This is a genomic window from Pseudomonas sp. BJP69 (assembly GCF_007633355.1).
Lineage (GTDB): Bacteria > Pseudomonadota > Gammaproteobacteria > Pseudomonadales > Pseudomonadaceae > Aquipseudomonas > Aquipseudomonas juntendi.
In genome coordinates this window covers 2515847-2571254 of sequence record NZ_CP041933.1, presented here as the reverse complement: position 1 = coordinate 2571254, position 55408 = coordinate 2515847, and the positions used below count along the sequence as shown (strand labels likewise).

Sequence of the window (55408 nt, the reverse complement as noted above, 5' to 3'; positions counted from 1 at the left end):
TCCGCGGTATGGGTGCTAGCCGCCCGGGCAGCGAGATCAAGACCTACATCGACGGTGTGCCGTTCTACATGGGGGTGTGGGGCCACCCGCTGCTGGACCTGCTGCCGATCAATGCCATGCAAAGCATCAGCGTGTACAAGGGCCCGCAGCCGCAGAAGTTCGGCAACACCTTCGCCGCCATCGATCTCACACCCAAGGTGGCGGAACAAGGCGACAACCACCACGGCGAACTGCAACTGACCGGTGGCAGCTTCCGTACCGCCACCGAACAGGCCAGCCTGATCGGCCGCGAGGGAAACTTCGACTACCTGCTGGCCCAAGGCGCCGCCCACTCGGACGGCGACCGCAGCGATGGCGACGGCCGCCTGAATAACGGTATGGCACGCCTGGGCTACCGCCTGAACGACAACTGGAGCACCGGCTTGCTGGTGCTGCACGCCAACAACCAGGTCTCCGATCCCGGCCAGAAAGGCCTGCCAGAGACCAAGAACGGCGAATTCAACACCCGTGGCACCCTGACCTCGCTGTCTGTGGCCCACGAGCATGATTGGGGTAATGGCAGCCTCAAGCTCTACCATAACGAGGGCCGTGGTTCCGCCCTTGACCAGACCGGCCTGGACGGCGACACCATCAGCGACTTCACCCTTCAGGGCATTCGCTGGGAAGAGCAACTGCGCCCTTGGCAAGGCGGCGAAGTGGCCTTGGGCCTGGACGTCGACGAAAGCAAGGGTGAAGTGCACTTCAAGCGCATTGCCCCAGCGCCGCAGGCGAAGTTCGACGCCCCTACGCTGCGCGTGACCTCACCGCATATCGCCGTCAGCCATGCCTTCGCCCTCAACGACCGCTGGACCCTGACACCATCGGCGGGCGTGCGCACCTACGAACACAACGTCTTCGAAAGCGCCACCGCACCCCACGCCGGGCTGCTGCTGTCGTCGGACAATGTCGAGTTCCGCGCCAATGCCTCGCGCGGCATCAACTATCCGGGCCTGGAGGCCTCGGTGATGTCGAGCCTGATCCCGGCGCTTGGCGAAACCTGGAAAGACCTCAAGCCCGAAAAGCTCGACCATCAGGAGCTGGGCGTGCGCTTCAACCCGATCGACAGCGCCACCCTCGACCTGGCGGTGTTCAAGGACAAGCTGCAGGACCGCTACCTGTTCGCCTTCCCGCCGACCGTGTCGAGCCCCTCCTACATCAACCTGGGCGACTACAACGTCAAGGGCGCCGAAGCCACCTGGCAGCAGCGCTGGACCAGCAACTGGAGCAGCTTCGTCGGTTTCACCTGGCTCGACCCGTCGCTCAAGACCCTGCCCTATGCGCCGCAGAAGTCGCTATCGTTGGGCAGCACCTACGAGATCGGCCGCTGGCGCCTGTCGGCAGACGCGCAGTACCAGAAGGACATGTACGTACTGGCCGAAGAGCGCACCGCCGGCGCCAGCAACTTCTCCAAGGTCGACAGCTTCACCGTGGTCAACATGCGCGTGGGCTATGCCGTGCCGGCGCTGGGTAAGGTTGGCGAAGTGTTCGTCGCCGTGGAGAACCTGTTCGACCGCGACTACGCCTACCGTACCAACTACCCGATGCCCGGCACTTCGGCGCAGTTGGGTGTGAAGATGAGCTTCTGAGCCCTCACCGGTCGCTGCCGACAGTCGTCGGCAGCCTCATAAAGGAAAACGCAGATGAAAGCACCGATCCTTGCCTTGCTGCTGGCCTGCAGTCCGCTGCTGGCCATGGCCGACACCGCCAGCGAGCAACAGAGCATCCAGCAACTGATGCAGCACAACTTCGAACGCCCCGACGCACCGCTGGACGTCGGCCCGGTGACTGTCGAAGGCGACCATGCGGTGGCCGGCTGGCTGCAGGACCAGCGCGGCGGCCGCGCGCTGCTGCGCAAGGGACCTCATGGCTGGCGGGTGGTGTTGTGCGCCGGCGATTCGTTGCTCGACCCAGCTACCCTGCGCAGCGCGGGGCTCGGCGATCAGGACGCGGACCGGCTGAGCCAGGCCGTGCGCCAGGCCGAAAGTGAACAGCCAACCGAGCGGGTCAAGCAATTCGCGCTGTTCCAGGGCGTGGTCAAGGTCGACAAGGACGCTGCCCACGGAAATCACTAATGAACAGGCCGGGGCTTTTCAAGCCCGGCTTGTGTGTCACAGCGGCACCCTTTCGAGGAAATGCTGCAGGCAATGGTCAGGCAGTGATTGCCTTGCAGGCCTTCAAGCAATCGGCACAGGCATCTGCGCATGCCTTGCATTCAGCGTGCTGGTCTGCGTGCTTGCGGCATTCGTTTTCACAACTGGCACACACATCGGCCGCCATCCTGGCCATGGCGGGTGTGAAGCTGGAACCTTGCACGGCCAGCTTCATCAAGGCTGTACAGGTCGCCAGCAGCTCATTGACTGACTGGGCACAGCCCGCCATTTCCTTGTCACCCTGCCCCAACAGCACCAGGCAATGCGCCAGGCAGGCCTCCCCGGTTTTCAGGCAATCACTGCTAGTGTCGATCACGCCTGCAAACGGCTTGCCGCCGCCATGATCATGGTGGTGTTCGTGGCCTTCAGTCGCGGCCAACGCCGGCGCCACCATGGCCACCGCCACCGCGCCGGCAACGGTCTTGAGTATTTCACGTCGCTGCATTGCTCACTCCTTGTTGGACATGCACCGTACCCTCACTGCGGCACTGTGCCACACCCTACAGGCAACCAGGCTCATTCGACAAGGTCGCGCAGGCCCGCGGCAGCTTGTCGCACCAGGCAAACCAAGCCCCTCTTGCTAGTCTGCCGCACCGTCTTCCAGTGCGCAGCCATCGCACTCAATCCTGCATCATCGCGAGTAGACACATGCGCAACCTCTACCTGCTCACGGCAACACTGGCCGGCTTGCTGGCTGGCTGTGGCGACCCGAACGCCCGACCGGAACCTGGCGAGCACCTCGCCGGAGGCGCCACCACCGTCCAACGGTTCGACAAGGATGCCTTCTCGATGCCCGCGGCGAACCTCAGTCCGTCCAGGCGCATGGACTTCTTTGTCGGTAATGCTTTCTTCCGTGGCAACTGGCATGCAGCCCGCGCCGACGGCAAGCAAGGTGGTCGGATCGGATTGGGGCCTTTGTTCAACACCGACTCCTGCCAAAGCTGCCATATCAAGGATGGCCGTGGTTTCCCGCCGGCCGAAGGCAGCGATGCGCCAGCCCTGTCTTCGCTGGTGCGCCTGTCCATATCAGCGCCTCCCGATCAGGCAGCGCTGATCGAGCGCCTTGGCATCATTCCCGAGCCGACCTACGGTGGCCAGTTGCAGGATGCTGCCATCGACGGCCATGCTCCCGAGGGCCGGGTGAAACTGCATTACCAGGCTCGGGTCGTCACCCTTGCCGACGGCGAGCAAATCACCTTGCGTCAGCCAGTGTTCACCATTGGCCAGGTGGGTTACGGCCCATTGCACCCACAGACGCAGATGTCGTTACGGGTGGCGCCACCCATGATCGGCCTGGGCTTGCTCGAAGCGATACGCGACAGCGACCTGGAGCAGAACGCAGCCCGCCAGGCTCGCGAAGGTGGCCTGGTGCATGGGCAGCTCAACCAGGTGTGGGACGAACTGCGCCAGCAGACCCGCATGGGGCGCTTCGGCTGGAAAGCCGGTCAGCCTACGCTCGATCAGCAAAACGCCCACGCCTTCGCCGGTGATATGGGCCTGACCAGCAGCCTGCTGCCGAGCGATGACTGCACCGAACGGCAGTCAGCCTGCCGCAAGCCCCCCCAGGGCGGCGCGCCGGAGGTCAGCGACAGGGTTCGTGAACAGGTACTGTTCTATACCCGTACCCTGGGTGTACCGGCCCGCCGTGATAGCGACACACCGCGGGTGCTGGAGGGCAAAGCCGTGTTCCATGCGGCAGGCTGTGCTGCCTGCCATCGGCCCTCCTACGTCACGGGTGAGCACGCTTTGCCAGAGTTGAGTCAGCAACACATCTTTCCGTACACCGACCTGTTGCTGCACGACATGGGCGAAGGGCTGGCCGACCACCGTGAGGAATTTCGCGCCAACGGCCGCCAATGGCGTACGCCGCCACTTTGGGGGCTGGGGCTGACAGCAAGGGTCAGCGGGCATACCCAGTTCCTGCACGATGGCCGGGCTCGGGATGTGCTGGAGGCCATTTTGTGGCATGACGGTGAAGCACGTGACTCACGCGATGCCGTGATTGCCATGGATCAAGGCAGGCGCATGGCGCTGCTGTCGTTTCTCAACTCGCTTTGAAGCCAAGACCAAGCGGCCGGGACTCGATCAGCAGGTGCGAGCCCTTGAGGCTGGCAGCCAGGGTATACGCCAGCAACATCGGGAGCAGTACACTGGCGAGAATCAGCAGTGTACCCAAGGTTCTGTCGTCACTGGCCGCGCTCCATAGGGTCATGCTGGCAGACGGTTGCACGCTGGAAGGCAAGATGAAGGGGAACAACGCCAGCCCTACGCTGCACAGCGTTGCACCTACTGTCAGGCCACTGCCCAACAGCGCCATGCGAGGCCGGGCATGGGTGCAGGCGAACAGGCTCATGAGCGTGCCAGACAAGGCCAGCACTGGTGCCAGGCCGGCTGCAGGCCAGGCCTGAAAATTGGCCAGCCAACCTGGATTGTTGGCCAGCACCACGAACGCGCCAGGCCCGCACAAGGTGGCCGGACGCTCCACGGCCCACAAGCTGTAACCGCGCGCGTTCGCTGCCAGCCCTATCGCAGCCACGATGAAACTGGCCAGGAACATCACGCCCGCAACGCCTGCAACCCGGCTTGCTGGCTGATACAGGGAGTGGCCACCACGCTGCATCACCCAGGTAGCGCCACACTGGCAGACCATCGCCAGGCTCACGACACCTGAAAGCAAGGCGAACGGACTGAAGAGACCGGCCAAAGAGCCGTGAAACTGCATACCCGCCTGACCACAGCGACTGAATGGCAACCCAAGGAGCAAGTTGCCCAGCATGCCCCCCAACAGAGCTGCCGGCAGCAGGCCGATTGCCAGCACTCTGCAGGTTTGGCGCGGTCGGGCGGCTTGCCAGGCAGATCGGCGCAGCAGTATCAGCAGGCTCACCAAGCCTGTCATCAGGCAGGCCAGGCCACCGAGCGATGGCCAGACCAGCGCAAGCGTGGATCCCAGGGCCAGCAACCACAGCAGGTTGATAGGCTGAGGCGCGGCCGCAGACGACTGCAGCGGTTCGGCACCTTGCCCCGATAGCCACGGCACCAGCACCCGTGCGCCCATGTCCAGACTTTCGCCCAGCACAAAACCGATCAGCATCACGCCAATCAATAACCACCAGACGATTTTCAGCAGTTCGTGGTCCATGACGGCTCTCCCAGCCTGAAAAAAAAGCAACTCATCCGAAGAAGGGCCGCTGTGGGTTGCCTGCCGTGCAGCGTGGATGGGACAACGGCAAAGCAGGCTCTGCCCATGCTAGGCGTTGCCTGCGGCGCTCCCCACTGCGACAGCCCGTCGCAGTGAGTGGTAAGCATTGGCTCCACGGGCGCCCAGCAGTGGCGCAGGGAAAACTGCGGCAGCCTGTCGCACCGCAGCGTACCGGCATTGCCCCGGCCGCCGCCCGATACAGCAGCGACTATGCTAAATGGCCAGGCAGCCTCGACAACGAAGGCTGCCGCGACCAATCAAACAAGGAGCTGCCAATGAAACCTTTCATGTTCAAAGGCTTGCGCAAAGCCAATGGATTGCTGTTGGGCGTGTTATTGACGAGCTTCGCCAGCACCGCCCTGGCCCAGGTCGAAGTCAAGGTTGAAGACCCCTGGGTCAGGGCCACGGTGCCCAACCAGCCTGCTACGGGTGCTTTCATGCGCCTTACCGCCAACGAGGACGTCAAACTCGTTCGGGTCAACTCTCCCGTGGCCGCCAAGACGGAACTGCACGAGATGTCCATGAAGGACGGTGTCATGACCATGAAGCCATTGGCGAGCCTTGAGTTGCCCGCCGGCCAGCCAGTGATACTCGACACCCACGGCTACCACATCATGCTGATCAACCCCAAAGAGCAGATCAAGGAAGGCGCCACGGTGCCGCTGACCCTGACCGTTGTCGATGAAAACGGCAACGAAACCTCGGTCAAGGTCGATGCACCGGTACGTCCGCTGGCCAGCGGCGACGACTTGCCGGACTAGCAAGCACCCATTTGCAGTGCTGAGCCTGCTCCCGTGCGAGACAGCCCGTTGGCGGGCAAATCCAGCGTGCGGTGTATCTCGCGCTCCGCCGTATCCACCAGTTCGAGGATCACACGGCAGCGTTTCAGGTAACGATTGCCGGCTTCGGTCAGGGCGATGCGGCGGGTGGTGCGCTTGAGCAAACGAATATGCAAGTGCGCTTCCAAGTTGGAGAGCATCCGGGAAACGCTGGCAGTCGTGGTGTCCAGGCATTCGGCCGCGCCGGTCAGGCTGCCGGCCTGAACCACGCAACTGAACGCGCGCATGGCTTGGAGTACGTCCATCGTCAGTATCTCGCTAGGTATTCAGTGAAGTGGGAAACGGGCGGCGTATTGCCGCCCAGGTCCTGGCCTGGCTTAGCCGGGCACCGGCAACCAACGCCGGAAGCTGCTCGCGCCCTTGGCGCTCAACGGGCTCCAGGAAAATTCCCACGGGGGTGGCGGCAAGTCTTCATCGGCCTGGGGCGCTGGCAGCGCCGGGCGCACGCCGGTTTTCCACTCCACCACCCGTTCGCCCATCGGTTGCCAGGCCAGCACCAGGCCACGGGCCTGAGACACGTCAGTTGCCACCCACAGCGCCGCTGCAGCCACCATGAAGGCTTCGATATGCTCCTCCGTCACCCGTGCCTGGTAAGGAGAGTTCAGTAACCAACGGCAAACGCTGATGTAGTAGGTCCAGTCCAGCGCCGGATGGTGCCGGTATGCCCAGGTCATGAATCGTCGGAACAACTCCAGGCCTTCTGGCGGATCAAGCTTGAGCAGCCCTGGGCAGACATCGAACAGCGTGTGCCAGTAAGGCAGCAGGCGTGCATCAAGGTTGACGAAGCTGCGGGCATTGCAGGGGTAGTCGGGAAACGGCAACAGAAAGTCGCCGCTGCGCGACGGACGAGTGGAAGGCTCCAGCAACGCTGAAGCGGTCAGGGTACGAGACATCGTGTGCTCCTGGGTACGGCTAGCCATCGGCAGGCCGACACCCCGCCTTGCGCGGGTGCGGCCTGGGTCCTTACAGGTCAGGCGATCGCCGTCGGGGAGGCACGGGGGTTGATCGACGGCCAGCGGTGCCGGGGCGAACGCAGCGCAACAGCCGGTTGGCGGTCGACAGGCAGCGCAGGCAAGACAAAGCCTGCAAGGACCAATGCAGCAGGCGTGGGTGCCGGGCCGCCCTGGGCGCAGCAGCAATGTCCGGGGTCGGCCGTTTTCGGGCTTAGGTTGCCATCCTTGTCCGGAATCGCCGGCTGTACGCCGCCCGACGAGCAGTAGCTGCCCGCCAGCAATTGCTGCAGGCTCAGGTCGCCCAGGGTGCTGGCCATCGGCAATGCCAGCACCTTGAGCAGCATCGCTAGCAGCGCGGCGACCCAGAGGTTGTCCCAGGTACGTGCGCGCAGGCCGCAACGGCGCATGTTCACGCCTCGCCAGGTAGCGCGGGCGTGGAGATTCGACAGGTCATGAGGGGCTCTCTCCAACGACGGTCAAACCAGCCAGGAGTTACATGCAAGGCATGCACTGCCGGTCCGGTGTGCTTAGGGCAGGCAGAGGCCCGCCAGGGCGCCAAGGCGCCGGTAGCGTCAGAGAGGTGAAGCGCGAGGGTTGGACGAGGGCCAGCAATAACGCGGCGGCGCCTGGCTGCGGATTTCGCGCGGTAATGGCCGGCGCTCACGGCTGGCCAGCAGCCAGGCGACGGCAATCAGGAAAACCAGCGTTAGAAAGGCCGCCGCCCCGATCGGGCAACTGAAGGGGATGCTCAGGTCGCCCGCCAAGGCGTTGTCCTGCTTGGCTTTCAGCAGGCCCGTATCGCCCCCGAGGCTGCAGAACGCACCGCCGAATCCATTCAGCGCCAATCCCAATGCCTGCCCATGGGCAAGGCCACAGCCAAGTACATTGAACAGGACACAGAAGTACAGTGCCCAGGCAATGAGGGGACGGTGTGAAGGCAGGCAGTTCATGGGCGGCAACTTTAGCATCGAAACCGGCCCCGCAGAAGCACCAACCTCGGCCTGTCCTCTCTGCGACAAGCCGTCACACCCCACTTAACTGGCCTCGATTCACCCGCGCGGGTGCCCCTCAGTGACAGATTGTCGCAGTTGGTCGTACCCGCCACCGTCCTTAAAGTGGCGCCGCCATCGCAATGGCCAGTGCAATTTTTCCCAGACAGCAACGCTGAGCCGGCCAGGACCCGGGCTCTGCTTCCCGAAAACGGCGCCAAGGTGCGCCACCCTGTGAGGCTCCTTCATCATGAGCGTGCTCGAGGCGCTAGACCTGGCTCGAATCCAGTTCGCCTTCACCGTTTCCTTCCATATCCTGTTCCCCGCCATCACCATCGGCCTTGCCAGTTACCTGGCCGTGCTCGAAGGCCTGTGGCTGCGAACGGACCAGCAGGTCTACCGCGACCTCTACCATTTCTGGTCGAAAATCTTCGCCGTCAATTTCGGCATGGGCGTGGTGTCCGGTCTGGTCATGGCTTATCAGTTCGGCACCAACTGGAGCAGGTTCTCCGATTTTGCCGGTGCCGTTACTGGCCCGTTGCTGACCTATGAAGTGCTCACCGCGTTCTTCCTGGAGGCAGGCTTCCTGGGGGTTATGCTGTTTGGCTGGAACCGCGTCGGCCGTGGCCTGCACTTCTTCTCCACGGTGATGGTCGCGCTCGGCACGCTGGTCTCGACCTTCTGGATTCTCGCCTCCAACAGCTGGATGCAGACACCCCAAGGCTATGAAATTGTCGATGGCCGGGTGATTCCGGTGGACTGGCTGGCAGTCATCTTCAACCCCTCATTCCCCTACCGGCTGATGCACATGGCCACTGCCGCATTCGTTGCCACGGCATTCTTCGTCGGCGCTTCGGCGGCCTGGCACCTGCTGCGCGGGCGTGACAACCCAGCTATCCGCAATATGCTGTCGATGGCCATGTGGATGGCCCTGATCGTAGCGCCGGTGCAGGCGGTCATCGGCGACTTCCATGGGCTTAACACCCTCAAGCACCAACCGGTGAAAATTGCGGCGATCGAAGGCCACTGGGAGAACAAACCGGGTGAACCGACCCCGCTGATCCTGTTCGGAATCCCCGACATGAAGGCCGAAACCACCCGCTTCAAGATCGAGATCCCCGCCCTCGGCAGCCTGATCCTGACCCACAGTTTGGACAAGCAGGTACCGGCGATGAAGGAGTTCCCGCCTGAGGATCGGCCCAACTCGACCATTGTGTTCTGGTCGTTCCGGGTCATGGTCGGCCTCGGCTTGCTGATGATCCTCGTCGGCCTGTGGAGCCTGTGGCTGCGCAAGCGCGGCACGCTCTACACATCGCGCCCGTTCCTGTACCTGACATTGTGGATGGGGCCGTCGGGACTGATCGCCATTCTCGCCGGCTGGTTCACTACCGAAATCGGCCGCCAGCCGTGGGTGGTGTACGGCTTGCAGCGCACTGCCGATGGTGTGTCGAACCATGACGCCACCCAGCTCAGCATTACCTTGGTCGCGTTCGTGGTGGTGTACTTCGCCCTGTTCGGCACCGGTCTCGGCTACATGATGCGCCTCGTGCGCAAAGGACCAAAACCTGGCGAGGGCGACCAACACACCCCAGGCGGTCCAGGCCAGCAACATACTCCGGCACGGCCGCTGTCCGCCGCCGACGATTACCAGGCAGAGGTGAACTAAAATGGGCATCGACCTTCCACTGATCTGGGCGGTGATCATCATCTTCGGCGTGATGATGTATGTGGTGATGGATGGATTCGACCTGGGGATCGGCATGCTCTTCCCCTTCGTCAAGGACGCGCGTGACCGGGATGTGATGATGAACACCGTCGCCCCGGTATGGGACGGCAACGAAACCTGGCTGATCCTCGGCGGTGCAGCGCTGTTCGGCGCTTTTCCGCTGGCCTACGCGGTGGTGCTGGAGGCGCTTTACCTGCCGCTGATCCTGATGCTGATCGGCCTGATCTTCCGGGGCGTGGCCTTCGAGTTCCGTTTCAAGGCCAAACCCGCTAAGCGCCACCTCTGGGACAAGGCCTTCATCTGGGGCTCGCTGGTCGCGACCTTTTCCCAGGGGGTTGCCCTGGGCGCCTTTATCGAAGGCATCAAGGTGGTCGAGCGCAAATACGCTGGAGGCGCGCTCGACTGGCTCACGCCATTCAGCCTGTTCTGCGGACTAGGCCTGGTAGTCGCCTACACCCTGCTCGGTTGCACCTGGCTGGTGATGAAGACCGAAGGGGCGCTGCAGCAGCGCATGCACGACGTTGCCAGGCCTCTGGCGCTGGTACTGCTGGTAGTGATCGCCGTGGTCAGCCTGTGGACACCGCTGGCCTACCCACAAATCGCTGCCCGCTGGTTCAGCATGCCCAACCTGCTCTGGTTCATGCCGGTGCCGATCTTGGTGTTGGTAACGTTCTACGGGCTGCTACGTGCCGTGGCGCGCAACGCGCACTACACGCCGTTCTTGCTGACCCTGGCACTGATCTTCCTGGGCTACAGCGGCCTGGGCATCAGCCTGTGGCCAAACATCATCCCGCCGTCGATCAGCATCTGGGAAGCCGCAGCGCCGCCCCAGAGCCAAGGCTTCATGCTGGTAGGCACACTGTTCATCCTGCCTATCATCCTCGGCTACACGTTCTGGAGCTATTACGTGTTCCGCGGCAAGGCGACTCATGAAGACGGCTATCACTAGGAGCACAACGTGATGACACCCAGTGTGAAGCAACCGATGTGGCGCCGACTTACCTGGCTGCTGCTGATCTGGGCAGGCAGTGTCGCGGCTTTGGGCCTGTTCGCCTGGCTGATCCGATTGTTCATGCTGGCTGCCGGCATGCGCACTCATTGAGCCCCCTGACGGGCGCAGCTGCGACAAAAGGGCGCACACGTGAACTTTTACAGCCCGCAACGGATGCGGCTTAATGCACGCCTCATTCGTTCGGGGGTTTCATGGCTGCACGTGCTCGCGCACACTTCTATCTGCTGGCCTGCTTCGCCGTGCTGTTCAACCTGCTGGCGATGCCGCTCGACCGTGCCTTGCAAACACCCCGCATCGATAGGCAGTCACTGATCCTCGGTAGCTTCTGCAGCCTGCACGGTGCGCAGAGCCTGCCCAAGTCACTGCTGGCCCAACTCAAGGCCGAGTTGCCGCAACTTGACGAGCAGCCGGCAACGAAAAACCAGGCGGGCGACTGCTGTTGCGGACACGCCGGGCATGCCTTGCTGGCCAGCGACTATTATCGTCACCTGTTCCCCCGCTTCTGGCCCGATGCACTCCTGCTCGGTGACAGCCACAGGTTGCCACTGCCACGCGAGCAGTGGCCAAAGCTGAACCCCCGCGCCTCTCCCCTGGCCTGACCCGTCGCTGATTGCCAACGGCTGCCCCGTGACCTGCGGTGCGTTGCCCTGCCCGACTGTCTAGCCAGGAAATCTTCCATGCCTGCGTTCCGTTGCACCGCACGCGCTGTCCTGCCCGTGCTCGCTTTGTTCAGCCTCAGCCCCCTGTCATTGGCCGTTGCCGAAACACTGCCCGCTGAAAACTCCACCCTCACCCTCGGTGCAGTCACCGTAACCGGCACCGAAAGCGGCCCGCTGGCCACCAGCAGCGTGCTCAGCTCGGTGGACATCCTGGGGGGTGATATCCTTGAAAAAATGCCCGTGACCTACAGTTGGCAACTGTTCAGCCGCGCGCCAGGGGTGATGCTGACCGAGTTCAACCAGGGCACCACCTCGGGCAAACTGTCGTTTCGCGGTTTCAATGGCGAAGGCGAAGTGAACGCGGTGAAGTTGCTGATCGATGGCATCCCCAGCAACACCAACGACGGCAACATGCCCTTCATCGACTCGGTGTTCCCCATGGACATCGACAGCATCGAAGTGGTGCGTGGCACCAGCGACCCACGCTACGGCCTGAACAACATCGCCGGCAACGTCAACATCAACACCCGCACCGGTGGCAACTACAACAAGGCGCGCGTGCGCTACGGCAGCTTCAACACCCGCGAAGTGCAACTGGCCAAGGGCATCGAGACCAGCAACTGGACGCAGAACTATTTCTTCGGTCGCCAACAGGTCGACGGCTATCGCGACCATGCCGACACCGAGCGCTACAGCTTCGGCGGCAAGTGGTTCTACACCCCTGACGATGGCAGCTACCGCCTTGGCCTGATCGCCCGCCACTACGAGTCCGAAGCCCAGGAGGCCGGCTACCTGACCGAAGACGATGCCCGCCATCACCCGCGCATGAGCAACGCCTACAACGCCACGGACAAAGGTACACGGCGGATGAACCAGGTCAGCGTGCACTTCGACACGGACTTGACCGACAACTTGTCCTGGTCGGCCAAGACCTACCTCAACACCTTCGACGACCGCCGCTGGACCCAGTACTGGCGCACCAGCTCACAGCAGGAGCGCGACACCTACGAAGACCAGTATGGCGCCATCACCTCGCTGACCTGGCGGCCCCAGGTGGACTGGCTGCACGCCTTCGCCCTGGAAGGCGGCAGCGATGTGCAAAAGCAGCAGAACCGCAGCGAGCGCTATCGCACGCTGGAACGGGTGCGTCAGGCCCAGGCCCAGACCCGCGACCAGGACTTCGACTTCAACACGGTCGGTGCCTACGTGCAGGCTGAGATCGAGCCGTTCGAATCACTGAAGATCGTGCCGGCCTACCGGGTGGACAAGATCAGTGGCGACTTCACCAACAAGATGACCGGGCAGGACTACGACATCAACGACTATGGGCTGATCAAGCAGCCCAAGCTCAGCGTGGTCTACTCGCCTTGGCGCTTCGCCAGCGTCTACGCCAACTGGGGGCGCACCTTCCAGGTCGGTACCGGTGCGGCGGCCTACAAGGTGCCGCCGCGCAACGAAGACCTTGACCCGTCGATCAACGACGGCTGGGAAACCGGCGTCAAGTTCACACCTGCCAGCTGGATCGATGGCCGCGTGGCCTACTGGCGCCAGGACGCCACCGGTGAAGTCAGCCGCCGCCTCAACGACCCCAGCGGCGAATCGGACAACGTCGGTGAAACCCGGCGCTGGGGCTACGACCTGCAGGTCAACCTGCACCCGAACGAGCGCACCGAGATGTGGATGTCGTACTCCTGGCAATACTCGAAGATCCTTGAACCCAGCAGCGCATTGCCCGACAGCAAAGGCAAGGAAATCGACCACGTGCCGCACCACCTGTGGAACACCGGCATCAGCTACCAGGCCACCCCTGCCCTGCAACTGAGCGCCTGGGCGAACGGCCAGACCAACTACTACCTGGAGCGTGAAAATACCCAGGGCACGTACGGCGGCTACGTACTGATGAACCTGGGCGCGACCTACAAGCTCAGCGAAACCATGAGCGTCGACCTGCAACTGAAGAACCTGACCAACCGCTACTACGAGTACGTCTGGTACGACCCCGATGGCGCCGACGCCTCGCTGCATTCGCCGGGTGACGGTCGGGCCCTGTATGCCGGGGTGACCTTCGATTTCTAAAAGGGATCTGCGTTCTGCCTGGTGAGTGGTCTGTTACGCCAAAGCGGCGTTATAACGATCACTTGCATCAGTTGAGCGGGGTGGGTGGGAGTGTCCCCAGCAGTGAGACCGCTGCGACTGCCGCCACCCCACAGAACCATTCAACCAGGATGCTGGTGCGCAGTACGTGAATACGGCCTGATCGAGCATTCAGTCGATTGAAGAGTGCCAGCAACAGCATCGCCATCACCAGGCTAGCCTTGATCAACAAAATGAGCGCGAAGCCGCTGAATAGCGGGGTCGGCCAGTAGGCGCCACTAAGGACCCGGACGTTTATCAGGCCGGTGAGGATGATGCTGGCGACCAGGCAGTAACCGATCGTGCTGAATCTGTGCAGCACTTGGCGAGCGTCCTGTGGAGCACGCTGCATCAACACCATCAGGAGCAGCGTCAGCCCTCCAAGCCATGCGCCAACACAGAGAAGGTGGATGACTTGGTTGACGATCAGGAGCTGCCCACTGATACCGTCAAACATGGCGACGTGACCAACCGGTGCCAGAGATGCGAGCACAAACCCGCTCAGAATGACTCGCAAGTTGAATGGCGGGCGGGGATTGAGACACAGGCATACAAACAGTACCAGGCTGACGATCAGGTGCGCCGCCCAGACCCGGCCAAAAAAAGTACTGCGCAATACCTGCAATACAGCCTGCACATCAACTGCGGCCTGCCAGGAATCAGCCATGCTGGCCGCTGTGACCATCAACCATCCAAGCCCACTGACCAGTGACAACAGCGCGAGCAACCGCAGCGCTCGGTCGAGTGCTTGATCCAGGGACATATACGCCACGGCCCCTGTGTTGGAGCCCAGCAACAGGGGCCTGAGCAAACTGGCCCCGAACATCATCAGCACGATAGAAAAGTGAACGAACCGGCAAACGATTATCGCGCTGTCCATGCACTCAGTTGCCTACCGTAAACGCGTAGTGACCTTCGCTCTTGTGGGTATCGACCGAGACGGCATGCCATTGAACCTCGTACTGGCCGGCGGCCAGAGGTTGCTCCGGTGTGACGATGAGGGTCTTTTTATCACTCGGATCGGTCGCGATGCTTTTCACCGAAACGGCCGCACCACCGGTTGTGATCTCGACCTTGGTGAACTTTTCTTCGACACCTTCCGAGAACACCAATCGCAACTCTGTAGGCGCCTTAACGGTGCTGTCCGCGGCAGGTGTTTCGCTCTTCAGATGGGCGTGAGCAAAGGCGGGTGTGACAGTCGCGACCGAGGCAAGCAGCGCTACGGTCGTGAGTATCGTTCTTGCAAAATGTGCAGGCATGGGTCAGGTCCTTAAGCGTCAAACACGGTTAGTCGATGATAGCTCAAGGGCAAGACCTGATTCAGTTCACCAGCCAACTAGCGCTTGAGCAGCAGGATAAAGAACAACCCGCCAAGTGCCGCCGTGGCGATGCCGATCGGCAGGTCTTGCGGCGCGATGACAGTGCGCGCCGCCACATCCACCCAGACCAGGAAAATCGCCCCAAGCAATGCGCTGACCGGGATCAGTCGGCGATTCTCGGCGCCCACCAGCGCACGGGCCATGTGGGGCACCATCAGCCCGACGAAGCCAATGGCTCCGCTGAGCGACACCAGCACGCCGGTCAGCAGCGAGGTGCAGACGAACACCTGCAGGCGCAGGCGCTTGCCGCTGAAGCCCAGGCTCAGCGCCGTCTGCTCGCCGCTCATCAAGGCGTTCAGGCCACGCCCGAGCAAGCGCAATGCCAGCAGCCCGGCCAGCACGCACAGCGCCGGCAGCCAGATCAGGTTCCAGCGTGCCGCCCCCAGGCCGCCAAGCATCCAGAATACCACCGAGGCCGCCGCATGCTGATCGCCGGTGTACAGCAGCAGATTGACCAGCGCCATCAGCACGAACGACACCGCTACTCCGGCCAGCAACAGGCGGTCGCTTTCCATGCCTGCGCCGCGCCGGGCCACCGCGATCACCAGCAGCATGCTGCCTGAGGCCCCCACGAATGCAGCAAGCGGCAGGCTGAAGACCCCGATGAACTCGCCTAGGTAGAGCATCACCAGCACCGCTCCCAACGCCGCCCCGGAGCTGACACCGAGCAGGTGCGGGTCGGCCAACGGGTTTCGGGTGACCGCTTGCAGCGCGGTGCCGACCAGGGCCAGGCCAGCCCCCACCAACGCCCCCAGGACCACCCGGGGCGCGCGGATCACCCAGACGATCTGCGCCTGGCTATGGGTCCAGTCCCCGTCAAGGTTCAAGCCCAGCTTCTGGCCGACGATGCCTGCCACATGGGCCAGCGGCACCGACGCCGGGCCGAAGGCCAGGGCACAAAGGCACGACAGCAACAACAGCGTCAGCAGGATTGCATTGAGTCCGCGATGCCCCGCCAGCCCGCCCCTGCCGATCAAGGCTGGGCCACCGGCGGCGACTGTGGGTGCAGCGCCTCGGCGAGCACTTCGATGGCCTGCGCATTCTCCACCGACGGCGTCACCTGCAGGTAGCTGAGTACCACAAAGCGTTGATCACGGATGGCCTGCACATCCTTGAGCGCCGGCTGGCGCAGCAGGAAATCGCGTTTGGCCTGCCAACTTTGCGGGCCATAATCGACGATCATGATCACTTGCGGGTCGCGCTCCACCACACTCTCCCAGTTCACCTGAGTCCAGCTGGCGTTGACATCCTCCATCACGTTGTTGCCCCCGGCCGCATCGATCAACGCCTGGGGCATACCCAGGCGGCCCGAGGTGGTCGGCCGGTCTTCACCGCTGTCGTAGAGAAACACCCTTGGCCGCTGGCTTTTGTGCGCCACGGCCGCGCGCACCGTCGCGATGCGCTCGCGCATCTGTGCCTCCAGTGCCTGCGCCCTTGGCTCGACCGAGAAGATGCGCCCCAGGTTGTCCAGGTCGCGGTACACATCCCCAACACTGGCACGCGGCTGCGGCATGACCCAAGAGCACGATTCGCTCAGTTCGTACACGGCAATGCCAAACGGCGCGAGCGTCACCGGCGTGACCGGCCCGCCCACGTGCATGCCGTAGTTCCAGCCGGCGAAGAACAGCTGCGTGTCGGCCGCCAGCAAGGTCTCAATCGAAGGGTAGCGGCTGGCCAACTGCGGCACGCCGTCGAGCGCCTGGTCGATCCACGGATCGCGGTACTTGTTGCGGGTAAAACCGGTATAGCCGACGATTCGCTCGCGCAAGCCCAGGTGCAGCAGCATGGCGGTCATGTTCACATCGTGCACCACCACCCGTTGCGGGGCTTGCGCGAAGGTCACATCGCGCGCGCAACTGCGCACGCTCAAGGGATAGTCACTGGCCGTGGCCGGCAATGCAATCACGGCAGCCAGCAGCCAGGTCAGGTAGCGCAGGTTCATGGTTGGGTGATCCAGGTAATTCGCGGGTAGGCATGCAGCGGGTGCGGGTCGACCAGGGCATCGACGCCGAACACCTGCTTGAGCAGAGCTCGGGTCAGCACTTGGTTGGGCGTGCCGCTGGCGACGATGCGGCCTTCGTCGATGACATACAGCCGATCGCAGAAAGCTGCGGCCAGGTTCAGGTCATGAAAGCTGGCGATGATGCTCAATTCCAGCCCGCGCAGGTGCTGCAACAGCTCCAGCTGATAGCGCGGGTCGAGGTGGTTGGTCGGCTCATCGAGGATCAGCAGCCCGGGTGCCTGCACCAGGGCCCGCGCCAGCAAAACCCGCTGCTTCTCGCCACCGGACAGCGTGGCGAAAGGCTGATCGGCGTGGGCACCAAGCCCGACCTGGGCGAGCGCCTGGTTGACTCGCTGCACGTCCGCGGCGCTGTCACCGTCGAACAGGCCTTTGTGTGGCGCCAGGCCCAGGCTGGCGACATCGCCGACGCTCAAGCCGAATGCCTCGGGAAACTCTTGCAGCACCACGGCGATGCGTTGCGCGCACCAGCGCGCCGGGCGTTGCCAGATGTCATCCTGGCCAACCCGCACACGTCCGGCGCTGGGCTCGCTGGCCCGATAGGCACAGCGCAGCAGGCTGCTCTTGCCGCTGCCATTAGGGCCGATGAGGCCGACGAACTCACCGGCGCCAACCCGCAGGTCCACGCCTTGCAGCAGCGTCCTTGGCTGGCGCCCCGGCGCCTTCAACGTCCAGTCCAGGGCTTCGATATTCAGCGTTGTCATGCCGTGCCACCTCAGCAAGGCACCGGCCGGCTGGCCGGTGCAACAGTGTCAGAAGCTGTAGTCCGCCGTGACGAAGAACGAACGTGGCTCGCCCAGGTACCACTGCCGGCCATTGTTGTCGGTGCTGGTGGCGTACAGGCGGTCGAACAGGTTGTTCAACTGCAGGCCCAAGGTCAGGTCCGCTTGTACGTGCCAGTCGAAGTTGGTATCGACCACGGTGTAGCCTGGCACCTTGACGGTGTTGGCGTTGTCCGCATAGCGGCTGTCGACGTAACGGGCCCCGGCGCCTGCGCTGAAGCGCTCGCCGAAGTCCTTGCTGAGCCACAGATTGGCCGTGCGCCGCGGCACGTTGATCGGCCGGTTACCGGAATAGTCGTTGCCGGCACTGGCGAACTCGTCGTACCTGGCCCGTACCCAGGCCGCGTTCGCTGACAGTTGCAGGTCGTACGGCAGGCGCAGTTCCAGGGTCGCCTCGAGGCCATCCGATGACTGCTGGCCTACCTGCTGTTGCAAAGTAGGGTTCAGTGGGTCGGTGCTCAGCAACTTCTTCTTGACGATGTGGTACGCCGCCAGCGTCCACTCCCCTCGCCCTTCGGGCAGCATCTGCTTGATGCCGACCTCGGTCTGCTTGGCCGTGCTCAGGTCCCATTGCTGCTGGGCGGCGTTGAGGGTCAGCAGGTTGCTCACGCCCTCGGTGCTAGTGGCGTACTGGCCGTAGACCGACAGGTCCTCGGTCAGGGCGAAAACAAGCCCCGCCCGCCAGTTGTCTCCCGACAGGCTGCGATCACTGCGGGTGTCGGCGAGCAAGTCCTTGCGGTTCAGGTGCACCTGGTCGCGGCGCACGCCTGTGATCAGCGACAGGCGTTCGGTCAACTGTGTGCGGTTTTCGGCAAACAGCGAGAACTGCCGGGCCTGGTTGGCTTCGCGGCTGCGGAACGGGTCGTTGCTGATGTACTCGCCACCCCCGGAACCGGACAGCGGCACGGTGTCGCTCAGGGTGTTGCCGAAGTCGTGCTTGCGCACGAAACGGATGGAGTTGTAATCGGCACCGACCACCGTCTGGCTGTCCAGGCCAAACAGCGAGTGCTGCAGGGTGAAGGTCTGGCGGTCGCCGATCTGCTCCTCGGTCTGCTTGATGCTGATGAAGTTGCTGCGCAGGATCTGGTCACCCGGTTGCCAGGTGTAGCTTTCGGCATTGCTCCAGCGGCGCTGGACCTTGAGGAAGTACAGCTGGTTGCTGGCGCTGAGGTTGTCGTTGATCTGCCAATCGGTGACCAACCGCGTGGACTGGTCGTTGTAGTGCACTTCGGCATTGTCGACGTTGTAGTTGTGGTCGCGCAGCGACTCACGGAAATGCCCGTTCACCAGCGGCGTGCCGAAATACTGCTGCGGGTCCTGGTCGGCGTAGTCATGGCTGAGGGTGACGCTCAGGTCGTCGTTCGGTTGCCAACGCAGCGAGCCACTGAGGGCGAGGCTCTGCGAATCGCCACGGTCGACCCAGCCGTTGCTGGCCAGTTTGTTCAAATTCAGCCGGTAGCTGAGGGTATCGCTCAGCGAACCACCGCTGTCCAGGGCCATCTGGCGACGATCATCAGAGCCGTAACCCAGGCGAAAATGGTTACGGATCTCACCCTCGAACGGCTTTTTTGGCACAACGTTTACCACCGCGCCGGTGGCGCCTTCGCCGTACAGCACCGACGCCGGGCCACGCAGGATATCGATACGCTCGACCGACCAGGTGTCTACCGGGAAGGTGACCGTGCCCGCACCGACATACAGGCGGGTGCCGTCATACAACTGCATGGTCGAACTGTGCCCGGTAAAGCCCCGCGCCGACAGGGCCGTGCCGCCGTTGCCGGGTGTGCCGATGAAGGTGATACCGGGGGAGCGGGTCACCGCGTCCTGGACGCTGACATTGTTGCGCTCGAGGATTTGCGCCGAGCTGATGCTGGTGACACTGGCAGGCGTCTCCAAAGCAGTGAGATTCAGGCGCGAGCCGCTGGTGGTCGGCGTATGCAGGTCTGGCTGAGGGTTCACCACTGCGACACCGGTCACATCGGTGGCCGGCAAGGCCAGGGCTTGATCGGTTTCGGCGGCCTGGGCCGAAACGCACAGCAACAGGCAGGGCGCCAGGCTGGCACGCAGCACAGAAGCGGGCAAAGGACTGAACAGCGAAAGTCGGGACATGTCGTTCCACTTGAAGCAGGAATGGAAGAAGCCCGGAGGGATAAACGCACAGGGAAACGCAGGCGTGCGCCTACGCAAACCGGCCTGCGCCCGCCCACCGCGGGTTGCCTATACATGCTTCAGGCCGGTCTCCGGGCTCGCGAGGGTCATGAAGCATTCACCTTCCCATGCCAGGGCACAGTGGTCTTTTGAATGCTTCGCTCGCATACCGTTGCGGGGGCAGCGCCGGACTGATCATCACGCGATGACGAACCGGCTTCCCGTTTCACCCCAGGCTCGACGGCAAGGGGCACCTGAAACAGGCGCGCAGGGGAACATCAAAGTGCCGCTACGTCAAGCGCAGGCGGCAACCCAAGGGACGGGCTCACTCACCTTCCCCATGCCGTGGCGCGGGAAGGACATGCACATGCCCATGCTCGACTCCACGCTCCACCGTCAATTGTCGGGACAGGCGCTCAAGTGCCCCACTCGGCCCTTGCAGCACCGAAACTTCCAGGCAACGGCCGGCATCCAGGTGCACGTGCAATGTCGAGCGCGTCAGTTCATGGTGGGCATGCAGGGTCTGGTTGAGGCGCTTAGGCAATTCGCGGCTGGCGTGGTCGTACAGATAGCTGACCACCGCCACGCACGGGGCTTCGTCGGGTAACGCCTCGGCTTCACGCAGGCCGCTGCGCAGCAGATCGCGAATGGCCTCCGAGCGCCCTTGATAGCCCTGCGTCTCCACCCGCCGGTCGATGAGATCCAGCAGCTCTTCGTCCAGCGTGATGGTGATCCGTTGCATTTTGTAACTTCCAGTAAGATGATTTTAGATAGACATCATACCCACCCTTCTTTAGCCTACGGCCTCCGTTGAAGTGGGGGACGCAGTGTGAAGCAGCAGCCTGGCAAACGAAAGCCCGCCCTGTGGGGCATCTTCTGGCTCGCGGCGAGCACCTTCGCTCAAGCCGCCGACATCCAGGCGCCAAACCCGACACTGGTGTACTCCTGGCCCGTCAACGCGGGCCCACTCGACCCGCGCGGCTACTCGCCGAATCAGATGTACGCCCAGGCGATGGTGTATGAACCGCTGGTGCGCTACACCCACGCCGGTACTGTCGAGCCGTGGCTGGCGACCGGTTGGAAGGTGTCTGAGGACGGCAAGACCTACACCTTCACCCTGCGCGACGGGGTGCGCTTCAGCGATGGCACTGTGTTCGATGCTGCGGCCGCCAAGGCAAACCTAGATGCGGTCCTGGCTAACCGCCAACGCCACCGCTGGATGGAATTGGTCAGCACCCTCGACCACGTAGAGGCCCCTGATCGGCTGACCTTGCGCCTGGTGCTCAAGCACCCTTACTACCCCACCCTGATGGAGCTGGCCCAGGTTCGCCCGCTGCGCTTCGGCGCGCCTGCTGCCAAGCCTGGGCAGCCCGTCGGTACCGGGCCCTGGGTACGTGCCGAGTCTCGTCTGGGCGAGTTCGACCGCTTCGTGCGCAATCCGCTGTACTGGGGGCCGAAGCCGGCCTACGGCGAAGTCATGGTCAAGGTCATCCCCGACCCCAACAGCCGTGCGCTGGCGCTACAGGCTGGTGAAGTGGATCTGATCCAGGGCGCCGCAGGCGAGATCACCGCAGGCACCTTCGTGCGCCTGCGCGACCAGGGCTATGCCACGGCACTGTCGGCGCCACTGGCTACGCGCACGCTGGCCATGAACACTGGCCGTGGTGCCACCCGCGACCTGGCGGTGCGCCAGGCGATCAACGAGGCGGTGGACAAGCAGGCAATCATCGACAAGATCCTTTACGGCCTGGAGCCCAAGGCCGACACACTGTTCGCCTGCAACATGCCGTACGCAGACATCGGTCTGAAACCCTACCCGTACGACCCCGCTCAGGCGATGCAGGAATTGGAGGCCGCAGGCTGGACACTGGCCCCCGGCGCGTCCGTGCGCAGCAAGGGCGGCGAGCCACTTACAATCGAACTGGTGTTTCTCGGCACCAGCGCCCTGCAGAAAAGCCTGGCCGAAGTGCTGCAAGGCGAGCTGGCCAAGGTCGGTATCCACATCGAACTGCGCGCCGTGGAAGAAGGTGGCTTGGTTCGCCGCCAGCGCGACGGTGATTTCGGCATGATCTTCGCCGATACCTGGGGCGCTCCTTACGATCCGCATTCGTTCGTCAGCTCGATGCGCTATGCCGGGCATGCCGACTACATGGCCCAGCGCGGCCTGGCGATCAAGGACGAGCTCGACCAACGCATCGGCCAGGTGCTGGCCAGCACCGACGAGCGACAACGCGCCGAGCAGTACCGTTTCATCCTCACCACCCTGCACGAACAGGCGGTGTACCTGCCGATCTCGCACCTCACCGCCATCAGCGTGCGGCGTGACTCGGTGGCGCACGTGCAGTTCGGCAGCACCCTGTTCGACGTGCCGTTCGAGGCCATGACACCCAGGCAGGAGCCCTGACATGCTGCGCTACATCTTGATGCGCCTGGTGTTGCTGGTACCGGTGATGTTCGGCGTGTCGCTGCTGGTGTTCGTGCTGTTGCACCTGGGCAGCACGGACCCGGCGCTGGATTACCTGCGCCTGTCGCACATCCCGCCGACCGATGCGGCCATCGCCGAAGTGCGCCACACCCTGGGGCTGGACCGGCCCCTGTACGCGCAATACCTGAGCTGGCTGTGGAACGCGCTGCACCTGGACTTCGGGATCTCCTACCTCACCGGGCGGCCGGTGCTCGATGACCTGCTGTACTACCTGCCCGCCACCTTGCAACTCGGCGGCCTGGCCCTGGCTTGCACACTGCTGCTGGCGATTCCGCTGGGGCTGCTAGGGGCACGCTGGCAGGGCCGCTGGCCCGACCATGCGGTGCGCGCGGTGACCTTCCTTGGCGTGTCGATGCCCAACTTCTGGCTGGCATTCTTGCTGATCGCGCTGTTCTCGCTGTGGCTGGGCTGGCTGCCGCCACTCGGGCGCGGCACGGCCGGGCACTTGATCATGCCGGTGCTGGCCATTGCGCTGATGTCGATGTCGATCAACGCCCGCCTGCTGCGCGCCAGCCTGCTCGAAGCCAGCGGCCAGCGGCATGTCACCTATGCCCGCGCCCGCGGCCTGCCCGAGCGTCAGGTCTGGCGCGACCATGTGCTGCGCAACGCCTGGCTGCCCTTCGTCACCGCCACCGGCATGCACGTCGGCGAGCTGATCGGGGGTGCGCTGGTGATCGAGACCATCTTCGCCTGGCCCGGCGTGGGCCGCTTTGCCGTCTCGGCGGTGCTCAACCGCGATTTCCCGGTGATGCAGTGCTTCACCCTGCTTCTGACCGGCTTGCTGATGGTTTGCAACCTGGTGGTGGACGTGTGCTACGCCTGGCTCGACCCGCGCAGCCGGCTGGAGGGCGCAAGCGCATGAGCACGCTCTCGGTAATTCGTCGACCGGCATTGGCCGGTCATGCTGGCCTGGTTCTGGGTTCGGTGCTGGTCGGCCTGCTGGTGGTACTGGCCGTGCTCGGCCAGTGGCTGGCGCCACACGATCCCGACCTGGTCGAACTCAGCCAGCGCCTGATGCCACCGGACGCCAGCCATTGGCTGGGCACCGACCACCTGGGCCGCGACCTGCTCTCGCGCCTGATCGTCGGCACCCGCCTGTCGCTGGGCAGCGTGATGCTGACCCTGGCACTGGTCCTGGCCCTCGGGCTGGCCGTGGGCGGCGTAGCGGGTTTCGTCGGCGGGCGGATAGACCTGTGGCTGATGCGCCTGTGCGACATGTTCATGACCTTCCCGACCCTGGTGCTGGCGTTCTTCTTCGTCACCTTGCTCGGCACCGGCCTGACCAATGTGGTCGTCGCCATCGCCCTGTCACATTGGGCCTGGTACGCACGCATGGTGCGCGGCCTGGTGATCGCCCAGCGCGGGCGCGAATACGTGCTCGCCGCACGGCTGGCCGGCGCTTCGCGCTGGACCCGCCTGCGCCAGCATGTGCTGCCCAATATCGCTGGCCCGCTGCTGGTGCTGGCGACCATGGACATCGGGCACATGATGCTGCATGTCTCGGGCCTGTCCTTCCTGGGCCTGGGGGTGTCGCCACCGACCGCCGAATGGGGCGTGATGATCAACGACGCCAAGGAGTTCATCTGGACCCACCCACAACTGCTGCTGTTGCCGGGGCTGATGATCTTCTTCTCGGTGATGGCCTTCAACCTGCTGGGCGATGCCCTGCGCGACCGCCTCGACCCATCCCGGGAGCACCACTAGATGACCCCATCGACCCTCGAAGTCCGTGACTTGCATATCGAGGCCCAGGCCGGCCTGCTGGTGCAAGGCGTGGACCTGCAACTGCGTCGCGGCGAAGTCTGCGCCCTGGTCGGGGCCAGTGGTTCGGGCAAGTCACTGAGTTGCCTGGGCATGCTCGACCTGTTGCCGGCCGGCGTTGTGCGCACGCAGGGCCAAATGCTGCTCGACGGCCAGCCGGTAAGCGCCGCCCAGGCACGAGGCCGCTTGGCCAGCCTGGTGCTGCAAAACCCGCGCAGTGCCTTCAACCCAGTACGCAACATGGCCAGCCATGGACTGGAGACGCTGCGCCTGCACGGCACCACCGGCGCCGCCGCCCGCGAGCGCATGACCGACAGCCTAAGGGCCGTGGGGCTGACGGATCATGCTCGGGTCTTGCAATCGTTCGCCTTTCAGCTCAGCGGCGGCATGCTGCAACGCATGATGATCGCACTGGCGCTGATGGCCGAAACCCCGTTCCTGCTGGCCGACGAGCCCACCAGCGACCTTGACGCCGTAAGCCAGGCACGTTTTCTCGATATCCTGATGGCGCTGGTCGAACGGCATGGACTGGGGGTGCTGCTGGTCACCCACGACATGGGCGTGGTCGCCCGCTGCGCCGATCAGGTGGCCGTTATGGACGCTGGCCGCATCGTCGAACGCCAGCCCGTGCACGATCTGTTCGAGCGTCCGGCCAGCGGCACCGCTCGAACCCTTCTCGAAGCCCACCAGGCCCTCTGCGGGAGCCCTCTATGAGCCTGCTGCACGCCCACGATCTGAGTCATCGCTACCGCACCGGCGGGCTGCTGCACAAACGCGCCTGGCTCCAAGTACTCGACGGCATCGACCTGCAGCTGCATGCGGGCGAATCACTTGGTTTGCTGGGCAGTAGCGGCAGTGGCAAAAGTACCCTCGCCCGCCTGCTGCTCGGGCTGGAAACCCCTAGCCAAGGCCTGGTGACCTTCGCGGGACAGCCGGTCAATCAGCTGCGCGGCGAACAGGCACGGGCCTTCCAGCGTGCCGTGCAGTTGGTGTTCCAGGACGCGCCGGGCGCATTCAACCCGCAGCGCAGCATCGGCTGGAGCATCGCCGAGCCCCTGCGTCACCTGAGCACCTTAAATGAGACAGCCCGCCACGCACGGGTAGTGGAGCTGCTGGAGCAGATGGGGCTGGGCGCCGAGCATGCCGCGACCCTGCCGCAACAGCTCAGCGGTGGTCAGTTGCAACGTGCCAACATCGCCCGAGCACTGGCGATCTCGCCAAAGCTGGTGGTACTCGACGAAGCGCTTTCGAATCTGGATCGTGTGCTGCAACTACAACTGTTACAACGGCTCCAAGCGCTGCGTCGCGACAAGGGGACCGCCTTCGTGCTGATCACCCACGACCTGAGCCTGGTGCGCTACTTCTGCCAGCGGGTTGTGGTGCTGGACGCAGGAAGCATTGTCGAGGACTGCACCGTGCGCGGCGACTTGTCGTTCGAGCATCCGGCCGGGAGGCAATTGCAAGCCGCTGTGCTGCCTGAACGCCCGACAAAGACCTGCGCTCGGCTCAGTACATCTCTCGCATGAACAATTGGATAACCCAAGTGATGCTCCTGCAGTGAAGACGCTTCTTCGCGAGGCACGCAAGGCCCAGGCGCGCCAAGGCGTATCCGTGCGGAAGAAAACCGCGGTGGTCTTGGAGCCGCTGCAGGCGATGCTCGCCACCTGGGAGGACTGCCCACCCCTTAGCACACTCCCTCAAACCATGATGGTTAGTCCATCACCATGCATCTCGAAATTCTCAATGAACGGATCTGTTGAGCCACATTCCTTGTGGTACTCAACGACACGCGGAATCACATCCTGCAGCACACCGACCAACCCCGTGCAGTAAAATTGCCCAGCATCTTTCTCGTACCGGTACCGTGCTTTAGTGAAGACATTGCGGTTCGATTCGATCTGATCAACATGACGGTCAAGACCAACCCGACGCCGTGTAGCTTCAGGGACGGCATGAAACAGTGTCAGTAAATCATGCCAGTCAATTCTATCACCGGCTTTTCCGTCAGCTCTCAGCTTACGTCAGCCACGGTTCGTGCCCTCGCCCGCTCATCCCTTCTCGGCTACCGGCCAGTAGCCCTGAGCTTCGCTCTCAGTCCCGCGCCTCACCACCATAATGCCTACACGCCGTCACGCCATGCCCGCAGCCACCTTTCCACGCCTGGCAAGCCGGTGGAACGTTTCTGCAACCGCCCGGGTCGCACAACAAAGACGCAGCCAACTGCGTGAACCCTGACCGTGAGGACCTTCCATGAGCGCGCTCTTTTCCAATGGGGCTGCAGAACACCCCATCTGCCTGACCATCAATGGTCAGCCACGAACACTGGCAGTCCACCCGTGGACCACCCTGCTCGACCTGTTGCGTGAACAGCTGGACCTGGTAGGTACCAAAAAAGGCTGCGACCACGGCCAATGTGGCGCCTGCACGGTGTTGCGCGACGGCAAGCGCGTCAATGCTTGCCTGACCCTGGCCATCATGTGCGACGGCGCAGACTTGGTGACAATCGAGGGGCTGGCCAGCGGCGACGTGCTGCACCCTATGCAACGGGCTTTCATCACCCACGATGCGTTTCAGTGCGGGTACTGCACACCTGGGCAGATCTGCTCTGCCGTCGGGCTTGTGCGTGAAGGACGTGCCGACTGCCGTGAGGCCATTCGCGAGCAGATGAGCGGCAACCTTTGCCGCTGTGGTGCCTATGGCAACATCGTCGCCGCGATCGAAGAAGCCCAGCCGCTGATGGCACACCCGGATCAACCACAACGGGGGGCGAAGCCATGATGCCCTTCAGTTACCACAAGCCTGCGTCAGTCAGCGAAGCCGTGAGCCTGGCTGGCGACAGCGCGCGCTTTATCGCCGGGGGCACCAACCTGGTCGACCTGATGAAGGAAAATGTGGTCCGCCCCGAGCGCCTGATCGATATCTCAGGCTTGGCGCTGGATGGGCTGCACCCCACTGCCAACGGTGGCGTCATGATCGGTGCCCTGGTCAGCAATGCCGACCTGGCCTGGCACCCGATGATCGAGCAACAATACCCGTTGCTGTCACAGGCTATCCTGGCGGGCGCTTCACCGCAGTTGAGAAACATGGCCAGTACCGGCGGCAACTTGCTCCAGCGCACACGCTGTTACTACTTCTACGATACCGGCACCCCCTGCAACAAACGTGAACCCGGCAGCGGATGCCCTGCTCGTAGCGGCCGCAACCGCATACACGCCATTCTTGGCGCCAGTGAGGCCTGTGTGGCCACTCATCCGTCCGACATGTGCGTAGCACTGGCAGCACTCGAAGCCGTGGTGCACGTAGAGGGACCGGCTGGTAAACGCCAGATCCCGTTCGCAGATTTCCATCGCCTGCCGGAGAACAATCCGGAGCGTGATAACCAGCTGGCAGCCGATGAACTGGTAACGGCCGTAGAGCTGCCGCCACCGCTGTTCGAACAGCATTACCGCTACCTGAAAATTCGAGACCGAGCCTCCTACGCGTTTGCGCTGGTGTCGGTCGCTGCGGCCTTGCGCTTGGATGGCGATGTGATTCAGCACGCCCGCCTGGCGCTGGGCGGTGTAGCGCACAAACCATGGCGCGACCCGGCGGTGGAAAGCCTGCTGGTTGGCCAGGTGCCTTCCGAGGCGCTGTTCGATAACGCCGCACAGGCGCTGCTTCAGGGCGCACAGCCGCTGAGCCACAACGGTTTCAAAGTAATACTGGCGCAGCGTGCAATCGTGCGTGCATTGACTGACGCGGCGCACCGTGCCGCTGGTGGGGGGGCATGACCATGGTCAACAACAAATCGGTAGTCGGTACCCCTCTGGATCGCGTGGATGGCGTGGCTAAAGTCACCGGCCAGGCACGCTATGCGGGCGAATACCCAAAAGACGGCCTGCTCCATAGCAGCGTGGTGTCCAGTACCATCGCCCGCGGCCGTGTACTGCGCATCGACGCTACCGAGGCGCTGGGCGTACCCGGCGTTGTCGCGGTGCTCGACCATGGGCATCGTCCGCATATTTCCAGTTATGACGATGACTACAGCGACGCCGATGCAGCTGAGGGCGCGCCCTTTCGGCCCCTGTTCAACGATCGAGTGCTGTATAGCGGGCAACCCCTGGCGCTGGTGGTGGCGCACACCCTGGAGGTGGCCCGGTATGCAGGCTCATTGATCCGGATCGAATACGCCGAGGAACCTCACGAGACAGACCTGGGCGCTACCAAGGCGTCGCATGTGGCGCCGGCAGAAACACCGGCCCCGCGTGGCGACTTCGCTGGCAGTTTCGCTGGGGCACCCGTGCAGGTCGATGCCACCTACCTGACTGCCAACGAGCACCACAACCCGATGGAGCCCCACGCCTCCACCGTGCACTACAAGCCCGACGGCAGCCTGGAAATTCATGACAAGACCCAAGGCACGCAGAACTGCCAGGACTACCTGCACAAGGTGTTCGGCCTGCCGAAGGCCCAGATCCGTGTGCACGCAGCCTTCGTCGGCGGTGCCTTCGGCTCGGGCCTGCGCCCGCAGTACCAGCTGCCCCTGGCAGTGATGGCGGCGCTGCATCTTCAGCGCTCTGTGCGCGTCACCCTCACGCGCCAGCAAATGTTCACGTTCGGCTACCGGCCCCGCACCGAGCAGCGTTTGCGCCTGGGGGCAGATGCAGATGGGCGCTTGCTGGCTGTCGGTCACGATGGGCTGGGGCAGACCTCGCGCTTCGAAGACTTCACCGAGCACCTGGTGGAATGGAGCGGCATGCTCTACCAGTGCGACAACGTTGAACTCAACTACCGCCTGGCCTCGCTGGATGTGTACACGCCACTTGACATGCGTGCCCCTGGGGCCGGTTCAGGCGTGGTCGCGCTTGAGTGCGCGATGGATGAGCTTGCCTGTGCCGCTGATATCGACCCGGTAGAGCTGCGCCGGCGTAATTTTGCCGCCAACAACGGCAACGAGGGCAAGCCCTACTCCAGCAAAGAACTGCTGGCGTGCTACCAGCAAGGCAGTGAGCGTTTCGGTTGGCAGCACCGCAACCCGCAACCGCGCAGCATGCGCACTGGCAACCAATTGGTCGGTTGGGGAATGGCGGGCGGCGTCTGGGAGGCTATGCAAATGAAGGCCAGCGCGAAAGCGCGCCTGGATGCCCAAGGCCACCTCACTGTGAGCAGCGCCACCACCGATATCGGCACCGGCACCTACACCGTCATGACCCAAATTGCAGCCGACGCTGCGGGCGTCAGCGTGGAGGATGTCACCTTCGTGCTCGGTGACTCGTCCCTGCCCACCGCGCCCCTGCAGGGCGGGTCGTTCACGGTATCGTCGGTAGGCTCGGCCGTGCGCCAGGCTTGCCAGGTGTTGCGTACCAAGGTGCTGGAGCATGCGCGCAAGGTGCATCCGCAGGTGGCGAGCACAGCGCGGGAGGACATCGTCTTCGCGGATGGTTATCTGCACGCGGGTAGTGTTCGCGTGGCCTTGGCAGATATCGTCGCCAGTGCCCCCGGCGCGCAGTTCGAAGTGCAAATCGACGCTGAGCCTGGTGCAAGGCGCCAACCGTTTTCCACGGCTACCCACTCGGCGGTGTTCGTCGAAGTTCAGGTCGACGAAGACCTTGGCATGATCAAGGTCACCCGAGTGGTCAGCGCCGTGGCGGCGGGCCGCGTGGTCAACCCGAAAACGGCCCGCAGCCAGATCCTGGGCGGCGTGGTATGGGGTATCGGCATGGCACTGCACGAAGAGGCCTTGACCGACCATGGCCTGGGTCGCATCGTCAATCACAACCTTGCGGAGTACCACATCCCGGTGAACGCGGACTGTGGTGATATCGACGTGATCTTTGTTGAAGAGCACGACGATGTCGTCAATGAGCTGGGGTCCAAGGGTGTGGGCGAAATCGGCGTGGTCGGCGTGGCTGCCGCAGTGGCGAACGCCATCTACCACGCAACCGGCAAACGCGTTAGGGAGTTCCCGATCACACTCGACAAGGTGCTGTAACGCGAAAGTTGTGAGAAGAATGCGAGGGGAGCGGCTGCGGGCCGCTCCGCTCATTTCTCAGCAAATCGGTATTCGGAACTGAGGCCATCTGCGGGCGGAGGGGACCGCAGCAGCCCGAGCGCTACCGCTAGACAATAGCCGCAGGGTCGCCTACCGACTGATTTGGTTTGCTCCCTGACAGGCGCCAGCTCACCGCAGTAATCCCATACCGTTCAGCCATCGGGCGGCTGACCTTCCTGATCTTTTCCCGCCCGAATTTGGGGATGATCCCAATGCCCGCATCGCAACTTGCCCAATGCCAGGCTTCGGCATTGTCCAGGCGGTCCAGGCGAATGATGAAACTGCGCGGCTGACCATGCAGTTGGTAATCGATGATGAACAGCTGTGGGGCAGGCATCGCAGGGGCCTCCTCTTCTCCATGGATGACACCCTGATTGATCGGGGCAGCAGCAGAAGATTCAAAAAAATATCGATCGACAGGCACCAGCGGCGCCCGAGCGGTGGACGCCTACAGGCACACTACCGCTCGCGCAGTACCTTCACTCGCTGCGGCTGCCGTGGCTGTTCCGGCCACCTTTGCGTCCGGCTTCCGATGCCCGCTGGCGATCATTGGCGAAGTTGCCGCCCGAAGCCTGGCCGCCTTTGTGCCCAGCGCGCGATGCCCGCTCACGGTCGTTGGCGAAATTGCCCGGATTGGTTTCTTTGGTTCCGCCGCGCTGGCGGGTACCTTCCTGATCTTGAGCCATGTGGTTTCTCCTTGCGATGAATAGGCGGTCGCACAACCTGTGCGTTCATACAGTGCACACACAAGGTTGCCATGTTCAGATTCCGAACCTGCAATTGCCCGCTTGGCTCACACGTTTTGACGGCAGCTGACCGGTGGCCCGAAACACGTGCAGGCCAACTATTTGCGCCCCGTTTGCAGGCCGGTCGCACTTTATCGCGCATGCAGCAGTCACAACTGCAGGGCAGCGGCCTATAATCGCCCCACTATCCGGGTGTGACTGCACAGTCACGCACCGCCCGTAAGGCTCTTGTACAAGGCTCCGTCGATGAAGTCCTCGCCCAAGCAACCCGCCGCGCCGCAAAACCCTGCACTCAGCCCAAGCCACTTGGACTTTCCGGTGGTGGGCATCGGTGCCTCCGCGGGTGGCCTGGAGGCCATCTGCACGCTGTTTCGGCATATGCCAAGCGACTGCGGCATGGCGTTCGTGGTGGTGCTGCACTTGTCGCCGGATCATCAGAGCGTGGCCGACCGGATCATCCAGGCCACCACGCAGATGCCCGTGCGCCAAGTCACCGAGCCGGTGCCGATCGAGCGCAACCATGTGTATGTCATCTCCCCGGCCAATCGCCTCTCGACCAATGACGGCTACCTGCGCGTGTCCCCCGCCAATCGCCGCCGTGGCGACCACGTGGCCATTGACCTGTTCTTCCGCGACCTGGCCGACGTGCACAAGGACCATGCATTCTGCGTGGTGTTGTCGGGCACCGGCGCCGACGGTGCCGTGGGGCTGTCGCGGATCAAGGAGCAAGGCGGCGTGACCCTGGTTCAGACCCCGGACGATGCCCAGTACGACAGCATGCCCCGGGCTGCCATCGAAACCGGCATGGTCGACCTGGTGCTGCCCGTGGCCGAGATGCCACAAAAGCTGCTGGAGCTGTGGCGTAACGCTCGCCAGGTCAGGTTGCCGGAAATCGACGATGACACCCTGCCCCCGGCGCTGGGCACCCGCGTAGGCGACGCCCAGGCCAGCGAGCCGCTGCTGGAGGAGATCCTCCTGCAGTTGCGCAGCAACACGGGGCACGATTTCCAGCACTACAAGCGCGCCACCGTGCTGCGGCGCATTGAACGCCGCCTGCACGTGACCGGGCAAAGCAACCTCGCCGGCTACTTGCACTACCTCGAGCAGAACCCGGCCGAGTCCACGGCGTTGCTGGCAGACATGCTGATCGGCGTGACCAATTTCTTCCGCGACCGCGAAGCCTTCGAGGCCCTGGAGCGGCACGTGCTGCCGCAACTGGCCAGCGAGCATGACCCCGTCGACGGCCATGACGAGATCCGCGTCTGGTCGGCCGGCTGCTCCACCGGCGAAGAGGCCTACAGCCTGGCCATGCTGATCTGTGAGCAACTTGCGCTGGAGCAGCGCAACCGCAAGGTCCAGGTGTTTGCCACCGACCTCGATGAGCGTGCCATTGGCATCGCCCGTACCGGCTTGTACTCCGAAGCGATCGTGACCGATGTGCCGCCCAGCCGGCTGCGCCAGTTCTTCGTCAAGGAAGACCAGCATTACCGGGTGCGCAAGGAAGTGCGCGAAAAAGTGTTGTTCGCGCGCCACAACCTGCTGTCGGACCCACCCTTTTCGCAAATTGACCTCATTGTCTGCCGCAACCTGCTGATCTACCTCGACCGCGAAGTGCAACGCGACATCCTGTTGATGTTCCACTTTGCCTTGCGCCCTGGCGGCCATCTGTTCCTGGGCTCGTCCGAGTCAGCCGACGTGGTGGGTGAACTGTTCGCGCCGGTGGACAAGCGTAACCGTATCTTCCGCGCCCGTGACGTCAGCAATGCCGGGCGCCGCGCCGAGCGGCAGGTGCCGGGCAGTACTGGCGCCAGCCTGCCATTGGACCCGTTGGCCAAGGTCAAGCCCGGGCGCAAGCCCTCCTATGCCGAGCTGCACCACCGCGCGCTGGCCATGCGCATGCCAGCCAGCCTGATCGCGGATGTGGACGGCAATATCCTGCACATGAGCGGAGGTGTCGGGCGCTTCCTGCAACTGGGCGGCGGCGAGCCCAGCCGCAATCTGCTCGGCCTGGTGCTGCCGAGCCTGCGCCTGGCGCTGCGCAGTACGCTGTTCCAGGCGCGCCAAGGCACCGAAGCGGTCACCTCCCGGCCGGTCGACCTGGGCGATGGCCTGCAGCCGTTGCAGGTGGAAATCACCGTGCAGCCTTACAAGGACGACGTGCACAACGGCGATTGCCTGCTGGTGGTGTTCGAGCAGCGGGCGCCCGACCCTTCCCTGCCACTGCCGGGCGTCATCCGCCAGACCGACAGCATGGTCCTGCATAACCTGGAGCGTGAACTCCAGCGTACCCGCCTGCAGCTGCAGGAAACCATCGAGCAGTCGCAGGTATCCAGCGAGGAACTCACGGCCTCCAACGAAGAAATGCAGGCAATCAACGAAGAGCTGCGTTCGGCCAGCGAAGAGCTGGAAACCAGCAAGGAAGAGCTGCAGTCCATCAACGAAGAGTTGCTTACCGTCAACTACGAGTTGAAGAACAAGGTGGAAGAGACCGACAAGGTCAACGACTACCTGAGCAACCTGATCGCCTGCACCGAAATCGCCACCGTGTTCGTCGACCGCAACCTGCATATCCGCTGGTTCACGCCGCGTGCCGCCGACCTGTTCAACATTTTACCGGTCGATACCGGCCGCTCATTGCTCGACATCACGCACCGCCTGGACTACCCGGCCATGGCTGATGATGCCCGCGCCGTGGCCCAGGGTGAGGCCGTTATCGAGCGGGAAGTTGGCGGCCAGCGCGACCACTGGTACCTGGCACGCCTGCTGCCCTACCGCTCCAGCGAGCAGAAAATCGACGGCACCGTCCTGACCTTCATCGACATCAGCAGCAGCCACGCTGCCGAAGAGCATGTGCGCCTGGGCGAAGAACGCTTGAGCAAGCAGCTGGCGGAATCGCAAACCACCAGCCACATGAAAGACGAGTTCTTCGCCATCATGTCGCATGAACTGAAGCACCCACTGAACCTGATTCAGCTGAATGCGGAAATGCTCCGCCGCCTGCCCTCGATCAAGCAGATCGGCAACGCCAGCAAGGCCGTTGCCACCATCTGCGAGGCGGTTGGCAGCCAGGCCAGGATCATTGATGACCTGCTGGATGTGGCACGCATCCGTACCGGCAAGCTCAAGCTCAAGACCGAGCCGGTAGACCTTGGCGCCATCCTGCGCGGCATTCACGCTGTGGTGGTGGGTGAGCAACACCCCTGTCTGGTGCGCCTGGAGCTGCCTGCCGACGGCTTGCCAGTGACGATCGAAGGCGATGTCACGCGCCTGGAGCAGATCATCTGGAACCTGCTGAACAATGCCCTGAAATTCAGCCCGGCAGGCAGTGAGATACGCCTGGTGTTGAGTCGTGACGATCAACAGGCACGCCTGCAGGTGATTGACCAGGGCGTAGGCTTGAGCCCCGACAGCCTGGAGCATATCTTCGACCTGTTCAGCCAGGCTCCCCAACTGGCCAATCAGAACCGTGAAGGCCTGGGCATCGGCCTTTCGTTGGTACGCCAGTTGGTCGAAGCACAGGGCGGCACCGTGCAGGCCAGTTCGGCCGGCTTGGGCTTGGGCTGCACCTTCTCCGTTTGCCTGCCCCTGTGCAACGTGCAGTCGCCGCCTTGCGCCAACCCTGCAGAGCATTCCCGGGAGGGCCGGCTGCACGGCGTGCGCGTGTTGCTGGTGGATGACTCGGTAGAGGTATTGGAGATCATGCAAGAGCTGCTGGAAATGGAAAACGCCAGCGTGCGCGCCTTCAGCCGCCCCCGCGAGGCGCTGGAGGTGGCCTCCGGTGAGGCGTTCGACATCATCCTCTCCGACATCGGCATGCCGGTGATGGATGGCCATGCCTTGATCAAGGCGCTGCGCAGCCACGCCCATCTGCGCCACACCCCGGCCATTGCCCTCACCGGCTACGGTGCCAGCGCAGACCAGCACAAGTCACGCCAGTCCGGCTTCGACCGGCACCTGAACAAGCCGGTCGGCTACGACGAACTGGTGGAGGCCATCGAAACCTTGAGCGGCACGGTGCCTTACTGATGGTGGGCCAACATGAACCTCAGGCGTGCACGCTCCACTGGTTCATGTCCAGCGTGATCGGCATCTCGTCGATGGCATGGATCACGCCGCTTTGCAGTGCCTCCTGCGGCCCCAGAATTCGCGGGTACGCCATCAGGTAGCGCGGCACGTCCAGCACCTCGGGCGCACCTTCTGTGCGCTCGGCCACAATCTGCGCGTACAGCTGCAGGTCGTAATCCAGGCTCATCGCATATTCGGCCATGCGTGAATGGTCGACCGAGCCGTGCAAGGTCCAGTGGAACGGGTGGAACAGGAACTTGCTGTAGCTGCATGCCGTGCGCCACTCCCCGGCCAGGAACAGGATATTACCCATGGACTCGACGGTGCCCAGGTTGTGCGTATGCACCTGCACCGGCAGCGCCCGCAGGAAGTTATACAAGGTAAAGCCGTAGCTGCACTCGCCGCCCATGGTAGCGATGTTCAGTTGCAGCACCTCGGCGCCCTGCTGCAATGCCTTTGAGCAGGTATTGATCAGGTTGCCACAGGTCGACGAATTGATCGGCCCGGTGAAATGAATGATGTGTCTGGCCATGCTTGCCTCCAGGGTTGGCAGGTCAATTCCTGGGCTCGCGCGCCTGGGGCGCTTATCCGGTGGAATCGTCTGCGCGGGCAAAGTTCAACCTGTCAGTGGCCGTTCCCGTTGATCACAAGCGGTGAACCCTTGGCCCTCTGCGCCAGTCGCAATACCACAGTAACCGAACAAGGAACCGGTGATGAGGACGACGGCGTGAGCGATATCCGCATCGGCATTTCCGGGTGGCGCTATGGCCCCTGGCGCAAGGACTTCTACCCCAAGGGCCTGCGCCAGGACGATGAACTGGCGTTCGCCTCGCGGGCCGTGAACAGCATCGAGATAAACGGCTCGTTCTACAGCTTGCAAACCCCAGAGCGCTACCTGCGCTGGCGTGATGAAACGCCGGATGGCTTCGTTTTCGCGGTCAAGGGGCCACGGTACATCACCCATGTGCGGCGCCTGAAGGAGGTTGAGGAGCCAGTGGCCAACTTCTTCGCCTCTGGCCCGCTACTGCTAGGCGACAAGCTGGGGCCGTTCCTGTGGCAGTTCCCACCGAACATGAAGTTTGACGAAGAGCGTTTTGCCCGGTTCTTGCAGTTGCTGCCACGTGACCGCAAAGCCGCGCGCGCATGCGCCCAGGGCTGTGCCGAACGGCTGCGGGACAGTGGCGGCCTTGCAATCACCGGTAATGTGCGTTTGCGCCACGCGGTAGAGGTCCGCCACGAGAGCTTTCTTTGCGAGGCGTTCATCAAGCTGCTGCGCAAGCACCGGGTTGCGCTGGTGGTTGCGGACAGTGCCGGCAAGTGGCCGCATGCCGAGGATGTGACCGCAGACTTCGTGTACATGCGCCTGCACGGCGATGTGGAGCTCTATAGCAGCGGCTATACCGCGCGCGCGTTACGCCGCTGGAAACAGCGCATCCTGCACTGGAGCCAAGGCAGCCAGGCAGACGACGCGCGCCTGATCGTGCCGGGGCCGCCACCTCGGCGTGCGGCGCGTGACGTGTACTGTTATTTCGACAATGACCAGAAGGTCCATGCGCCCTACGACGCCCGCCGTTTGCTGCAGAAGCTGTCGCTGGACCACGAACTGATGACCGAACCGGGCGTGGTGCCGGAGGTGGCCTTGTGAACGAACCCATGACTGCTTTGCCGCGCAGCACCGATCAGTCCACCGCCGTGCGCCGCTTGAACGTACTCACGCTGAACGTGCACAAGGGGTTCACCTTCTTCAATCGCCGCTTCATCCTGCCTGAGCTGCGTGAAGCGGTCCGTTCCACCGGCGCAGACCTGGTGTTCCTGCAGGAAGTGCATGGCAGCCATCAGCAGCATGCCTTGCGCCACCCGGCCTGGCCTGATACCCCGCAATATGAATTCCTTGCCGACAGCATGTGGCCCCAGTTCGCTTACGGGCGCAATGCCGTGTACCCGCAGGGTGACCACGGCAACGCCTTGCTGTCGAAATTTCCCATCCAGCGCTTCAACAACCTCGATGTGTCGGTGCAAGGCAAGGAACAACGCGGCCTGCTGCATTGCCAACTCGAGGTGCCAGGGCACGACCAGGTGCACGCCATTTGTGTGCACCTGGGCCTGCGCGAAGCCCATCGGCAAAGCCAGATCCAACTCTTGCTCGACCTGCTGGCCAGCCTGCCGCCGCAAGCGCCGGTCATCGTCGCCGGCGATTTTAACGACTGGCGCCTGAAGGCAGATGCCGTGTTGGGCGAGCACCTGGTAGAGGCCTTCGGCGAGCGCTTCGGCACCCCGGCACGCAGCTTCCCGGCGCGTCTGCCGCTGCTGCGCCTTGACCGCATCTACCTGCGCAACGCCATGCCGAGCGCTGCCCAAGTACTGTCGAATTACCCGTGGTCGCACCTTTCCGACCACGCACCATTGGCCGCGGAGATTCACCTGTGAACAGACCTTGGGTAGAGGGCAACAACGTAAAGTTGCTGATCAACGGCGAGCAGTATTACCCCTGTGTGTTCGAGGCCATGGCCCGTGCCCAGGAAGAGATCCTGCTGGAAACCTTCATCATTTTCGACGACAAGGTCGGCCGGCAACTGCAGCAGACGCTGATCGACGCGGCCCGCCGCGGCGTGCGTGTCGAAGTGGTGGTGGACGGCTATGGTACCGGCGACCTGCCAGCGCCGTTCATCGCGGCCATGACAGATGCCGGCGTGAGTTTCCACGCCTTCGACCCGCAGCCGCGCCTGGTGGGCATGCGTACCAACCTGTTCCGGCGCCTGCACCGCAAGATCGTGGTCATCGATGGCGAGCGGGCCTTCATTGGCGGCATCAACTACAGCGCCGATCACCTGGGCGACTTCGGCCCCATGGCCAAGCAGGACTATGCCGTCGAGGTAACCGGCCCAGTGGTGGCACAGGTGCATGCCGCCAGCAAGCGCCTGATGTCGCCGGTGCTGCAGGAACCAAGCGCCGTGCGGCCGTTGACCGAGCCCGCCGGGTCCACCACCGCCGTGCTGGTAGAGCGTGACAATGGCGTGCGCAGGACAGCCATCGAAAGCCAGTACCTGCAGGCGTTTCGCGGTGCCAAAGAACGTATCGTGGTGGCCAATGCCTACTTCTTCCCCGGCTACCGGCTGCTGCGCGAGTTGCGCAACGCTGCCCGGCGCGGGGTGGCTGTGCACCTGATCCTGCAGGGGCAGCCAGACATGCGCTGGGTCCGTGCACTGTCGCGGTTGCTGTACAACTACCTGCTGCGTGATGGCGTAGTCATTCACGAATACTGCAAGCGGCCCTTGCACGGCAAAGTGGCGCTGGTGGACGACGAGTGGGCGACCGTGGGTTCCAGCAACCTCGACCCGCTGAGCCTGTCGCTGAACCTGGAAGCCAACCTGTTCATCCGCGACCGCGCTTTCAACCAGCTGCTCGGCGAACACCTGCAGTCACTTGCGCACGAGCAGTGCAAGCCGGTGACCCTGGAACGCATGATCCGTGGCTACTGGTGGCGGGCACCGCTGATCTTCGCCTGCTTCCATGCGGCGCGCCATTTCCCGCGCATCGCCGGCTGGTTGCCGGCACACCGCCAACGGCTGCGCTCGCTGCAGCCAGACGTCGAGGCCCCGGCCGGCGACCTGCACGAGGGCAATACCTGATGGCACGGACAACCTGGCAAACCTGGGCCAAGCGCGTATTGACGGTGGCGTTCCTGATCCTGATCCCTGTGCTGCTTTACCAATTGGCGCGCAACCTGGACTGGAACGAAGTGCGCCAGTCGCTGCTCGCCTACAAGCCTGGAACGCTGGTGGTCGGCCTGGCAATTGCGGTGTGCAGTTACCTGACGTTCGCCAGCTACGACTTGCTGGCCCGCGCCTACACCGGTCATCAGCTGCCCGCCCGGCAAGTGCTGCCGGTCGCCTTCGTGTGCTACGCGTTCAACCTCAACTTCACCACCTGGGTCGGCGGGGTTGCCTTGCGCTACCGCCTGTATGGGCGCCTGGGGCTCGATACCGCCACCATCACGCGCATTCTCACGCTGGGCCTGCTCACCAACTGGATGGGCTACATGCTGCTGGCCGGCAGTGTGTTCGCCCTGGGTCTGGTCGAACTGCCGGGCAACTGGGCGGTGGGCACCACAGGGCTGCGCCTGATCGGCGTGCTGTTGCTGGCGATTACCGCGGCGTACCTGCTGGCCTGTGGCCTGGCCAAGAAGCGCACGTGGCGCTGGCGCGAGCACGAAGTCACTTTGCCAACCCTGCGCCTTGCGCTCTGCCAGGTAGCGCTGGGGGCCAGCAACTGGGCATTGATGGCGCTGCTGATTTACTGGTTGCTGCCGGGCGACGCCTTCTACCCCGCGATCCTCGGGATCCTGTTGATCAGTTGCGTGGCAGGCGTGGTTGCACATATCCCGGCGGGCCTGGGTGTGCTGGAAGCGGTGTTCCTCGCCCTGCTGCACGGGCAGATGGCGCAGGGCACGCTGGTAGCTGCGCTGTTGGGCTATCGCACCCTGTACTACCTGATACCGTTGGTGGTTGCGATCGTGACTTATCTGGTGCTTGAGAAGCGCGCGAAGGCCATGCGCCAGCGTGACAATTCGGTGCAAACCTGATGGTCAGGGTCACGCGCGCTTAACGTCGGCGCGGCCTGGTGCCGCGCCAACAAGGCGACCTTAAGGGGAAATCGGGTCGCTCGCCGGGAAGGTCTCATCCAGCGCATTGTCTACGGCATTTTCATCCGGTTTTTCGCTGCAATGGCAGGCTTGCATCCTGCAGCCCTCGCCATGGCTATGGCCGTTGGCACAGGCCTCACAGCAATAGGCCTTGCCGTCACGCTGCAAGGCATTGGCATCCACGGTGCAGGAACAGTCGGTACAGGCACAACGTTGCTGGTTCATGATCTGCTCTCCTCGTCATCGATCACATCATCGGTCCAGGGTTCCCCGTCAAGCGGTGCGGAACGTGCCAGTTCGGCTTCATCCAGCCCAAAGCCGCCACCGATTTCGTCGGCATCCACTTCGCGCAGGTCCATATCAGCCGGGCCGTCGCCGCCGCCGGGCTCGTGCGGGTCACGGGCGCCGGTTTCATCCAGCAGCGTATCCGGGCTCAGGTCGTCGTAGGTGACGTTGTCTTCATGCAGGCTGTCGCTCAGCGCTTCGCCACCCGTCATGCCGCTTTCGGCAACACGCTCTGGTGGGAATTCGCGCTCCATCTCGCTCGCCGGGCGCTCGTCCCCTACCCGCCCCTGGCGTTCGTCCAGGCGCTCATCGAAGTCCAGTTCGTGCACGCTGCCCATGCGGTCCTCGGTGTCGTCGATCTCGGTTGGGGTGTAGGGCTTAGGATCTTCTGTTCGGGCCATGTACGTTCTCCGTCAGTTGGCTGCATTCGGTCGACTGCATCCGGTGGCCGAAGATTCAGAGTTTTTTGAACTCCCTGCCTGCCCGGCGCCTCCCACCTCTACAGAGTGCGATTTGCCCGGAGCCGGACATGGCCAAGCCCCTGCAGGAATACGCGCGCAAGCGCGACTTCAACGCAACGCCCGAGCCCAGTGGCAAACGCAGCCGTGGCAAAAAAGCCCATGCGCTGCAGTTCTGCATTCAGAAACACGACGCCAGCCACCTGCATTACGATTTCCGCCTGGAGTTGGGCGGTACGTTGAAGAGCTGGGCGATCCCCAAAGGCCCGTCGCTGGACCCGAACGTGCGCCGCCTGGCCGTGCATGTCGAGGACCACCCGCTGGACTATGCCGATTTCGAGGGCCACATCCCTGAAGGCCACTACGGGGCTGGCGATGTCATCGTCTGGGATCGCGGCATCTGGGAGCCGGAGGGCGACGCCCATCAGGGCTATGCCAAGGGCAAGCTCAAGTTTCGTTTGCAAGGCGAAAAACTGTCGGGGGTGTGGCACCTGTTCCGCACCCACCTGGCGGGCAAGAAAGAACAATGGATGCTGGTCAAATCCCACGATGCCCAGGCCCGTAGCGAAGCCGAGTACAGCATCGTCAACGCGCAGCCCGACAGTGTGCTCAGTGACCGCACCCTGATCCCCCGCAAGCCGGCAGCCAAGCAAGCCGCCGCCAAGCCGCGGGCTACCCGCAAGCGCCCCGGTAAGGTTCGCCAAGCCGCATTGCCGAACCAGTTGCAGCCACAGCTGGCCACCTTGGTGGACACGCCGCCCCAGGGCGACTGGCGCTATGAGGTCAAGTTCGATGGCTATCGCATCCTGGCTCGTATCGACGGCGACGATGTGCGGCTATTCACCCGCAACGGCCATGACTGGAGCAGCAAGATGCCCCGCCAGCTCGCGGCACTGCGCGCGCTGGGTATCGATTCGGCCTGGCTGGATGGCGAAATGGTAGTGGCTGACGAAAATGGCGCAGCGGACTTCCAGGCGTTACAGAACGCCTTCGACACCGAGCAGGACGAGCACATCACTTACTACGTGTTCGACCTGCCCTTTCTGGGTGGCCAGGACCTGCGGCAGGCACCGCTACAGGATCGCCGCGAAACGCTGAAAACCCTCCTCGATCACGCCCCGTCAGACGTACTCAAGTATTCCGCCGACTTCGACGAACCGGTCGACGCCTTGCTGGCCAGCGCCTGCCGCCTGGAACTCGAAGGGCTGATCGGTAAACGTGCGGGCAGCCCCTACAGCGGCCGCCGCAGCGGGGACTGGATCAAGCTCAAATGCAAGCGCCGCCAGGAGTTCGTGCTGGTTGGCTACACCGACCCCAAAGGCAGCCGCAGCGGCTTCGGGGCCCTGCTGCTGGCCCTGCACGACCCGGACAATGGCGAGCTGCGCTATGCCGGCAAGGTCGGTACCGGCTTCACGGCTGCCACCCTGGCCAGCATCCATACGCGCCTGCAGCCACTGGAAATTGCCAAGCCCGCCGTGACCCGCCCGCCCAGCGGCGCAGAAGCCCGCGGTGTGCACTGGCTGAAGCCGCAGCTGCTGGCTGAAGTGGCGTATGCCCAGATGACCCGGGACGGCATTGTGCGCCATTCGGTCTTCCATGGCCTGCGCGATGACAAGCCCGCCACCGCCATCGACCTGGAACGCCCCATGTCCACCAACACAACGCCCCGCCGCAAACGCGGCAAAGCAGCGCCGCTTTCAGAGGACCTGCACCTTACCCACCCTGACCGGGTGATCGACGCTACCACGGGCGTGACCAAGCGCGATGTGGCCGAGTATTACGCCGCCGTCAGCCAGTGGTTGCTACCCCAGATCCAGCACCGCCCGGTGGCATTGGTGCGCGCACCCGATGGCCTGGCCGGTGAGCTTTTCTTCCAGAAGAACGCCAGCCAGCTGCACCTGCCCAATGTGCTCGAATACGACAAGGCCCAGGCCGGCCAGGCGGCCATGGTCATCAACCGCGCCGATACCCTGCTGGGCGCGGTGCAGATGAACATGCTCGAGCTGCACAGCTGGAATGCCACTGACAAGGACTTCGACAAGCCCGACCGCTTCGTGCTCGACCTCGACCCTGACCCCGCGCTGCCCTGGAAGGCCATGCTGGAAGCCACTCAACTCACCCTCACCCTGCTCGACGAGCTTGGCCTGAAAGTGTTCATCAAGACCAGCGGCGGCAAGGGCATGCACCTGGTGGTACCGCTGACCCGCCGCGCGGGTTGGGACGAGGTCAAAGCCTTCAGCCATGCCATCGTCGAGTACCTGGCCAAGCTGTTTCCGGACCGCCTCAGCGCTGTTTCAGGGCCCAAGAACCGCATCGGGCGCATCTTCATCGACTATCTGCGCAACGCCAGGGGGGCAACAACCGCGTGTGCCTATTCCCTGCGTGCACGGGAAGGCATGCCGGTGTCGGTGCCCATCTGGCGTGAGGAACTGACCGCGCTCAAAGCCGCCAACCAATGGAACATCGCCAACCTGCCCGCGCGCCTGGCAGAGGTCGACGACCCGTGGGCGGACCTGGGCAGGGTCCGCCAGTCTATTACGGCGCGCATGCGCAAACAGCTGGGGCTTGCCTAGTGGCCACGCATCAGGAGACCCGCCCATGAGCATCGTCCAGGACTTCAACCTGACCCATTTCGACCGCCTACTGCGTACATTTGGTGATCGTCAACAGCCCCTCAACCTCGACACTCAGTTGCCTCAGCTGATGCAGGCGCTGCAGGCCGACCACCTGGACCTGCTGCCGTTGCCAGGCCAGGGCAATACCTTGCGCCGTTGGCAGACGTTGGCCCGCGTGGCGGGTTGCGACCTGGCCCTGGCCAAGCTGTATGAAGGGCACACCGATGCTTTGGCGATTCTGGCGGAGTGCGCAGCTGCACATCACGTGGCAGAGGGCATTTGGGGCGTGTGGGCCGCCGAGCCACCTGATGCCCGCGCGGTCATAACCTCCCGCGACGGCGACAGGGTACGTTTGCAAGGCACCAAAGCCTGGTGTTCCGGGGCGTTGCAGATCGACCGGGCATTGCTCACGGCCTGGGATGAGCAGGGTCAGCAGCAGTTGGTCGCCATCGAACTGTCGCAGCCTGACCAGGGGCTGAACATCGAGCATTGGCAAGCCGTGGGCATGGCTACCACGGCCAGCGTCGAGGTTACCTTCGACAACACCCCGGCAACGCTGATCGGCAAACCTGGCCAGTACCTGGCGCGCCCTGGTTTCTGGCACGGCGGCGGCGGTATCGCCGCGTGCTGGTATGGTGCGGCCGAGGCCCTGGCCGACTACCTGCGCGAGTATTGCCGCAAGCCGCGGCCCGACCCGCATGCCGATGCCCACCTCGGGGCGGTGGACGCCGCTTTGTATGGTGCGCGTGCGGCGCTGCGTGAATGCGCCGCCTGGATCGACCGGCAGCCGGGTGCAGATGCCAGTTTTGAAGTGCGGCGCACCCGCGCCCAGGTCGAGCAGGCCGTGGACCAGGTCATCAGCCATGTCGGGCGGGCCTTGGGTGCCACACCGTTCTGCCGCAACAGCCACTTCGCCCGTTTGAGCGCCGATTTGCCGGTGTATCTGCGCCAGAGCCACGCGGAGCGTGACCTGGCAGCGCTGGGCCAACAGCTGGCGCAGGTGCCGGCAGGAGCGTGGCAGCTATGAGTGAGAACTTGATCCAGGCCAGCAGCGGCACCCCTTGGGCCGACTGGCAGCAGGCCGCCCACCTCGCCCGGGCCACATGGCTCGACCCCGCCCGGCTCTGCCCGCCTGGGCGCCGCCTGGTGATGATTGCGCCCCACCCGGATGATGAAATCCTCATGGCAGGCGGCCTGCTGAGCAGCTTCAAAGGCCGTGAAGCCGACCTGGTGCTGATTTCCGCAACCGATGGTGAAGGCAGCCACCCTGGCTCAACCCAGTGGAGCGAGCATCGCCTGCGTCGCCAACGCCCCCAGGAAAGTCGCCTGGCATTGCAGCAGCTTGACCTGGACCCGAACCGCGTGGACTGGCGCCGGCTCAACCTCAAGGACGGCCAATTGCCGCGAGAGGAAGCGTTCCTCGTCAGCCATCTGACTCAATTGTTGCGCCCGGACGACCTGTTGATGGCTACCTGGCGCAATGACGGTCATTGCGACCACGAGGCCGTCGGGCGCGCCGCCGCCCACGCGGCATTGGCGCGGCAAGTGCAACTGGCCGAGGTCCCGGTCTGGGCCTGGCACTGGGCGCAACCCGACGACCCTCGCCTGCCCTGGCCCCGTGCCCACCGCCTGCAGCTGGATGAAGCCCGGTTGGCGCGCAAGCGCAAGGCCCTCGCCGCCCATGCCAGCCAGTTGCAGGCAGACGGTGAGCGGCCGCCGGTGCTACCGGCAAACCTGCTGGATTGCCTGCTGCAACCTTTCGAACTGGTGTTCCTTTGACTGGAGTTGTCATGAGCCTCGACCCACAGTATTTCGCCGACTTGTATGCGACCAATGAAGACCCGTGGGCTTTTCGCACCCGTTGGTACGAGAAGCGCAAGCGCGAGCTGGTCATGGCCAGCCTGCCCCGTCAATGCTACCAGCGGGTATTCGAACCAGCCTGCGCCAATGGCGAGCTAAGCGCACTGCTGGCCGAACGCAGCGGGGAACTGCTATGCCAGGACCTCGATCCCACCGCCGTGGGGCTGGCCCGCGAACGCTTGGCTCAAATGCACAATGCGTCTGTGGAACTTGCGCGGCTCCCGGCAGACTGGCCTGGTGGGCGCTTCGACCTGATCGTGCTGAGCGAGGTGGGCTACTACCTGGACCCCACCGACTGGCTGCAAGTAATCGAACAAGCGGTCGCCAGCCTGTCTTACGACGGCGGCCTGCTGGCATGCCACTGGAAGCACCCCATTGTCGGTTGCCCGCAGGATGGGCGTGAAGTGCATCGCATGCTGGCCCGCCACCTGCCCCTCTACAAGCAGTTCCAGCATGATGAAGCGGACTTCGTGCTCGAGTACTGGTCAGCCCAGCCCAGTGTGGTCGACCTAGACGAGACTTGCCCATGATCGCCGTCGTGATTCCGGCCCATAACGAAGCCCGCCGCCTCGGCCGTTGCCTGCGTGCGGTGCTGATCGCCGCCGTGCAGGCACAGCAGGCTGGCCATCGGGTCGAGGTGCTGGTCGTGCTCGACCGCTGCAGCGATGGCAGCGCCGCCGTGGCGCGGCGTTTTGGTGTGCAGGTGCTGGAGGTGGAGGCTGGCAGTGTGGGCATGGCCCGGCGGGTGGGCGCGGCGCACATGGTCGACCGTGGTGCGCGGTGGCTGGCCTGTACCGATGCCGACAGCCGGGTACCGGGGCACTGGTTGTTGTCGCAGCTGGCCTGCAGTGCCGAGGTTGTCTGTGGCACGGTACACGTCGAATACTGGCAGCCGTGGCAGACGGCAGCCCTGCGCCAGCTCTACCAAAGCCGTTACGAGCAGCGCGAGGGGCACCGGCACATTCATGGCGCCAACCTGGGCGTGTGCGCCGACGCCTATGCGCGAGTCGGCGGCTTCCAGCCCTTGGCCGCCCATGAAGACGTGCAACTGGTCAGCGACCTGCAAGCCAGTGGCGCGCAGATCGTCTGGACGGCCAGGCACAGCGTGGCCACCAGCAGCCGCCGCGACAGCCGCGCCCGGGAAGGCTTTGGCGATTACCTGGCGGGTCTGCAGGCTCTGGTTTGATCGAAGCGCTTGCGGGGCTTCGCTCAGGAGGCCTTGCGCGGCTTCTTCGCCGGCTTCTTGCCGCCGAGGCTGCGTTTCAGCAGCTCGGTAAGGTCGAGGATATCAGCACCTTTCTCGGCGCTGGCGGCCTTGCCTTTCTCGACTGTAGCGATCTTGCCTTTGCTGGCCTTTTCTTCCACCAGGTCCAGAATGGTCTGGCGGAAGGCGTCATGGTAGTCCTCGGGCTTCCACGGCCCGCTCATGTCTTCGACCAGGCGCTTGGCCATGTCCAGTTCACGCTTGTCGACCTTGGTATCGGTCACACTGCTGTCCAGCTCCAGGGTCTCCAGCCCGCGCACCTCCTCGGGCCAGCGCAAAGTGATCATCACCAGCGCGTCATCCAGAGGGCGCAGCAGCGCCAGGTGCTGGCGGGTGTGCAGCACCACCGTGGCCAGCGCCACCTTGCCGGTTTTTTCCAGCGTCTCGCGCAGCAATGCATAGACTTTGCCGCCGCGCCGGTCGGGGGTGAGGTAATACGGGGTATCGAAGTGCTGCAGGGGTATTTCGCCAGCTTCGACAAAGGAGAAGATATCGATCGTCTGGGTGGCTTCAGGGCGAGCCTTGCGGATTTCCTCCTCGCTGATCACCACATAGCGGCCCTTTTCATACTCCACGCCTTTGACGATGTTGTCCTTGTCGATTTCCTTGCCGGTGACCTTGTTCACCCGCTTGTAGCCCACAGGCTCCATGCTGCGCTTGTCCAACCAGTCGAAGTCCACCCGTTCGGTGCGCACCGCAGTGTTGAGGGCCACGGGGATATGCACGAGCCCGAAGCTGATAGCGCCTTTCCAGATTGCCCGAGCCATGACACTGCTCCAAAGTTGGCTGCCGATACCAACAGTGACTGCACCGGGTGGCGAAGGTTTAATGGCATTGCCCCACGGCCACCAATGGCCGGCAATCAGACCGCGTTGAACAGCACACGCTTGAACGCTTCGGCCGCCAGGTGAACCTGTACGGCCCAATCACCGGCAGCCTCGCTGCCCGCGTCATCGGAGATGTACTTCAGGCACACAAACGGAATACCTTCGCTGCGGGCGATCAAGGCCAGCACATAGGCTTCCATGTCGACCACGTCGTAAAGCGCATCGCTGTGGTTGGTTTCGAAGCTGTCGCCACTGCCGCAGGTTTCCAGCGCCAGGCCGGGTATGGCCGCACCGTGTTCGAGTAGCACCGGGGTATTCGCCAGTGGCGTCTCGTAACGGGCGAAACCCAACGGCGTCACGTCCATGTCGCGCTGCACGAAACGGTTGCAGCACACGACAACGCCTTTACCGTGGCGCTGGCTGCCAGCAGAACCCAGGTTGACGATCAGCCTGGGGCGGCGCACAGCGATAGCCTTGGTCAGGGCGATAGCGGCATTGACCTTGCCGATACCGGTGAACACGGTGTTCATTTCGCGGAACACCTCGCCCGCTTCGGCTTCAAGGGCGAAAACGAACAAAGTGTCATCCAGGGAGATATCGGGGAATTGCGTGGTCAGCATCATGGTGCGGGTGGTCCGTGTGGCGGCAAGGGGCGCGCCATTGTCGGGCAACCCCGGCCAATTGCAAGTGCGCCGTGACACTTCTACAGGCGGGTAACCGTCAGGGCTACGGCGGCTATCCGCTCCACGGCTTCATAACCCGGCTCAGCCAGTTGCTCCCCGAACACATCAGGGTCGATTTCCCGATACACCCAAGAGCACGTGGGGCCGGCCAGACGCAGGCGAACAGCCTCGAGCAAGGGATCATGGCCGTCCACAATCGCCACACCGGTATACAACAGCAACGAGCCGCCCGGGGTCAGCCGCTCACGAGCCTGCTCGACAATCCGCAACGACAACGCGGCCCCCAGGGCGCCACCGCCATGCCGGTAGGTCCGCTCGCCCACATCGAGCATGTAGGGCGGGTTGGCAACGATCAGGTCGAAGTTGCCGGGCACATCGTCCAGCAGGTCACTGTGCTTCACCGAAATATTGCTGACGTCAGCCAACGCTGCATTCACGGCGGTGTAGCGCAGGGCAAGCGGGTTGATATCCACCGCAGAAACCTGCGCATGGTGCGCCGCCCGCGCGATCAGCAAGGCGCCAATGCCGGTTCCACAGCCAATGTCTACGGCATGCTCAACCCGGTTGGGGGTGTGTCGCAGGTGGTCATGGATGACCTGGGCGAAGCGGTAGCTGTCTGGGCCGAAGAACACCGCGTCCGCGGCCTCGGTCGGGTAGGCAGAATGCACCAGTAACAGGTCATCCAGGGTGGACCAGCGCACCGCGCTGCGAAACGACTGTTGAGGTGCCGCAGTCAAGCCCTCCGCGCGCTGCAGCAGGGCCATTAGATCCGCGGTTACCAGCCCGGGGCTGAACGCCTGACTCCAGCCGAACACATCGCGCAGGGTGCGTGCCTGCTCGCCGGCGCAGCGGGCCATGACGCGAGCGTGTGTGGCCGGTGTCACGCAGGTGAAACGGTAACCAGCGGCACGCAGGCGCTGGCCCAATTCCACCAGCGCATCGTCACTGGCAAGTACTTGCGGGTCCGGCACCATCAGCGCGCTTGCTCCTGGATCATCCCCGTAGCCTGCAGATAGGCGCGGGTCGCCTGCAGCCCGTCAGGCGTCGCGTGACGATTACCAGCCATACGTTCGATGAGCGCTTCAATATCGTGCGCGTCGACATTCACAGCGTCACCTTCCGGGGATGCCGGCAACTGCCAGCTTCCGGGGAGCACGCGACGAACGCGCGACTGCCAACCTGCTGCGATCCAGTCGTGCCACAACTGCTTTTCATAGGCGGTGAACACACCGTACATCGGTGCTGATGGCCCATCCACGAGTGCCCACCAGCGGCTTTGCGCGGGTTCTTCACCGCGGCGAATCCAGCCCTGCGCCTGCAGCGCCTGCAGAAAGTGCGGCATGGCGCCAGGTTCTGCCAGCCATTGGTTGATGGTGCGCCCCTGCAGCCGGCACCGGTCTGAATGCATGAACTGGCCAAACTGGCGCTTCTGTTCCAAGGCCTGCACCAATTCCGCTTCTAGGTCGAAAAGGCTGACCAGGGTGGGTGTATCCACGCCAAGGTCATTCAGGCGGTAGCCGTGCCGTACTCGCTGGTAGAACCCGGAGGGGTCACTGCGCGGGCTGAGTTGGCGCAAGGCCTGGATTGACAGGTGGGCGTGACCGCTGGCGGCGTTGTCGATCGTGACATGCAATTGGAAATACTGGCCGTCGATGCCCAATTCGGCGAGTTCATAGGTAGTAATCAGCAAATGCAGCGGTGGTTGTTCGTAGCCGAGGTTGTAACCGATCAGCTCAGGGAGGAAGTCCTCACCGTAGCGGCCCAGCGCCAGCTGCAGTGCCCCCTGCAAATAGCGTTCGTCTTCAAGGTGCAACGGCTCCAGGCAACCCAGGCGGCTCATCAGCCGCTGATAGATCGCCACATGGTTGCAGCGCACATCACCGCTGCCCAATTCTTCCAGGTAGGTCCGGATCAACCCGTGGTAGCGCGGGTCTGCCCAATGCCGCAACGTACTGTGCAACCACGCACCATCCACCGCCTTGGTCGGTGCCACCTGTTGCAGGAACCATAGCGCTTGCGCGCGCGTGGCAAAATAGCGGCGTGGCCCACCTTCTTGGCGTTGTGCCAAGTAGGCGGCAAAACCTTGAGCTACTTGCCCGGCGTGGCGCGCGCTCCAGGCTTCAAGCTCCACAGGGTCGGCTGGCAGGTCATCCGGCAAGTGCCGGGCACGCTCCAGTTGCTCATTCAACCATTGCGCGCCAGCGTTATGAGTGCCTGCCAGCAAGGCTTCGTAACGCTGTTGCAGGCTGGTTGTGGCCAGTGAGGCCGGAACTGTCGCGGCGGTCTTGCGTGTCATGACCGTCATGCCGTTTTCCTCATGCGCGTTTATTGGCTGGGTTTCTGACCTGGCATCGGTTCAGGATCTGGCGCAGGTTGGGGGGCGGGCTTTTCACTGGGTTGTTGCATTTGCAGGGACGGCTTGGTGGTGTCGGCGTTGTCTTTGCCGGGGTGGCCATTGTCTCGGTCGAAACAGCCGCCAACCAGCAACAGGGCGCCCGACAGGGCCGCCACAGGTAACCATTGCATAACGACCTCCAGGGCTACTCGATGGCAGTGCCGGTTCCCCGGCACTGCAGGGTCTCGTTTACGAGCGGCCGCCTTTGCGGCCCGATTCACTGGTTTGGCCGCCGCTGGAATGCTGCCCACCCTTGCGGCCTGCCTCGGAGGCTTTTTCGCGGTCATTGGCGAAGTTGCCCGAGTTCTTGTTACCGCCCTGGCTGCCTTGTTGGTTGCCGGTACGGCTATTGTCTTTAGTGGCCATGGTCTGAAACCTCATATGATTTCGGGATGCACGGCTTCAGCGCCGTACATGAATTCGGAGTACAGGCTCGGGTCGGGATTCGTTTCAATTGGCAGGCTTCGGACCGGTGGCATTAAATAAGCGGCAAGTGCTTATTTGGCGCACCTTTCAGTCGCGCGGCGGGTTATCCATATGGGCCTGACGGCGGCCAAGCCAACCGCCGGTGGCCGCCCAGGCCACGGCCAGTACCGCCCCAATCAGCATGGCCAGTTGCGGGTGTTCGCCCATCACGTCCAGGGCACGCTTGAGCCAGCCACTGAGGGCGTCGCCACCCCGGTACACCACGGTGTCGATGAAGTTCTTGGCCTTGTACTTGTCCTCGGCCGGCAACACGGTGAACAGCATCTCGCGCCCCGGTCGTACCAGCGCATACTCCCCTGCACGGCGCACCACCATGACCATTACGAACACCGCGAACACCGGGGCCAGCGCCAGCCACAAGAAGCCCACTGCCATCACCAGCGGCACGGCCATCAGCAATATGCCTACCCCCAGGCGACGTGCCAGCCGCCCGGTGAGGAAGACTTGCGTGAGGATGGCCAAGGCTTGCACAACGCTGTCGATCAAGCCGAACACCTGGGTTTGCCGGGTGGGGTCGGTGAAAGTCTGGCTGACGATGCGCGCCTGCTCGAAGTACAGGAAGGTACTGACACTTGCCAGTAACACCACGAACAGCGCAATGCCCAACAGATAAGGCGAGCGCAGTACCGCAGTGGCACCGGCCAGTGGGTTGCCGCCCAGCGGCCTTGCTGCACCACGCTCGGCATACGCTGGCAACGGATGGCGCTGTCGCCAGCGCTGCAGAAACAGGCTTGCCCCAATGCTGCCGAGCAGGAATACCGCCGCCAGCAGCAGCAACCCGGCATGGCCCAGCGGCGCCACCAGTAGCGTGCCCAGGATCGGCCCGCTGAGGCCACCCAGGCTGGCCCCGGCGGCCAACAGGCCGAACAGGCGCTTGCCTTGGGCCGTAGAAAACAGGTCGGCGAGCACGCTCCAGGCCAGCGAGATGGTCAGCAGGTTGAACACCGAAAGCCAGATGTAGAACGCCCTCGCCGCCCACAGGTTGTCTGGTGTGCGGGTAAACAACACAGCGAACAGCAGCAGGTTGCTGACAAAAAAACCATAGGTACAAGGCAGGATGAACCGGCGTTGCACGCCACTGGCCAGCCAGCCGAACACCGGCAGGCATGCCAGGCTGGCGATGAAGGTTCCGGTGAACAACCACTGCAGGTTGTCAACGCCACCGGCAACGCCCATGGTTTCGCGCACAGGGCGCAGCATGAAGTAACCGGTAAACAGGCAATAGAACAGCAGCAGGCCGGCGATAACCGCCGGGCCTTCGCCGGGCTGTATGTTCAGCCCTTGATCCAGGCGCCGCCGCCAGGCAGTCATACGCTCAGGTGAATTGCCTGATCAGCGCCTGTTGCTGCGCCTGGGTAAGCAGTGGGCCCTGGCCAGCCTTCAGCTGGTCGAGCTGGCGATCTGGCCGACCGGTGGCGGGAATTACCGTCGTCACCGCCGGGTGGCTGATGGCGAACTTGAGAAACAGCTGCGCCCAGCTGCCGATGCCCGCTTCAGCGGCCCAGCCGGGCAACGGCTGGTCTTTGACGCGGGTGAACAGGCGCCCATCGTCGAACGCGCGGTTGATCAGCACCGCTACACCCCGCTCCTGGCACAACGGCAGCAATTCACGGGCCGCCTGGGGGGCACTGACCGAGTAATTGATCTGGATGAAATCCAGCGCCTCGCTGCGCACCAGCTCGGCGACCTCGGCGTGGCCACTGTTCAGGTAATGGGTGATCCCGACATAGCGGGTTTTGCCCTGCTGCTTGAGTTCGCGCGCGTAGGGCAGTTGGGTTCGCCAGTCACGCAGGTTGTGCACCTGCAACAGGTCGACCTTGTCGGTACGCAGCCGCTTCAGGCTGTCAGCCCATTGCGCTTGGGCTTCTGCGCGGCTGTCGGCGGCAATCTTGGTGGCAATGAAGCAGCGTGAATGCCAACCCCCCTCCTCCAGCAATTGGCCAAGAATGCTGTCGGCGCCACCGTAATTGGGCGAGGTGTCGATCACCCGCCCGCCACCGTCGAAAAAGGCCTTGAGCACTGCCCGCAGTTGCTGGTAGGCAGCCGAACCGGCTTCAACCTCGAAACTGCCCGAAGTCCCGGCGCCAATGACCGGCAGCGCTTCACCGCTGGACGGTACGGCGCGGGTCAACATGCCTGCCGGCGTGGCCGCGTGCAACCAAGGGGCGCTGGCCAATAGGCCTAACGTAGCACCCACGCGTAGGACATCACGACGTGCATACATGGAAAAGCTCCCGTCATGCCAGGGAAACTTCCAAGGCTAGTCGCTCTACCCGGCGCGCGTGGGCGTTTCTGTGTCCGGATGTTTTTACCTGGCCTGCAGCAGCGGGCTCAGGTCGACACCGGTGGCGCTGATTGGCGGGCACCAGTAGTAGCCGCCGCTCAGGGGCCGGCTGAAGCGGTACAGGCCGTCAATGATGCCGTCCTCCAGGCCACTCATGCGCCGCAGTTGCACTTCGAAGGCATCGAAGCTGCGGCCCAGGGCAACGAAGGCCAGGCCGGCGCCGCGCTGATCGGCCCAGGATACCGAGCGGCGCACCATGAAGGCCTCGGGCTCGAAGCTTTCCTGGGCAGTACGCTTGACGTGTGCCGACTCGGGCGCGTCGTCGAGTTCTTCGTTGTCACTGAGGCGGCGGCCCATGATGTTGTCCTGGTCGGCCTGGGGCAGCGACTTGAAGTACGCCAGGTCGTGCTTCCACAGCTGAAACGCAGCAAAGCTGGAACCATCGGCAGCGATCGCTGCCTGCACCGCATCCTCGTCCACCGGGTTCTCAGTGCCGTCTTCGTAGCCGGTCAGGTCCAGCCCACCCCGGTGCAGGAAACCGTCAACGCTGTCGGCCAGGCGCAGGGCCGGCGCCAACGCCTGCTCCAGTGCCTGGGCCCGCAGCAGCAGGTCGCCCCGCTCATTGCCACGCAGCCACAGCCACAACGCATGCTGGGTGCTGGGGTTCTCTACCGCCGCATCCAGCAGCGGGAAAGGACGCAGGCCAGGTACTTCACGCCCCAGGGCTTTGGCCATGGGCGCGCCTACGCCCAGAATCACCTGCACGCCATCGACCTGCGGTAGCAAGGCATCGAGGGCGGCAGGCAACGCCTCGGGCGATTGCAGGGTGAAGAACAGGTGGCGGGCGTGGGCCGGCACCGGGGTGGCAAGCAGACCTTGCTGGAACGGCATGACAGGCTAATCCTCGAAAAAGGCGGCATGCTACTGCGCCTGCGGGCTTGCTGCAACGCGCCATACAGCGCCGATGAGGGATGTCTCTGGTAACAAATGGTTACCAAGAGCTGGCTCTTTGCAATTACCTATCCACCCCGGCCCACCTAGACTGCTTCGGATCCTTCGCCCGAGAGACTACCGATGACCGCCTCGCCCCTGCTCACCGCCGTTCTGCCCCTGGCCTTGGGCATCATCATGCTGGGCCTTGGCCTGTCGTTGACCTTGGCCGACTTCGCACGGGTGGTGAAATATCCGAAGCCCGTGGTGGTGGGCCTGGCCTGCCAGATTCTGCTGTTACCGCTGGTGTGCTTCCTGATCGCCAACGGTTTTGGCCTGGAGTCGGCGCTGGCGGTGGGGTTGATGTTGCTGGCCGCTTCGCCGGGCGGCACCACGGCGAACCTGTTCAGCCACCTGGCACATGGCGATGTGGCGTTGAATATCACCCTCACAGCGGTCAACTCATTGATCGCGATTCTCACCATGCCGCTGCTGGTCAACCTGTCGTTGAGCTGGTTCATGGCGTCGGACCAGGCCATACCGCTGCAGTTCGCCAAGGTCATGCAGGTGTTCGCCATTGTTCTGCTGCCGGTGGCGCTGGGTATGCTGATTCGCCGCTTTGCCCCCGCGTTTGCCGCGGGCATGCAAAAGCCGATGAAGCTGGTGGCGGCATTGTTTCTGGCATTCACCATTGTCCTGGCGCTGGCCAAGGACTGGCAGACGGTGGTCGAGTACGCACCGGTCGTGGGCCTGGCGGCGCTGCTGTTCAACATCTTGAGCCTGGCGGTGGGGTACTGGGTACCGCGCCTGCTCAACATCCCCAAGCGCCAGGCCATCGCCATCGGCATGGAAATCGGCATACATAACGGCACGTTGGCGATTGCCCTGGCCCTCAGCCCGTCGCTGCTGAACAACCCGACCATGGCAGTGCCGGCAGCGCTGTACAGCCTGATCATGTTCTTCACCGCCGCCGGTTTCGGCTGGTGGGTGAGCCGTGGGCACGCCGTGGGGCAGCCTGAACGCGGCACCGCCGGGTAACGGCCAGGCAGTCAGCGCCGGTTGCGCTTGCCCCGCAGTTGCTGTTTCAACACCTTCAACGGCGGCGCGTAGAAAAAACCGAACGACACACCCCCGGTGCGCCCCTTCACTGCATGGTGCAGCCGGTGCGCCCGGTACAGGCGTTTGAGGTAGCGGTTGACCGGCCGTGGCCGGCGCGGCCAGTGCCGATGAAAGAAACCATCATGGGCCAGTACATAAAGTACGCCATAGCCCGCCACGCCACCGCCCACCCACTGCAGCGGCGCATGGCCGCCCTTGCCCAGGGCGATCAGGGCGGCGGCTATCAGCGCCAACGCCAGCAGGTAGAGGTCATTGGTTTCGAGCATGCCTAGCTGTGGCTCATGGTGCGAGCGGTGCAAGCACCAGCCCCAGCCATGCATGATGTACTTGTGGGCCAGCGTGCCTACGCCCTCCATGGCCACCAGGGTGCCGAACAGCACGGTCAGATTGAGCAGCATGGAACGGTCCGGGTGATCGCATAGGGTGGCGCAAGGTTACCGGCTG

The 55408-nt window shown here is 63.6% G+C and carries 55 protein-coding genes, 2 pseudogenes and 1 riboswitch (1 of these 58 only partly in view); of the genes and pseudogenes, 29 read left to right on the top strand and 28 right to left on the bottom strand.

Annotated elements, in window-relative coordinates:
- Positions 1–1625, top strand: the 3' portion of a protein-coding gene (locus tag FPB55_RS11825) for a TonB-dependent receptor (protein ID WP_144188246.1). 292 nt of this gene lie to the left of the window's left edge; only the last 1625 of its 1917 coding nucleotides appear in the window; its start codon lies off the left edge, out of view; the stop codon is at positions 1623–1625.
- 54 nt (positions 1626–1679) lie between these two features.
- On the top strand, positions 1680–2111 hold the full coding sequence (locus tag FPB55_RS11820) for a copper uptake system-associated protein (RefSeq protein WP_144188244.1): 432 nt from the start codon (positions 1680–1682) through the stop codon (positions 2109–2111).
- A 76-nt stretch (positions 2112–2187) separates the two neighbouring features.
- On the opposite strand, the gene FPB55_RS11815 is transcribed toward FPB55_RS11820, so the two are convergent.
- Entirely contained in the window at positions 2188–2634 is a 447-nt protein-coding gene (locus tag FPB55_RS11815) for a four-helix bundle copper-binding protein (protein ID WP_009686850.1), read from the bottom strand.
- Positions 2635–2837: 203 nt separating this feature from the next.
- Here FPB55_RS11815 and FPB55_RS11810 point away from each other — a divergent pair, with 203 nt between their 5' ends.
- On the top strand, positions 2838–4247 hold the full coding sequence (locus tag FPB55_RS11810) for a di-heme oxidoredictase family protein (protein ID WP_144188242.1): 1410 nt from the start codon (positions 2838–2840) through the stop codon (positions 4245–4247).
- On the opposite strand, the gene cydB (FPB55_RS11805) is transcribed toward FPB55_RS11810, so the two are convergent.
- Positions 4234–5328 carry a cytochrome d ubiquinol oxidase subunit II gene (cydB, locus tag FPB55_RS11805; protein WP_009686852.1) on the bottom strand — a complete coding sequence of 365 codons (1095 nt, stop codon included), beginning with the start codon at positions 5326–5328 and terminating at the stop codon, positions 4234–4236. The two genes, FPB55_RS11810 and cydB (FPB55_RS11805), sit on opposite strands and share 14 nt — an antisense overlap.
- Before the next feature lie 335 nt (positions 5329–5663).
- On the opposite strand from cydB (FPB55_RS11805), the gene FPB55_RS11800 reads away from it, so the two are divergent.
- On the top strand, positions 5664–6149 hold the full coding sequence (locus FPB55_RS11800; RefSeq protein ID WP_054881168.1) for a copper chaperone PCu(A)C: 486 nt from the start codon (positions 5664–5666) through the stop codon (positions 6147–6149).
- Positions 6150–6226: 77 nt separating this feature from the next.
- Here FPB55_RS11800 and FPB55_RS11795 read toward each other — a convergent pair.
- From FPB55_RS11795 to FPB55_RS11780, 4 genes and pseudogenes are all read right to left on the bottom strand, one after another.
- A pseudogene (locus FPB55_RS11795) lies at positions 6227–6472 on the bottom strand (LysR family transcriptional regulator); the annotation flags it as partial.
- Between the two features lie 72 nt (positions 6473–6544).
- Positions 6545–7120: a putative natural product biosynthesis protein gene (locus FPB55_RS11790; protein WP_009686855.1), complete on the bottom strand. Its 576-nt coding sequence runs from the start codon at positions 7118–7120 to the stop codon at positions 6545–6547.
- Positions 7121–7197: 77 nt separating this feature from the next.
- Positions 7198–7587, bottom strand: a complete 390-nt coding sequence (locus FPB55_RS11785) for a DUF2946 family protein (RefSeq protein WP_009686856.1) — start codon at positions 7585–7587, stop codon at positions 7198–7200.
- Between the two features lie 165 nt (positions 7588–7752).
- Complete coding sequence (locus FPB55_RS11780) at positions 7753–8130, bottom strand: DUF2946 family protein (RefSeq protein ID WP_009686857.1); 378 nt, start codon at positions 8128–8130, stop codon at positions 7753–7755.
- Between the two features lie 289 nt (positions 8131–8419).
- On the opposite strand from FPB55_RS11780, the gene FPB55_RS11775 reads away from it, so the two are divergent.
- From FPB55_RS11775 to FPB55_RS11755, 5 genes are all read left to right on the top strand, one after another.
- The gene (locus tag FPB55_RS11775; protein ID WP_144188238.1) at positions 8420–9835 is read left to right on the top strand and encodes a cytochrome ubiquinol oxidase subunit I; all 1416 of its coding nucleotides are present in this window, start codon (positions 8420–8422) and stop codon (positions 9833–9835) included.
- A gap of 1 nt (position 9836) precedes the next feature.
- A complete protein-coding gene (gene cydB / locus FPB55_RS11770) occupies positions 9837–10844 on the top strand; it encodes a cytochrome d ubiquinol oxidase subunit II (RefSeq protein WP_144188236.1) in 1008 nt (335 codons plus the stop codon).
- A 12-nt stretch (positions 10845–10856) separates the two neighbouring features.
- The gene (locus tag FPB55_RS11765; RefSeq protein WP_009686860.1) at positions 10857–10997 is read left to right on the top strand and encodes a DUF2474 domain-containing protein; all 141 of its coding nucleotides are present in this window, start codon (positions 10857–10859) and stop codon (positions 10995–10997) included.
- A gap of 101 nt (positions 10998–11098) precedes the next feature.
- Positions 11099–11506 carry a DUF2946 family protein gene (locus FPB55_RS11760; RefSeq protein ID WP_009686861.1) on the top strand — a complete coding sequence of 136 codons (408 nt, stop codon included), beginning with the start codon at positions 11099–11101 and terminating at the stop codon, positions 11504–11506.
- Between the two features lie 78 nt (positions 11507–11584).
- Complete coding sequence (locus FPB55_RS11755) at positions 11585–13642, top strand: TonB-dependent receptor (RefSeq protein WP_144188234.1); 2058 nt, start codon at positions 11585–11587, stop codon at positions 13640–13642.
- Positions 13643–13709: 67 nt separating this feature from the next.
- On the opposite strand, the gene copD is transcribed toward FPB55_RS11755, so the two are convergent.
- The 7 genes from copD to nikR all read right to left on the bottom strand — a co-directional run bounded on the left by copD (position 13710) and on the right by nikR (position 20770).
- Positions 13710–14579, bottom strand: a complete 870-nt coding sequence (gene copD, locus FPB55_RS11750; RefSeq protein WP_115294112.1) for a copper homeostasis membrane protein CopD — start codon at positions 14577–14579, stop codon at positions 13710–13712.
- Between the two features lie 4 nt (positions 14580–14583).
- On the bottom strand, positions 14584–14958 hold the full coding sequence (copC, locus tag FPB55_RS11745) for a copper homeostasis periplasmic binding protein CopC (RefSeq protein ID WP_009686865.1): 375 nt from the start codon (positions 14956–14958) through the stop codon (positions 14584–14586).
- A gap of 77 nt (positions 14959–15035) precedes the next feature.
- On the bottom strand, positions 15036–16055 hold the full coding sequence (locus FPB55_RS11740; protein WP_009686866.1) for an iron ABC transporter permease: 1020 nt from the start codon (positions 16053–16055) through the stop codon (positions 15036–15038).
- Positions 16052–17020, bottom strand: coding sequence for an ABC transporter substrate-binding protein (locus FPB55_RS11735; RefSeq protein ID WP_144188232.1), 969 nt, complete (start codon positions 17018–17020; stop codon positions 16052–16054). The genes FPB55_RS11740 and FPB55_RS11735 overlap by 4 nt, the downstream gene beginning before the upstream one ends.
- Positions 17017–17802 (bottom strand): ABC transporter ATP-binding protein, encoded by a 786-nt coding sequence (locus tag FPB55_RS11730; RefSeq protein WP_009686868.1) that lies wholly within the window; start codon positions 17800–17802, stop codon positions 17017–17019. Before FPB55_RS11730 ends, FPB55_RS11735 begins: the two co-directional genes overlap by 4 nt.
- Positions 17803–17850: 48 nt before the next feature.
- Positions 17851–19989, bottom strand: coding sequence for a TonB-dependent receptor (locus FPB55_RS11725; protein ID WP_144188230.1), 2139 nt, complete (start codon positions 19987–19989; stop codon positions 17851–17853).
- 104 nt (positions 19990–20093) lie between these two features.
- Positions 20094–20301, bottom strand: a riboswitch (cobalamin riboswitch).
- A 52-nt stretch (positions 20302–20353) separates the two neighbouring features.
- Positions 20354–20770 (bottom strand): nickel-responsive transcriptional regulator NikR, encoded by a 417-nt coding sequence (nikR, locus tag FPB55_RS11720; protein WP_115294109.1) that lies wholly within the window; start codon positions 20768–20770, stop codon positions 20354–20356.
- 87 nt (positions 20771–20857) lie between these two features.
- On the opposite strand from nikR, the gene nikA reads away from it, so the two are divergent.
- The 9 genes and pseudogenes from nikA (at position 20858) to FPB55_RS11675 (ending at position 30245) form a co-directional block, all read left to right on the top strand.
- Entirely contained in the window at positions 20858–22432 is a 1575-nt protein-coding gene (gene nikA / locus FPB55_RS11715; RefSeq protein WP_144188228.1) for a nickel ABC transporter substrate-binding protein, read from the top strand.
- 1 nt (position 22433) lies between these two features.
- Positions 22434–23375 carry a nickel ABC transporter permease subunit NikB gene (gene nikB, locus FPB55_RS11710; RefSeq protein WP_144188226.1) on the top strand — a complete coding sequence of 314 codons (942 nt, stop codon included), beginning with the start codon at positions 22434–22436 and terminating at the stop codon, positions 23373–23375.
- Positions 23372–24217 (top strand): nickel ABC transporter permease subunit NikC, encoded by an 846-nt coding sequence (gene nikC, locus FPB55_RS11705; protein WP_029886808.1) that lies wholly within the window; start codon positions 23372–23374, stop codon positions 24215–24217. The genes nikB and nikC overlap by 4 nt, the downstream gene beginning before the upstream one ends.
- A complete protein-coding gene (gene nikD, locus FPB55_RS11700; protein ID WP_009686876.1) occupies positions 24218–24988 on the top strand; it encodes a nickel import ATP-binding protein NikD in 771 nt (256 codons plus the stop codon).
- Positions 24985–25800: a nickel import ATP-binding protein NikE gene (gene nikE, locus FPB55_RS11695; RefSeq protein ID WP_144188224.1), complete on the top strand. Its 816-nt coding sequence runs from the start codon at positions 24985–24987 to the stop codon at positions 25798–25800. Before nikD ends, nikE begins: the two co-directional genes overlap by 4 nt.
- Positions 25799–25939, top strand: a pseudogene (locus tag FPB55_RS26565) (integrase); the annotation flags it as partial. The gene nikE and the pseudogene FPB55_RS26565, both read left to right, overlap by 2 nt.
- A gap of 585 nt (positions 25940–26524) precedes the next feature.
- Complete coding sequence (locus FPB55_RS11685) at positions 26525–27052, top strand: (2Fe-2S)-binding protein (protein WP_144188222.1); 528 nt, start codon at positions 26525–26527, stop codon at positions 27050–27052.
- Positions 27049–28044 carry a xanthine dehydrogenase family protein subunit M gene (locus FPB55_RS11680; protein WP_029886812.1) on the top strand — a complete coding sequence of 332 codons (996 nt, stop codon included), beginning with the start codon at positions 27049–27051 and terminating at the stop codon, positions 28042–28044. Before FPB55_RS11685 ends, FPB55_RS11680 begins: the two co-directional genes overlap by 4 nt.
- A 2-nt stretch (positions 28045–28046) precedes the next feature.
- Complete coding sequence (locus FPB55_RS11675; protein ID WP_033691353.1) at positions 28047–30245, top strand: xanthine dehydrogenase family protein molybdopterin-binding subunit; 2199 nt, start codon at positions 28047–28049, stop codon at positions 30243–30245.
- 127 nt (positions 30246–30372) lie between these two features.
- Here the strand turns inward: FPB55_RS11675 and FPB55_RS11670 are convergent, their stop codons facing one another.
- The gene (locus FPB55_RS11670; protein ID WP_029886814.1) at positions 30373–30642 is read right to left on the bottom strand and encodes a DUF6555 family protein; all 270 of its coding nucleotides are present in this window, start codon (positions 30640–30642) and stop codon (positions 30373–30375) included.
- Between the two features lie 142 nt (positions 30643–30784).
- Positions 30785–30991 (bottom strand): general stress protein, encoded by a 207-nt coding sequence (locus FPB55_RS11665; RefSeq protein ID WP_029886815.1) that lies wholly within the window; start codon positions 30989–30991, stop codon positions 30785–30787.
- A gap of 306 nt (positions 30992–31297) precedes the next feature.
- Here FPB55_RS11665 and FPB55_RS11660 point away from each other — a divergent pair, with 306 nt between their 5' ends.
- Complete coding sequence (locus FPB55_RS11660) at positions 31298–35077, top strand: CheR family methyltransferase (RefSeq protein ID WP_144188220.1); 3780 nt, start codon at positions 31298–31300, stop codon at positions 35075–35077.
- Positions 35078–35096: 19 nt separating this feature from the next.
- On the opposite strand, the gene FPB55_RS11655 is transcribed toward FPB55_RS11660, so the two are convergent.
- On the bottom strand, positions 35097–35648 hold the full coding sequence (locus tag FPB55_RS11655) for an ATP-dependent Clp protease proteolytic subunit (protein WP_029886817.1): 552 nt from the start codon (positions 35646–35648) through the stop codon (positions 35097–35099).
- Positions 35649–35843: 195 nt separating this feature from the next.
- Here FPB55_RS11655 and FPB55_RS11650 point away from each other — a divergent pair, with 195 nt between their 5' ends.
- From FPB55_RS11650 to FPB55_RS11635, 4 genes are read left to right on the top strand one after another with little or no spacing between them, the layout of a single operon-like run.
- On the top strand, positions 35844–36761 hold the full coding sequence (locus FPB55_RS11650) for a DUF72 domain-containing protein (protein WP_029886818.1): 918 nt from the start codon (positions 35844–35846) through the stop codon (positions 36759–36761).
- An 8-nt stretch (positions 36762–36769) separates the two neighbouring features.
- Positions 36770–37543, top strand: a complete 774-nt coding sequence (locus FPB55_RS11645; RefSeq protein WP_033744712.1) for an endonuclease/exonuclease/phosphatase family protein — start codon at positions 36770–36772, stop codon at positions 37541–37543.
- On the top strand, positions 37540–38745 hold the full coding sequence (gene clsB, locus FPB55_RS11640; protein ID WP_144188218.1) for a cardiolipin synthase ClsB: 1206 nt from the start codon (positions 37540–37542) through the stop codon (positions 38743–38745). The genes FPB55_RS11645 and clsB overlap by 4 nt, the downstream gene beginning before the upstream one ends.
- Positions 38745–39698 carry a lysylphosphatidylglycerol synthase domain-containing protein gene (locus tag FPB55_RS11635; protein WP_009686888.1) on the top strand — a complete coding sequence of 318 codons (954 nt, stop codon included), beginning with the start codon at positions 38745–38747 and terminating at the stop codon, positions 39696–39698. Before clsB ends, FPB55_RS11635 begins: the two co-directional genes overlap by 1 nt.
- Before the next feature lie 60 nt (positions 39699–39758).
- On the opposite strand, the gene FPB55_RS11630 is transcribed toward FPB55_RS11635, so the two are convergent.
- Both FPB55_RS11630 and FPB55_RS11625 read right to left on the bottom strand, forming a co-directional pair.
- The gene (locus FPB55_RS11630) at positions 39759–39983 is read right to left on the bottom strand and encodes a metallothionein (RefSeq protein ID WP_009686889.1); all 225 of its coding nucleotides are present in this window, start codon (positions 39981–39983) and stop codon (positions 39759–39761) included.
- A complete protein-coding gene (locus tag FPB55_RS11625; RefSeq protein ID WP_115294101.1) occupies positions 39980–40444 on the bottom strand; it encodes a phosphotransferase system, HPr-related protein in 465 nt (154 codons plus the stop codon). The genes FPB55_RS11630 and FPB55_RS11625 overlap by 4 nt, the downstream gene beginning before the upstream one ends.
- 128 nt (positions 40445–40572) lie before the next feature.
- Between FPB55_RS11625 and ligD the strand changes: the two genes are divergently transcribed.
- The 5 genes from ligD to FPB55_RS11600 are packed head-to-tail and all read left to right on the top strand — an operon-like array spanning position 40573 to position 46162.
- Complete coding sequence (gene ligD, locus FPB55_RS11620; protein ID WP_144188216.1) at positions 40573–43074, top strand: DNA ligase D; 2502 nt, start codon at positions 40573–40575, stop codon at positions 43072–43074.
- Positions 43075–43099: 25 nt separating this feature from the next.
- Positions 43100–44143, top strand: a complete 1044-nt coding sequence (locus FPB55_RS11615) for an acyl-CoA dehydrogenase family protein (protein ID WP_009686893.1) — start codon at positions 43100–43102, stop codon at positions 44141–44143.
- Complete coding sequence (locus FPB55_RS11610) at positions 44140–44895, top strand: PIG-L family deacetylase (protein WP_054881613.1); 756 nt, start codon at positions 44140–44142, stop codon at positions 44893–44895. Before FPB55_RS11615 ends, FPB55_RS11610 begins: the two co-directional genes overlap by 4 nt.
- Positions 44896–44906: 11 nt before the next feature.
- Positions 44907–45506 (top strand): class I SAM-dependent methyltransferase, encoded by a 600-nt coding sequence (locus FPB55_RS11605; protein WP_047150154.1) that lies wholly within the window; start codon positions 44907–44909, stop codon positions 45504–45506.
- Positions 45503–46162: a glycosyltransferase gene (locus FPB55_RS11600; protein WP_009686896.1), complete on the top strand. Its 660-nt coding sequence runs from the start codon at positions 45503–45505 to the stop codon at positions 46160–46162. Before FPB55_RS11605 ends, FPB55_RS11600 begins: the two co-directional genes overlap by 4 nt.
- 23 nt (positions 46163–46185) lie before the next feature.
- Here FPB55_RS11600 and FPB55_RS11595 read toward each other — a convergent pair whose 3' ends face one another.
- The 9 genes from FPB55_RS11595 to FPB55_RS11555 form a co-directional block, all read right to left on the bottom strand.
- Positions 46186–47007 carry a Ku protein gene (locus FPB55_RS11595; RefSeq protein ID WP_009686897.1) on the bottom strand — a complete coding sequence of 274 codons (822 nt, stop codon included), beginning with the start codon at positions 47005–47007 and terminating at the stop codon, positions 46186–46188.
- Positions 47008–47102: 95 nt separating this feature from the next.
- Positions 47103–47690 (bottom strand): nucleosidase, encoded by a 588-nt coding sequence (locus tag FPB55_RS11590; RefSeq protein WP_144188214.1) that lies wholly within the window; start codon positions 47688–47690, stop codon positions 47103–47105.
- An 80-nt stretch (positions 47691–47770) separates the two neighbouring features.
- On the bottom strand, positions 47771–48724 hold the full coding sequence (locus FPB55_RS11585) for a class I SAM-dependent methyltransferase (RefSeq protein WP_144188212.1): 954 nt from the start codon (positions 48722–48724) through the stop codon (positions 47771–47773).
- Entirely contained in the window at positions 48724–50055 is a 1332-nt protein-coding gene (locus FPB55_RS11580) for an iron-containing redox enzyme family protein (RefSeq protein WP_115294097.1), read from the bottom strand. Before FPB55_RS11580 ends, FPB55_RS11585 begins: the two co-directional genes overlap by 1 nt.
- Positions 50056–50075: 20 nt before the next feature.
- The gene (locus FPB55_RS11575) at positions 50076–50276 is read right to left on the bottom strand and encodes a hypothetical protein (RefSeq protein ID WP_115294096.1); all 201 of its coding nucleotides are present in this window, start codon (positions 50274–50276) and stop codon (positions 50076–50078) included.
- Between the two features lie 58 nt (positions 50277–50334).
- Complete coding sequence (locus FPB55_RS11570) at positions 50335–50511, bottom strand: KGG domain-containing protein (RefSeq protein ID WP_009686902.1); 177 nt, start codon at positions 50509–50511, stop codon at positions 50335–50337.
- Between the two features lie 147 nt (positions 50512–50658).
- Entirely contained in the window at positions 50659–51942 is a 1284-nt protein-coding gene (locus FPB55_RS11565; protein WP_144188210.1) for an MFS transporter, read from the bottom strand.
- Positions 51943–51946: 4 nt separating this feature from the next.
- Complete coding sequence (locus FPB55_RS11560; protein WP_115294094.1) at positions 51947–52855, bottom strand: aldo/keto reductase; 909 nt, start codon at positions 52853–52855, stop codon at positions 51947–51949.
- An 84-nt stretch (positions 52856–52939) separates the two neighbouring features.
- Positions 52940–53806: a Dyp-type peroxidase gene (locus tag FPB55_RS11555; RefSeq protein WP_047150156.1), complete on the bottom strand. Its 867-nt coding sequence runs from the start codon at positions 53804–53806 to the stop codon at positions 52940–52942.
- Positions 53807–53989: 183 nt separating this feature from the next.
- Between FPB55_RS11555 and FPB55_RS11550 the strand changes: the two genes are divergently transcribed.
- Positions 53990–54883 (top strand): bile acid:sodium symporter family protein, encoded by an 894-nt coding sequence (locus FPB55_RS11550; protein WP_144188208.1) that lies wholly within the window; start codon positions 53990–53992, stop codon positions 54881–54883.
- Between the two features lie 11 nt (positions 54884–54894).
- Here FPB55_RS11550 and FPB55_RS11545 read toward each other — a convergent pair whose 3' ends face one another.
- Positions 54895–55362 (bottom strand): sterol desaturase family protein, encoded by a 468-nt coding sequence (locus tag FPB55_RS11545; RefSeq protein WP_009686908.1) that lies wholly within the window; start codon positions 55360–55362, stop codon positions 54895–54897.
- Between the last annotated feature and the right edge of the window lie 46 nt (positions 55363–55408).

Excerpts from the sequence above, each read along its gene's own strand:
- FPB55_RS11820 (WP_144188244.1), top strand. The coding sequence starts at position 1,680 with ATGAAAGCACCGATCCTTGCCTTGCTGCTGGCCTGCAGTCCGCTGCTG.
- FPB55_RS11815 (WP_009686850.1), bottom strand. The coding sequence starts at position 2,634 with ATGCAGCGACGTGAAATACTCAAGACCGTTGCCGGCGCGGTGGCGGTG.
- FPB55_RS11810 (WP_144188242.1), top strand. The coding sequence starts at position 2,838 with ATGCGCAACCTCTACCTGCTCACGGCAACACTGGCCGGCTTGCTGGCT.
- cydB (WP_009686852.1), bottom strand. The coding sequence starts at position 5,328 with ATGGACCACGAACTGCTGAAAATCGTCTGGTGGTTATTGATTGGCGTG.
- FPB55_RS11800 (WP_054881168.1), top strand. The coding sequence starts at position 5,664 with ATGAAACCTTTCATGTTCAAAGGCTTGCGCAAAGCCAATGGATTGCTG.
- FPB55_RS11790 (WP_009686855.1), bottom strand. The coding sequence starts at position 7,120 with ATGTCTCGTACCCTGACCGCTTCAGCGTTGCTGGAGCCTTCCACTCGT.
- FPB55_RS11785 (WP_009686856.1), bottom strand. The coding sequence starts at position 7,587 with ATGCGCCGTTGCGGCCTGCGCGCACGTACCTGGGACAACCTCTGGGTC.
- FPB55_RS11780 (WP_009686857.1), bottom strand. The coding sequence starts at position 8,130 with ATGAACTGCCTGCCTTCACACCGTCCCCTCATTGCCTGGGCACTGTAC.
- FPB55_RS11775 (WP_144188238.1), top strand. The coding sequence starts at position 8,420 with ATGAGCGTGCTCGAGGCGCTAGACCTGGCTCGAATCCAGTTCGCCTTC.
- cydB (WP_144188236.1), top strand. The coding sequence starts at position 9,837 with ATGGGCATCGACCTTCCACTGATCTGGGCGGTGATCATCATCTTCGGC.
- FPB55_RS11765 (WP_009686860.1), top strand. The coding sequence starts at position 10,857 with ATGACACCCAGTGTGAAGCAACCGATGTGGCGCCGACTTACCTGGCTG.
- FPB55_RS11760 (WP_009686861.1), top strand. The coding sequence starts at position 11,099 with ATGGCTGCACGTGCTCGCGCACACTTCTATCTGCTGGCCTGCTTCGCC.
- FPB55_RS11755 (WP_144188234.1), top strand. The coding sequence starts at position 11,585 with ATGCCTGCGTTCCGTTGCACCGCACGCGCTGTCCTGCCCGTGCTCGCT.
- copD (WP_115294112.1), bottom strand. The coding sequence starts at position 14,579 with ATGGACAGCGCGATAATCGTTTGCCGGTTCGTTCACTTTTCTATCGTG.
- copC (WP_009686865.1), bottom strand. The coding sequence starts at position 14,958 with ATGCCTGCACATTTTGCAAGAACGATACTCACGACCGTAGCGCTGCTT.
- FPB55_RS11735 (WP_144188232.1), bottom strand. The coding sequence starts at position 17,020 with ATGAACCTGCGCTACCTGACCTGGCTGCTGGCTGCCGTGATTGCATTG.
- FPB55_RS11730 (WP_009686868.1), bottom strand. The coding sequence starts at position 17,802 with ATGACAACGCTGAATATCGAAGCCCTGGACTGGACGTTGAAGGCGCCG.
- FPB55_RS11725 (WP_144188230.1), bottom strand. The coding sequence starts at position 19,989 with ATGTCCCGACTTTCGCTGTTCAGTCCTTTGCCCGCTTCTGTGCTGCGT.
- nikR (WP_115294109.1), bottom strand. The coding sequence starts at position 20,770 with ATGCAACGGATCACCATCACGCTGGACGAAGAGCTGCTGGATCTCATC.
- nikB (WP_144188226.1), top strand. The coding sequence starts at position 22,434 with ATGCTGCGCTACATCTTGATGCGCCTGGTGTTGCTGGTACCGGTGATG.
- nikC (WP_029886808.1), top strand. The coding sequence starts at position 23,372 with ATGAGCACGCTCTCGGTAATTCGTCGACCGGCATTGGCCGGTCATGCT.
- nikD (WP_009686876.1), top strand. The coding sequence starts at position 24,218 with ATGACCCCATCGACCCTCGAAGTCCGTGACTTGCATATCGAGGCCCAG.
- nikE (WP_144188224.1), top strand. The coding sequence starts at position 24,985 with ATGAGCCTGCTGCACGCCCACGATCTGAGTCATCGCTACCGCACCGGC.
- FPB55_RS11685 (WP_144188222.1), top strand. The coding sequence starts at position 26,525 with ATGAGCGCGCTCTTTTCCAATGGGGCTGCAGAACACCCCATCTGCCTG.
- FPB55_RS11680 (WP_029886812.1), top strand. The coding sequence starts at position 27,049 with ATGATGCCCTTCAGTTACCACAAGCCTGCGTCAGTCAGCGAAGCCGTG.
- FPB55_RS11675 (WP_033691353.1), top strand. The coding sequence starts at position 28,047 with ATGGTCAACAACAAATCGGTAGTCGGTACCCCTCTGGATCGCGTGGAT.
- FPB55_RS11670 (WP_029886814.1), bottom strand. The coding sequence starts at position 30,642 with ATGCCTGCCCCACAGCTGTTCATCATCGATTACCAACTGCATGGTCAG.
- FPB55_RS11665 (WP_029886815.1), bottom strand. The coding sequence starts at position 30,991 with ATGGCTCAAGATCAGGAAGGTACCCGCCAGCGCGGCGGAACCAAAGAA.
- FPB55_RS11660 (WP_144188220.1), top strand. The coding sequence starts at position 31,298 with ATGAAGTCCTCGCCCAAGCAACCCGCCGCGCCGCAAAACCCTGCACTC.
- FPB55_RS11655 (WP_029886817.1), bottom strand. The coding sequence starts at position 35,648 with ATGGCCAGACACATCATTCATTTCACCGGGCCGATCAATTCGTCGACC.
- FPB55_RS11645 (WP_033744712.1), top strand. The coding sequence starts at position 36,770 with ATGACTGCTTTGCCGCGCAGCACCGATCAGTCCACCGCCGTGCGCCGC.
- FPB55_RS11635 (WP_009686888.1), top strand. The coding sequence starts at position 38,745 with ATGGCACGGACAACCTGGCAAACCTGGGCCAAGCGCGTATTGACGGTG.
- FPB55_RS11630 (WP_009686889.1), bottom strand. The coding sequence starts at position 39,983 with ATGAACCAGCAACGTTGTGCCTGTACCGACTGTTCCTGCACCGTGGAT.
- FPB55_RS11625 (WP_115294101.1), bottom strand. The coding sequence starts at position 40,444 with ATGGCCCGAACAGAAGATCCTAAGCCCTACACCCCAACCGAGATCGAC.
- ligD (WP_144188216.1), top strand. The coding sequence starts at position 40,573 with ATGGCCAAGCCCCTGCAGGAATACGCGCGCAAGCGCGACTTCAACGCA.
- FPB55_RS11615 (WP_009686893.1), top strand. The coding sequence starts at position 43,100 with ATGAGCATCGTCCAGGACTTCAACCTGACCCATTTCGACCGCCTACTG.
- FPB55_RS11610 (WP_054881613.1), top strand. The coding sequence starts at position 44,140 with ATGAGTGAGAACTTGATCCAGGCCAGCAGCGGCACCCCTTGGGCCGAC.
- FPB55_RS11605 (WP_047150154.1), top strand. The coding sequence starts at position 44,907 with ATGAGCCTCGACCCACAGTATTTCGCCGACTTGTATGCGACCAATGAA.
- FPB55_RS11600 (WP_009686896.1), top strand. The coding sequence starts at position 45,503 with ATGATCGCCGTCGTGATTCCGGCCCATAACGAAGCCCGCCGCCTCGGC.
- FPB55_RS11595 (WP_009686897.1), bottom strand. The coding sequence starts at position 47,007 with ATGGCTCGGGCAATCTGGAAAGGCGCTATCAGCTTCGGGCTCGTGCAT.
- FPB55_RS11590 (WP_144188214.1), bottom strand. The coding sequence starts at position 47,690 with ATGATGCTGACCACGCAATTCCCCGATATCTCCCTGGATGACACTTTG.
- FPB55_RS11585 (WP_144188212.1), bottom strand. The coding sequence starts at position 48,724 with ATGGTGCCGGACCCGCAAGTACTTGCCAGTGACGATGCGCTGGTGGAA.
- FPB55_RS11580 (WP_115294097.1), bottom strand. The coding sequence starts at position 50,055 with ATGACGGTCATGACACGCAAGACCGCCGCGACAGTTCCGGCCTCACTG.
- FPB55_RS11575 (WP_115294096.1), bottom strand. The coding sequence starts at position 50,276 with ATGCAATGGTTACCTGTGGCGGCCCTGTCGGGCGCCCTGTTGCTGGTT.
- FPB55_RS11570 (WP_009686902.1), bottom strand. The coding sequence starts at position 50,511 with ATGGCCACTAAAGACAATAGCCGTACCGGCAACCAACAAGGCAGCCAG.
- FPB55_RS11565 (WP_144188210.1), bottom strand. The coding sequence starts at position 51,942 with ATGACTGCCTGGCGGCGGCGCCTGGATCAAGGGCTGAACATACAGCCC.
- FPB55_RS11560 (WP_115294094.1), bottom strand. The coding sequence starts at position 52,855 with ATGTATGCACGTCGTGATGTCCTACGCGTGGGTGCTACGTTAGGCCTA.
- FPB55_RS11555 (WP_047150156.1), bottom strand. The coding sequence starts at position 53,806 with ATGCCGTTCCAGCAAGGTCTGCTTGCCACCCCGGTGCCGGCCCACGCC.
- FPB55_RS11550 (WP_144188208.1), top strand. The coding sequence starts at position 53,990 with ATGACCGCCTCGCCCCTGCTCACCGCCGTTCTGCCCCTGGCCTTGGGC.
- FPB55_RS11545 (WP_009686908.1), bottom strand. The coding sequence starts at position 55,362 with ATGCTGCTCAATCTGACCGTGCTGTTCGGCACCCTGGTGGCCATGGAG.